The organism is Colwellia sp. RSH04 (assembly GCF_003545765.1).
Classification (GTDB): domain Bacteria; phylum Pseudomonadota; class Gammaproteobacteria; order Enterobacterales; family Alteromonadaceae; genus Colwellia.
In genome coordinates, this window is the sequence record NZ_QXIO01000009.1 from 115,343 (window position 1) to 162,598 (window position 47,256).

At 36.7% G+C, this 47,256-nt stretch carries 36 protein-coding genes and 6 tRNA genes (1 of these 42 running past the window's edge); 15 read left to right on the forward strand and 27 right to left on the reverse strand.

The features are described from left to right. The 4 genes in view from D1094_RS14505 to D1094_RS14520 are tightly spaced (at most 14 nt apart) and all read right to left on the reverse strand, a layout consistent with a single transcriptional unit that may run on beyond the window. Positions 1 to 742, reverse strand: the 5' portion of a protein-coding gene (locus tag D1094_RS14505; RefSeq protein ID WP_118960865.1) for a sugar-binding protein. It extends 11 nt beyond the left edge of the window; 742 of the gene's 753 nt are visible here — the first part of the coding sequence; the start codon lies at positions 740 to 742; its stop codon lies off the left edge, out of view. Between the two features lie 14 nt (positions 743 to 756). Then, complete coding sequence (locus D1094_RS14510) at positions 757 to 1,335, reverse strand: gluconokinase (RefSeq protein WP_118960831.1); 579 nt, start codon at positions 1,333 to 1,335, stop codon at positions 757 to 759. Then, a complete protein-coding gene (locus D1094_RS14515) occupies positions 1,328 to 3,697 on the reverse strand; it encodes a GH36-type glycosyl hydrolase domain-containing protein (RefSeq protein WP_259337972.1) in 2,370 nt (789 codons plus the stop codon). Before D1094_RS14515 ends, D1094_RS14510 begins: the two co-directional genes overlap by 8 nt. Continuing rightward, entirely contained in the window at positions 3,690 to 5,102 is a 1,413-nt protein-coding gene (locus tag D1094_RS14520; RefSeq protein ID WP_259337973.1) for an MFS transporter, read from the reverse strand. Before D1094_RS14520 ends, D1094_RS14515 begins: the two co-directional genes overlap by 8 nt. Positions 5,103 to 5,499: 397 nt before the next feature. On the opposite strand from D1094_RS14520, the gene D1094_RS14525 reads away from it, so the two are divergent. The 6 genes from D1094_RS14525 to D1094_RS14550 all read left to right on the forward strand — a co-directional run bounded on the left by D1094_RS14525 (position 5,500) and on the right by D1094_RS14550 (position 15,995). Beyond that, positions 5,500 to 8,466, forward strand: coding sequence for a TonB-dependent receptor (locus tag D1094_RS14525; protein WP_118960834.1), 2,967 nt, complete (start codon positions 5,500 to 5,502; stop codon positions 8,464 to 8,466). A gap of 92 nt (positions 8,467 to 8,558) precedes the next feature. Further along, complete coding sequence (locus D1094_RS14530) at positions 8,559 to 10,103, forward strand: tryptophan halogenase family protein (protein ID WP_118960835.1); 1,545 nt, start codon at positions 8,559 to 8,561, stop codon at positions 10,101 to 10,103. A gap of 39 nt (positions 10,104 to 10,142) precedes the next feature. After that, entirely contained in the window at positions 10,143 to 11,621 is a 1,479-nt protein-coding gene (locus tag D1094_RS14535; protein WP_118960836.1) for a tryptophan halogenase family protein, read from the forward strand. A 386-nt stretch (positions 11,622 to 12,007) separates the two neighbouring features. Continuing rightward, on the forward strand, positions 12,008 to 13,336 hold the full coding sequence (locus tag D1094_RS14540) for a GH1 family beta-glucosidase (protein ID WP_182440202.1): 1,329 nt from the start codon (positions 12,008 to 12,010) through the stop codon (positions 13,334 to 13,336). Positions 13,337 to 13,341: 5 nt separating this feature from the next. After that, positions 13,342 to 14,880 carry an MFS transporter gene (locus D1094_RS14545; RefSeq protein ID WP_118960838.1) on the forward strand — a complete coding sequence of 513 codons (1,539 nt, stop codon included), beginning with the start codon at positions 13,342 to 13,344 and terminating at the stop codon, positions 14,878 to 14,880. A 113-nt stretch (positions 14,881 to 14,993) separates the two neighbouring features. Beyond that, entirely contained in the window at positions 14,994 to 15,995 is a 1,002-nt protein-coding gene (locus D1094_RS14550) for a LacI family DNA-binding transcriptional regulator (RefSeq protein WP_118960839.1), read from the forward strand. Between the two features lie 111 nt (positions 15,996 to 16,106). Here D1094_RS14550 and yfbR read toward each other — a convergent pair whose 3' ends face one another. After that, positions 16,107 to 16,721, reverse strand: a complete 615-nt coding sequence (yfbR, locus tag D1094_RS14555; protein ID WP_118960840.1) for a 5'-deoxynucleotidase — start codon at positions 16,719 to 16,721, stop codon at positions 16,107 to 16,109. A 290-nt stretch (positions 16,722 to 17,011) separates the two neighbouring features. On the opposite strand from yfbR, the gene D1094_RS14560 reads away from it, so the two are divergent. After that, the gene (locus tag D1094_RS14560) at positions 17,012 to 18,976 is read left to right on the forward strand and encodes a collagenase (RefSeq protein WP_118960841.1); all 1,965 of its coding nucleotides are present in this window, start codon (positions 17,012 to 17,014) and stop codon (positions 18,974 to 18,976) included. A 66-nt stretch (positions 18,977 to 19,042) separates the two neighbouring features. Here the strand turns inward: D1094_RS14560 and D1094_RS14565 are convergent, their stop codons facing one another. Beyond that, positions 19,043 to 20,584, reverse strand: a complete 1,542-nt coding sequence (locus D1094_RS14565) for an HD domain-containing phosphohydrolase (protein ID WP_118960842.1) — start codon at positions 20,582 to 20,584, stop codon at positions 19,043 to 19,045. A 134-nt stretch (positions 20,585 to 20,718) separates the two neighbouring features. Beyond that, positions 20,719 to 21,294: a DUF4136 domain-containing protein gene (locus D1094_RS14570; protein WP_118960843.1), complete on the reverse strand. Its 576-nt coding sequence runs from the start codon at positions 21,292 to 21,294 to the stop codon at positions 20,719 to 20,721. 592 nt (positions 21,295 to 21,886) lie between these two features. Here D1094_RS14570 and D1094_RS14575 point away from each other — a divergent pair. Next, complete coding sequence (locus D1094_RS14575; RefSeq protein WP_118960844.1) at positions 21,887 to 23,614, forward strand: acetolactate synthase 3 large subunit; 1,728 nt, start codon at positions 21,887 to 21,889, stop codon at positions 23,612 to 23,614. Further along, the gene (gene ilvN, locus D1094_RS14580; RefSeq protein ID WP_118960845.1) at positions 23,614 to 24,111 is read left to right on the forward strand and encodes an acetolactate synthase small subunit; all 498 of its coding nucleotides are present in this window, start codon (positions 23,614 to 23,616) and stop codon (positions 24,109 to 24,111) included. The genes D1094_RS14575 and ilvN overlap by 1 nt, the downstream gene beginning before the upstream one ends. A gap of 112 nt (positions 24,112 to 24,223) precedes the next feature. On the opposite strand, the gene D1094_RS14585 is transcribed toward ilvN, so the two are convergent. From D1094_RS14585 to glnS, 3 genes are all read right to left on the reverse strand, one after another. After that, positions 24,224 to 25,015, reverse strand: coding sequence for a hypothetical protein (locus tag D1094_RS14585; RefSeq protein WP_147361082.1), 792 nt, complete (start codon positions 25,013 to 25,015; stop codon positions 24,224 to 24,226). A 70-nt stretch (positions 25,016 to 25,085) separates the two neighbouring features. Beyond that, positions 25,086 to 26,636, reverse strand: a complete 1,551-nt coding sequence (locus D1094_RS14590; RefSeq protein ID WP_118960847.1) for a mechanosensitive ion channel domain-containing protein — start codon at positions 26,634 to 26,636, stop codon at positions 25,086 to 25,088. Between the two features lie 111 nt (positions 26,637 to 26,747). Further along, positions 26,748 to 28,418, reverse strand: coding sequence for a glutamine--tRNA ligase (gene glnS, locus D1094_RS14595; RefSeq protein ID WP_118960848.1), 1,671 nt, complete (start codon positions 28,416 to 28,418; stop codon positions 26,748 to 26,750). Positions 28,419 to 28,728: 310 nt separating this feature from the next. Here glnS and D1094_RS14600 point away from each other — a divergent pair, with 310 nt between their 5' ends. Further along, positions 28,729 to 29,166 (forward strand): nucleoside deaminase, encoded by a 438-nt coding sequence (locus D1094_RS14600; RefSeq protein WP_118960849.1) that lies wholly within the window; start codon positions 28,729 to 28,731, stop codon positions 29,164 to 29,166. 86 nt (positions 29,167 to 29,252) lie between these two features. Further along, complete coding sequence (locus tag D1094_RS14605) at positions 29,253 to 30,020, forward strand: ABC transporter substrate-binding protein (RefSeq protein ID WP_118960850.1); 768 nt, start codon at positions 29,253 to 29,255, stop codon at positions 30,018 to 30,020. 453 nt (positions 30,021 to 30,473) lie between these two features. Here the strand turns inward: D1094_RS14605 and D1094_RS14610 are convergent, their stop codons facing one another. Next, complete coding sequence (locus tag D1094_RS14610; protein ID WP_118960851.1) at positions 30,474 to 31,085, reverse strand: YafY family protein; 612 nt, start codon at positions 31,083 to 31,085, stop codon at positions 30,474 to 30,476. 238 nt (positions 31,086 to 31,323) lie between these two features. Between D1094_RS14610 and D1094_RS14615 the strand changes: the two genes are divergently transcribed. The 3 genes from D1094_RS14615 (at position 31,324) to D1094_RS14620 (ending at position 34,038) form a co-directional block, all read left to right on the forward strand. Continuing rightward, a complete protein-coding gene (locus D1094_RS14615; protein ID WP_118960852.1) occupies positions 31,324 to 32,061 on the forward strand; it encodes a DUF3944 domain-containing protein in 738 nt (245 codons plus the stop codon). 206 nt (positions 32,062 to 32,267) lie between these two features. After that, positions 32,268 to 32,414, forward strand: a complete 147-nt coding sequence (locus tag D1094_RS18670) for a hypothetical protein (RefSeq protein ID WP_182440203.1) — start codon at positions 32,268 to 32,270, stop codon at positions 32,412 to 32,414. A 154-nt stretch (positions 32,415 to 32,568) separates the two neighbouring features. After that, a complete protein-coding gene (locus D1094_RS14620; protein ID WP_220452561.1) occupies positions 32,569 to 34,038 on the forward strand; it encodes a hypothetical protein in 1,470 nt (489 codons plus the stop codon). Between the two features lie 76 nt (positions 34,039 to 34,114). Here D1094_RS14620 and D1094_RS14625 read toward each other — a convergent pair whose 3' ends face one another. The 11 genes from D1094_RS14625 to D1094_RS14675 form a co-directional block, all read right to left on the reverse strand. Next, complete coding sequence (locus D1094_RS14625; protein ID WP_118960854.1) at positions 34,115 to 34,330, reverse strand: hypothetical protein; 216 nt, start codon at positions 34,328 to 34,330, stop codon at positions 34,115 to 34,117. A 469-nt stretch (positions 34,331 to 34,799) separates the two neighbouring features. Beyond that, positions 34,800 to 34,886 (reverse strand) — tRNA-Leu (locus D1094_RS14630). Positions 34,887 to 34,993: 107 nt separating this feature from the next. Continuing rightward, a tRNA-Gly gene (locus D1094_RS14635) sits at positions 34,994 to 35,069 on the reverse strand. Between the two features lie 27 nt (positions 35,070 to 35,096). Continuing rightward, positions 35,097 to 35,183: transfer RNA gene (locus D1094_RS14640), tRNA-Leu, on the reverse strand. A gap of 13 nt (positions 35,184 to 35,196) precedes the next feature. Then, positions 35,197 to 35,279 (reverse strand) — tRNA-Leu (locus D1094_RS14645). A 4-nt stretch (positions 35,280 to 35,283) separates the two neighbouring features. Continuing rightward, a tRNA-Cys gene (locus D1094_RS14650) sits at positions 35,284 to 35,357 on the reverse strand. Positions 35,358 to 35,417: 60 nt separating this feature from the next. Beyond that, a tRNA-Gly gene (locus D1094_RS14655) sits at positions 35,418 to 35,493 on the reverse strand. A gap of 160 nt (positions 35,494 to 35,653) precedes the next feature. After that, positions 35,654 to 36,241, reverse strand: coding sequence for a CDP-diacylglycerol--glycerol-3-phosphate 3-phosphatidyltransferase (gene pgsA, locus D1094_RS14660; protein ID WP_118960855.1), 588 nt, complete (start codon positions 36,239 to 36,241; stop codon positions 35,654 to 35,656). 47 nt (positions 36,242 to 36,288) lie between these two features. Next, positions 36,289 to 38,136 carry an excinuclease ABC subunit UvrC gene (gene uvrC, locus D1094_RS14665; protein ID WP_118960866.1) on the reverse strand — a complete coding sequence of 616 codons (1,848 nt, stop codon included), beginning with the start codon at positions 38,134 to 38,136 and terminating at the stop codon, positions 36,289 to 36,291. Between the two features lie 50 nt (positions 38,137 to 38,186). Further along, complete coding sequence (gene uvrY / locus D1094_RS14670) at positions 38,187 to 38,831, reverse strand: UvrY/SirA/GacA family response regulator transcription factor (RefSeq protein WP_118960856.1); 645 nt, start codon at positions 38,829 to 38,831, stop codon at positions 38,187 to 38,189. A gap of 133 nt (positions 38,832 to 38,964) precedes the next feature. Further along, positions 38,965 to 39,234, reverse strand: a complete 270-nt coding sequence (locus D1094_RS14675) for a hypothetical protein (protein ID WP_118960857.1) — start codon at positions 39,232 to 39,234, stop codon at positions 38,965 to 38,967. Positions 39,235 to 39,505: 271 nt separating this feature from the next. Here D1094_RS14675 and fabA point away from each other — a divergent pair, with 271 nt between their 5' ends. Continuing rightward, entirely contained in the window at positions 39,506 to 40,021 is a 516-nt protein-coding gene (gene fabA, locus D1094_RS14680; protein WP_118960867.1) for a bifunctional 3-hydroxydecanoyl-ACP dehydratase/trans-2-decenoyl-ACP isomerase, read from the forward strand. Positions 40,022 to 40,108: 87 nt separating this feature from the next. Here fabA and rmf read toward each other — a convergent pair whose 3' ends face one another. The 5 genes from rmf to rlmKL all read right to left on the reverse strand — a co-directional run bounded on the left by rmf (position 40,109) and on the right by rlmKL (position 46,807). Further along, complete coding sequence (gene rmf / locus D1094_RS14685) at positions 40,109 to 40,282, reverse strand: ribosome modulation factor (RefSeq protein WP_118960868.1); 174 nt, start codon at positions 40,280 to 40,282, stop codon at positions 40,109 to 40,111. Between the two features lie 245 nt (positions 40,283 to 40,527). Beyond that, entirely contained in the window at positions 40,528 to 42,345 is a 1,818-nt protein-coding gene (locus D1094_RS14690; RefSeq protein ID WP_118960858.1) for a DUF3466 family protein, read from the reverse strand. Between the two features lie 71 nt (positions 42,346 to 42,416). Further along, a complete protein-coding gene (locus tag D1094_RS14695; protein ID WP_118960859.1) occupies positions 42,417 to 44,339 on the reverse strand; it encodes an ABC transporter ATP-binding protein in 1,923 nt (640 codons plus the stop codon). A 65-nt stretch (positions 44,340 to 44,404) separates the two neighbouring features. Further along, complete coding sequence (locus D1094_RS14700; RefSeq protein ID WP_118960860.1) at positions 44,405 to 44,659, reverse strand: glutaredoxin family protein; 255 nt, start codon at positions 44,657 to 44,659, stop codon at positions 44,405 to 44,407. Positions 44,660 to 44,674: 15 nt separating this feature from the next. Next, positions 44,675 to 46,807: a bifunctional 23S rRNA (guanine(2069)-N(7))-methyltransferase RlmK/23S rRNA (guanine(2445)-N(2))-methyltransferase RlmL gene (gene rlmKL, locus D1094_RS14705; RefSeq protein WP_118960861.1), complete on the reverse strand. Its 2,133-nt coding sequence runs from the start codon at positions 46,805 to 46,807 to the stop codon at positions 44,675 to 44,677. Between the last annotated feature and the right edge of the window lie 449 nt (positions 46,808 to 47,256).

The following is a 47,256-nucleotide window of genomic DNA, read 5'->3' on the forward strand; positions in this document are numbered from 1 at the left end:
AAATAATGTGGTCAAAAACATCTGCGGTGATATACCCAAGGTTTTTGTCACCTTCAATAGGTTTAATAAAAGTAGAGCCAATAAAACTCTCCCGTTGAGGGCTGCCATCGTTATCACAATATGCGAGCATGAAGCCAATCTTCTTTTGCTTCATGAGTGTAACTGGCCGAGATGAATCTCCCTGGAAACTATCATCAAATAACCTGATAGATAACTCCCAATTAATATTGTGTGGTTTTTGTGTGTCGCGTCGCCATACACTAGTGATATGATCATTTAATAAAACAACTTGAGCAGAACCCTCTTCGTTTTGACCTCCAATGTCTGCCACTTGGTTATCTAAGGCGACATGGTAGGCAAAAGCATTATGGTTAAATTGATGTTCGCCTCCTGAAGCATCTTCATCAATAAATACTTCAAGGCAATCATCATCCCAATAGGCAAAATAAGGATTGGCATGTTGATCAAATAACACATCATCTGTTATTTCAACCAACAGATATAATTGCTGGTTATCCCATAAAACTTTAAATCGACCACTGAAATCTTCGGTTGTGGGAGGAGTTCCAAGAATAAGCTCGTCTATTGGTTGCCATAATGCAATCTGCCAACTTTTTTCGTTAACCAAGCCATCAATAACAATATCGCCTTTGGCTTTTACAACCTCAATAGGTGATTTAGCATTTGACGAAAAAATCAACGCCCCAAAAACGATAGCTAAACTAATCAATAATTTTTTCATTAGCACCTCTATTTTTAACATGAAATCATTAAGCGACACTTTTCTTCAATATCTGAACAGACGTCAGCAATAGAACCTTTACATTCAATTGGGCATATATCTGATTCTCCTGCTTGGGGCGCTTGCATGGTTTGTATTTGGTTTGATAACAATTTACTGTTAAAAAAATGATCGTTTCTTTTATCAAGTCGATCAAAAAGTTCTTGTTCACTAACGTTCAACCAAAAAAATTGATTCGTTACATTTAATTGTCTAAATAACTGACGATGTTGATATTTTAAACCAGAATATGCGAGTACAACGTTTTTTCGAAGATATGAATAATATTCAATTTTTGCAATAATTCGTTCAATCCAAGGGAGCCTCATATCATCATCCAAAGGTATACCTGAAGCCATTAACGCTTTAGCTTCTTTAGAATGAAAGTCATCAGCTTCAACCAATTCAAAAGGGGAGCTAGGTTGATTCAGTTTTAGGGTTAATCGTTTTGCTACACTTGATTTCCCTGTGCCGCTAACTCCCATAATGATAAATAGATAAGGCCGTTTAAACTCGTTTAAGTGATGAGTGCTTACACTGATTTCTTCAGGCATTTTCAGGTACCTTAACTCGCAGCGTATAAACGGTATTGTTGCAAATATTCTCAATTGAGTTATTGGCTAGCAACTCATTATTTAAATACACGACGGTTCTTGTGACGTTTGAGCATTTATACACGTCAAATTGAAATTCTGCGCCTCTGAAGGTACGACTGCCTGTAATATGCGATAAATGATGCGGTAGTTTAGGGTTTACTATTAAAGCGTTACCTTTGCCTTTTAATCCCACTAACTCTTCAACAATACATCGATACAACCAAGACACAGTACCGGTATTAAATAATTGACTAGAACGCCCTGCTTGCTCAGGAAATTGATAATAAGCACCGCGATAATAATTTGGCACAAAAATAGGCAACTGACCTGTTGAGTCTATATTTTTCATTGAAGGAATGATTTTTGTAATGACTTCAAAAGCTAAATCATTTTCATTTTGTTGATACAAACTATAAGCGTAAAAGATAGCAGCATGATTATAGACTGAGCCATTTTCAGAAACGCCTGGATGTTTTTGCGTGATTCGACCAATGTCTTCAACCATCGCGGTATAGCTTGGTGCTAACATCATTACACCATGAGGGGTCATGAGTTGTTGATTAATATGATTAATCATCACTTTTCGCTGTGTAACACTTGCTGCGCCACTTAACATAGCCCAACTCTGAGGGTTAAGAAATATTTTACCTTCGCTATCATTTTCAGTGCCAAAAATACGGCCATCATCGGTAATGCCACGAGCGTACCATTCACCTATCCATAAATGCTGGTTTACGGCTTTATTCAGTTTTTTAGCGGCTAGTCGATACGCGTTAACTTTATTTTGACAAGCTTTCGTAATGTAGTTATCACAAATATCACACCAAGTATTAATAGCATAAGCACTCGCTAACGTTAACCAAGATGATACGCCTTGCCCTTTATAGCCGACCATATTCATTGGATCACACCAATCACCTTGCTCGATATAACTTAACCCTCGTTCATCGGTAGATTGAATTAGCCAATCTAAAGAGCGTTCAATGTGAAAAATCACTGACTCAACGTGATCACTATCAAGAAAACTGATTTGTTCATACAGTAATTCAACATCTGCCGTTTCATCTAAATAAGTCATCAGACAAATGGGTAGCCAAACACAATGATCAGCATGGGGGATTTGATTTATGTACTTTAATTGCGCATTTTTGTGTAGCAACACGCCATCAGGCATTGCACCATTGATATGTTGTTGTGATAGCGTTTTTAAAAAAGCTTTTCGGGCACTTTGTGATTCAATAAAACACATCCCCATACTATCTTGCACATAATTTCTTGTTTGAGGATCGGTCGTTAAACGATGCACGTCACCATGATAATACATCTGTCTGGGTAGCCAATAATTAATGAAATCATCAAAGTGTTGTTCGCCAGTATTAATATGTAAACACCCTGCGCCCATGTTCATATAATTATCGTAACTATGTTGTTCGCTTTGCTTTTTTTGCTGATTGAAATAGCAAGCAATTAATGACGAAATCTCTTTTTCATCTTTAGCAGGCCCAAATAAAAAGTTAAGTGTTAGATCGCTTTTAGCAGCTAGCGTTTCATAAAACTGCATGACCGCTACAGGCGTTTCATAGCGCGCCTCTACATTATCTAATGTACTATTATTAAGGGCGTCAGGGTTATGTAATCCCCCCTCTCCTTCAAAGATACTTTGATTTGCATGCCATGAAACAGGTACTTTATCTGAAACCAGAAAAGTCTTATCCTTTAAGTCTTTATTTTGAAAGTAATCTTCAACTTTTTGATAAGGGGTTACTGAGGTTGCCACGATCGCATTGAGATTTTCATCAAATCTAGCTGATTGATTCATCCACGACATATAGCCAATTGTAAAATAAGGATAGACACTGATAACCCTCTTCTCATCACGCAAATTTAGCACGTTGAAAGACCATTGCTCTGCAACATTTGATTCACTTAAGGTCACTTTAATAGACACTTTCAAATCAAATAATTCGCAATTCCATGTTATGGAACTTTGTTCTTGAATGAATTGAAACTTATCGAGTTTCTTACGCATTGGCTCATAAGGTAATGAGAATATTTGCTGAGTCACTTCATCTTTAATGTAAAAAAAACGTCCTGCATGATGAGTATAATAAGCATGTTCAGGTTGCATAAATGTTTTTGCTTCAATATTGGGTCCATAAGCATATTTTGCGGGCTCAGGCTGCATAAATTGAGCATTGACATACCCCCGACAATTCACTTGTAATAACTGCTGTTTATTCCATAAAAAACCACTAGCTTTTGGGTGTTGAGTTGGACTATCAAGTACAACGTTAGGGAACCCTCTATTTTGGTTACCCACAGTTACTTCCCCCCTTAATATGCTCAGCTTCTTGGCAATAAAGTTGTGCATGAATATGACCAAGCTTTTTATCAGTCAACGGATAAAACCAAATTAATGGTACAGACAATGCGGCAAACAAGCCGGGGATAAGCGTTAACAGTAAAACAATTCCTTGCTCTGATGATGCACTCTGTACTTGATTAGCAACATAACCTAATGAAGCAAGCAACCAACCTATCACTGCTCCTGCAATAGCTCCGCCAAGTTTTTGTGAAAAAGACGCGGCCGAAAAAATCATCGCTGTTGCTCTACGCCCTGTTTTATATTGTGAATAATCAGCAGTATCGGCATACATTGAGAAAACTAATGGCGACTTAGGTCCCAAGGCAAAACCAATTGCAATTTGCATCGCAAATATCAAGGTAATGTTTTCAGCAGGTATAAAGTAAAAAATAATGGAAAGAAAAGCGACAATTGACATTAATAGCATTAGCAGCATTTTTTTATCTATAAACTTAGTCAATAGAGGTGTAGCAGCTGCACCCGCAGCAAGCGATAACATATAAGCCATAGCAAAACTGCCAATAAGATCGGGTCTACCGACATAGTATTTAAAATAAAACGTACCCGTACTTCCCCTAAGCGTTATTGTCATCATGATGACCAATGCTAGCGAGAATAAAATGAGCCAAGGCTTATTATTGGTTAAATCTTTTATATCTTGTAGTACATTCGTTTTTTGATCTGCAGGAGGAGAAATTCTTTCTTGGGTGGTAAGAAAAGTAATAATGAATAAAATTGCCGCAATGACACCATAAAGCCCCATGGTATATTGCCAACCTAAGGTTTCATTTCCTTGACCAAAGTAACTTACTAGCGTTGGCGTAAAGTAAGCAACAAGGCTTCCTCCTGTGAAAGCACCAATAAACCGAAAACTGGTAAGTACTGTTCTTTCTTGACTATTACTGGTGATAACTCCAAGTAATGCGCCATAAGGCACATTAATAAAGGTATAGGCTAGCATCATAAATATATAAGTAAGGTATGCCCATATAATTTTTGAGGTACTATCTAAGTCAGGCACGGTAAAAGTTAGTACGCCAGCAGCAACTAGCGGTAATATCCCCCATAATAAATACGGACGAAACTTTCCATATTTACTCTCTGTTCTATCAGCTAACGCTCCCATTAAAGGATCAGAAAATGCATCAATAACTCTGGTGACCAACATCATAGTACCAACTGTCGCCGCAGAAAGACCAAAGACATCGGTATAAAAAATGAATAGGAATACATCAAATACACGCCAGTAAAAATTTGACGCTACATCTCCACAGGCATAGCCAATTTTTTCATTCAGTGTGAGTTTTTCACTGATGTTAATTTTTGACTGTAAATGTCGTTCTAATGTTTTTTTATGCACTTGCATCACTTCCCGATAAATGAGTCATTTTATGTTTATTGAATTTTCAAAAAACAAAATGTAAGCGCTTACAAGTTAACTGAATTACTATATCAATTGCAATATAAATTTTAATAAAACGAGCAATAAATACATTTAAACCATTATAAACAACATGTTAAACAGAGCCAAAAGTAACACTTCACTTTAAAAACTTTGCCTTTTCTCTTTTATAAATTGGTTAAAAAATAATTAATTTAAAATAACAGTTGATCTATCGAGATGAATAATCTAGTTTAGATGTAAGCGCTTACATAATAAAAGAGCTTGCGAATAAGTATTTTTTTTTGCATTATCTTGAAAGCGCTTACATCAACTAAATAATTATAAAGATGGTTATATAGCCAGGAGATATAACATGAGTCAGACCACCTTCACCAAAACAAAGGTTGCAACAAGTTTGTCACTAATACTTGGTGCAACGTCACTGCCTGCTATTTCTGCAGAGCAAGCAAACATAAAAGAAAAAGATGAAATTGAAGTCATTGCTGTTACAGGAATGCGCTCAAGCATTAAGGAATCAACCGCTTTAAAGCGTGATGCTAACGGTGTCGTTGATGCCATTTCAGCTGAAGATATTGGTAAATTTCCAGATACCAACCTTGCGGAGTCATTACAGCGTATTACCGGTGTTTCAATAGATAGAACAAATGGTGAAGGTAGTAAAGTAACGGTTCGTGGTTTTGGTCCTGACTTTAATATGGTGACATTAAATGGCAGAACAATGCCGGCTTCTAGCTTACCAGCTGGAGGCGGTGTAGCAAATTCTCGTGCCTTTGATTTTTCAAATTTAGCCTCTGACGCAGTTAAGTCGGTTTCTGTTTACAAAACAGGTAAAGCCAATATTGCAACTGGCGGTATCGGTGCAACTATTGATATAGTTACCAGTAGACCACTTGATAACCCAGGTTTGCAAGTCAGCATAGGCGCTAAAGCCCACGCAGATACAACAAACCGAGTTGGTGATGATTTAACACCTGAACTTTCTGGCTTATTGAGCTGGACAGACAATGATGAAATGTTTGGTGCCTCATTAACATTCAATACCCAAGAAAGACACAGCTCTTCATCAGGTGCCTTTGTAAACCAATGGCGTACTAGCCCTTACGATGGCACTATTCCTCAAGCTGCAGATGACATTCAAATAGCTAATGAACCCCAAATAGATCAGCTATATTCTATGCCATCTGATTTACGTAACTATATTGCAGATCGAGAACGTACAAGAACAAACGCTCAACTTACTTTACAATTTAGACCTGTAGACTCTCTTACTGCAACACTTGATTACACTTACGCTAAACAAGATCTTTTTGAAGCGCGCGCAGAACATTCAATTTGGATGGATACATATAAGTCTAGTTTAGGTTTTGATAACGAAACAGCAACAACTCCTGTTGATTACAATGAAGATCGCGGCAGCCAACCTCCAAGAGATTTAGGTTTAGCGCAGCAAGAATTAAATCAAATTAATGAAAATGACTCTATAGGCTTAAACCTAAGTTACGATGTTAATGATTACTTTAATGTGACTCTTGATGCACATAGCTCTGCTGCTGAAAGTACACCTGATGCGGCGTATGGTAGCTGGTTAAATACAGGTTTAGGTGCCAACATTTCTGCTGGTCAAGGCGTTGATTTCACCAATGACTACCCTACTTTACGCGTTGATTTTGATGATTGCGATTCACGCAGAGGCTTAAACTGTAATGGCGTTTTAGATCAAGATGATGTTGGTACTTCAATTCTTGATATGCAATATGCGGCTCAAAAGTCAGAAATTAATCAATTCCGTTTGATTGGTAACTATCAGTTTGATGAAGGTAGTATTGAGTTCGGTGTCGAATCACGAGCAATGGAAAGTCATTCGGTTCAATCATTAACGCGTCATACCATGGGTAATTGGGGTGTTGAAAACCCTGGTGAATTACCAGAAGGTTATTTAACACCTGAGCAATTTGGTAATGGTGCTGGTGGCTACTCTGATGGTTTTACTGGCAGCGCGTCTCAAATTGGTGCTTGGGCTGCAGGTGCATACGGCTTTGATTTTGTAGCCGATGGTGCATATGCAACCAATAGAACAATCAAAGAAGATATTACGGCAGCCTTTTTGCAGCTTGATTTATCTGGTGAGTTAGGTGGTCGCCCTTACAATGTATCTGCTGGTGTTCGTTTTGAGAATACTGACATTACATCATCAGCGAATGTAACCTTACCAAATGCTGTTGCTTGGGAAGGCAATAATGACTTCAATGTGCGTTATGGTGAAGGTATGGAAGATTTTAGTGCGAATGCTGACTATAGTCATGTTCTACCTAGTTTTGACTTTGATATTGAAGTGGTTGATAACGTTATTACACGCTTGTCTTACAGTAAAACTATTGCACGACCAACATATGATCAATTAAGTTCTGCAGCATCTGATGTGAGCGGACCTTCAGGCCCTACGACTTTACAGGGAGTTCAACTAGGTACTGCATCAAACGGTAATCCAGGACTTGTGCCTTTAGAGTCTGATAATATCGATATTTCTGCAGAATGGTACTTTGCTGACACAAGTTACGTGTCATTAGGTTATTATGAAAAAAGAGTAAATAACTTTGCTGGGCGCCAACCCGTTGTTGAAAATGTTTATGGCCTTCGTGATGCAACAGCAGGACCAAGAGCACAAGCTGCTGAAGCTAAACTGTTAGAATTAGGTGAAGAAATTACCGACACTAATTTATTTGCGATGGTTGCTGCAACAGAAAATAATGTCGATTTTTATTCAATGCCAGCAGAAGAGTTCGAAGTGCATTATGATGTATTAGCAAACTCAGATGATCCATTGATGGACTTCACCGTTACCAAATTTGTTAATAATAAAGAAGCTAAAATTGATGGTTTTGAATTTGCCGTACAACACTTCTTTGGCGAAACAGGCTTTGGTGTGCAAGCTAACTATACTACAGTAAATGGTGATATTGGCTTTAATAACACTGGTGATCCAAGTGTCACTCAGTTTGCCTTAGTTGGTTTAAGTGATACCGCAAACCTAGTATTGATGTATGAGAATGATTCATTTCAAGCGCGAGTTGCTTATAACTGGCGCGACAAATTCTTAAACACACAAGCTCAATATATTAATGAGCCAGGTTATACCGAAGAATATGCCCAAATTGACTTTAATGTGGCTTACCAATTCAATGAAAGCTTGTCTGTTTTCTTAGAAGGTATCAATATTACCGGTGAAGATACGCGAACACATGGCCGTACTACGGTACAGTTATGGAACTATGCAGAGCAAGAGGCGCGTTATGCATTAGGTGCACGTTATACCTTTTAGTTCATAGTATCGAGTTAAAACCCACGCCATACTTTTGTACGGCGTGGGTTTTATACACTTAAAAAGCATTACAATTTAGGCAGTAATTCATTATGGATAAAGTAATCAAGAAAATTGTTATTGTCGGTGGCGGCTCTGCTGGCTGGATAACAGCAGGAACTATAGCGGCTCAATATGCAAAACAACCAAATTCTTTATTTGAAATTACTTTAATAGAATCTCCGCAAGTTAGCTCTATTGGTGTAGGTGAAGGTACGTGGCCTTCAATACGAAATACCCTTGAGCGAATAGGCATTAATGAAAGTGCTTTTCTACAGTGTTGTGATGCTTCCTTCAAGCAAGGATCAAAATTCATTGGGTGGAATAACGGTCGAAAAGATGACTATTATTATCACCCTTTTATGACTCCAAAAGGCTATGGTCATGTTGATTTATATTCTCACTGGCAAACCTACCATAAAGAACAAGCCTTCGCTGATGCTATTAATATTCAGAGTCATGTTTGTCAGGCAGGACTTGCACCAAAACAATTGTCCACGCCTGATTATGCTGCGGTGACTAATTATGGCTATCACTTAGATGCCAAAAAATTTGCAGCACTACTTAAAGAACATTGTATTAACACATTAGGTGTAAAGCACCTTTATGACCACATTGACAGTATAGAATCAGACAATACTGGTGATATACATAAATTACAGACAAAAGAGCACGGTTGTATTCACGGTGATTTATTTGTTGATTGTACTGGTCACCTATCATTGCTACTAGGTAAGCACTTTGAAATTCCACTCATTAATAAAGAAAATATATTATTTAATAACAGTGCTCTTGCGGTGCAAGTTCCCTATGAAAGCTTAAATGAAAATATTGCATCAGCAACATTGTCTACAGCACAAGAAGCAGGTTGGATATGGGATATCGGGTTAACCTCAAGACGTGGTGTTGGTTATACCTATTCAGATAAATACATTACAGATGAAAAAGCAGAACAAGCGCTTCGTCGTTATCTTAAATGCTCAATTAGTGATGAACTCTCTCAATCGCTAGCCGTGAAAAAAATCAGTTTTACTCCTGGGTATCGTGAGAAGTTTTGGCATAAAAACTGTGTTGCAATAGGCATGTCATCTGGCTTTATTGAACCTTTAGAGGCATCGGCACTCGCAATGATAGAGCTATCAAGCTCGATGCTTGGAGAAGAATTACCGACTACCCGAGCTCATATGGATATTATCGCAAAACGCTATAACAAGCGCTTTACTTATCGCTGGGAGAGAGTCATTGAGTTTTTAAAGTTACATTATGTATTAAGCCAACGCACTGACAGTAACTATTGGCTTGATAATAAAAAAGATAGCTCAATACCCGAAAGGTTAAAGTCATTATTATCTTTGTGGCAATATCAATCACCAAGTCGCTATGACTTTATTCAAAATGAAGAGATATTTCCATCGGCGAGTTATCAATACATTCTTTATGGCATGGGCTTCAAGACTCAACAACGTGTCACGCCAAGCAGCAGACAAAACACGCCTGCTCTAGCTAAACTATTTGATGAGGTGAAAACCCAACAAGCCCAATACTTAGCTGCATTGCCCGCGAATAGAACGTTATTGTCGCAACTTAGTAGTAAATAAATCATTGTAAAAATTCATTTAATAAAAAGTGAGAAGTATATGAAAAAAATTCAACGTGTAATCATTGCTGGTGGCGGAACCGCAGGTTGGATGGCAGCTGCTGCTTTTTCAAAGTTATTAGGTAAAAATCTACAGATAACGCTAATTGAATCTGACAATATCGGTACTGTTGGCGTTGGTGAAGCGACCATTCCTCCCATTAAGACTTTTCACAAATTACTCGGTATTAATGAACAAGAGTTTATGCGTGAGACCCACGCAACCTTTAAGTTAGGAATAGGTTTTGAACACTGGAATAAACTCAATGATAATTATATTCACTCTTTTGGTATGACCGGTAAAGAATGCTGGGCTGGAGAGTTTCACCACTTTTGGCTTCATGGAAAAAGTAAAGGAGTTCATGCTCCCTTCGGTGACTATTGCTTTGAACTTCAAGCCGCAAAAGCAAATAAGTTCGCATTAAACCAAAACGTACCAATAAATTATGCTTATCATCTAGATGCAACATTATACGCTCAATACTTAAGAAAATTCAGTGAACAGTTAGGTGTTCAAAGAGTTGAGGGGAAAATAACCAATGTAAGTAAACAGGATGCAACAGGTGATATTGCCTCTTTGACTTTAGACTCTGGGGCAGAAATTGAAGGCGACTTTTTTATTGACTGTACAGGCTTTAGAGGATTATTAATAGAACAAGCCCTCCACACAGGTTATGAAGACTGGTCACACTGGTTGCCAGCAGACAGTGCTGTCGCTGTTCAAACATCTTCTGTCAATGAACCTATTCCTTATACACGCTCAATCGCACGAGAAAGTGGTTGGCAATGGAAAATTCCACTACAAAACAGAGTGGGTAATGGTTTAGTTTATTGCAGTAAATTTCTATCTGACGAGCAAGCAAAAGCACAATTACTTAGTAATATTGAAGGGGAAACAATTACAGAGCCTAAAGTCATCAAATTTAAAACAGGAAGAAGACGAAAAGGTTGGAACAAGAACTGTGTCGCATTAGGTTTATCCTCAGGATTTATTGAGCCCTTAGAATCAACCAGTATTCATTTAATTATGTCTGGTATTATTAGGTTATTAAGACTCTTTCCTTTTGATGGTATTGAGCAGTCTGCTATTGATGAATACAACAGCAAGCTTGATTCCGAACTAAACGCCGTCAAAGATTTTATTATTTTACACTACAAGGCGACATCAAGGACTGATAGCGAATTTTGGCATCATTGTCAGCGATTAGAAATACCTGACTCCCTTACCCATAAAATGAACCTATTTAAGAGTACTGGCCGTGTATTTCTTGATGATGGAGATATTTTTAGAGTCGATTCATGGACACAAGTAATGCTTGGTCAAGGAATATTGCCAAATCAATACCACCGAATTGCCGATATCATGAATGATAAAGAATTGGAGAATTTTCTCTCTGGTCTTCGTCAATCAATAAGCAATGCTGTAGAACAACTGCCTAGTCATGCTCACTTTATCGACCAATATTGTCGTTCCAGATAAAGCCTAGCTTATAGAAATTTGAAGAAAATGTAGCCTTAATAGAAAAATTTAAGACTATATTTTCTGGCTTTATTTGCTCTACATATAACAATAAAAATAAAGCACAAATGATAGCGCTACCACCCCTCGCTATTTTCATTAATCATATTTAACACATAAAATACCAAAATAATTTTACCCTATAATTACCCCTCCTAACTCACCTTTTAATTTTTCTTTAAATTTCAAACAAATAAACTTATCTTTAATTCAGTACCTCTAAAGTTGTTGACCTTTTAGTGATAAAACACTAACCTAAATGTAAGCGCTTACACGAAGTATTTTTTCTCCGTGTGAAATGTGCATTTAAAACGATAATTTAACAATACATAGGTAATACAAATATCATGGCTAAGCTTTCACTACCCGCTAATTCTAAAATGAGATCTAACGAATTTATATATGGAGTAGCTACCGCTTCATTTCAAATTGAAGGCGGAGTTAATAAGCGTTTGCCTTGTATATGGGACACATTTTGTGCTCAAAAAAATACCATCGCTGACAATTCAAATGGCGATATCGCTTGTGATCACTTTAATCAATGGCAATCTGATATTGAGCTTATTGACTCGTTAGGTGTCGATGCATATAGACTATCAATTTCATGGCCAAGGGTAATCAATAAGTCAGGAGAGCTTAATCAGGAAGGTGTTGATTTTTATTTAAATATTTTAAATTCACTCGCGCAAAAAAATATAAAAGCTTTTGTAACTTTATATCATTGGGATCTCCCCCAACACATTGAAGACAATGGTGGTTGGTTAAATAGAGACACCGCTTATTTATTTAGAGACTACGCAGATAAAATATCAGCAGCATTAAAAGGGAAAGTTTATTCATTTGCTACCTTAAATGAACCTTTTTGCAGTGCATACTTAGGCTATGAAGTAGGAGTTCACGCTCCGGGTATTAAAGGAAAAGAGTACGGTAAAAAAGCAGCTCATCATTTACTACTTGCTCATGGATTAGCTATGCAAGTGTTAAATAAAAACTGCCCTGACAGTAAAAATGGTATCGTTTTGAATTTCACGCCTTGCTATCCAGAAACAAATTCTTCTATTGATGCAAAAGCTGCAAGTTATGCAGATGATTACTTTAACCAGTGGTATATTAAACCATTATTCGATGGGCAATATCCTGATATCATTAATCAAATCCCTGATGAACAACAGCCTGCCATTCACGATGGCGATATGGACATTATCTCAGCTCCATTAGACTTTCTCGGAGTTAATTTTTATACGAGAGCGATTTATCGGGCTGATAAACATGAGCACTTTTTCCAAATTGCTCCACCAGAGCCTAGAACTGATATTGGTTGGGAAATATATCCGAAAGCATTTTCAGAATTACTTGTGTCACTCCATAATACATACTCATTACCACCAATTTTCATCACAGAAAATGGTGCAGCAATTGATGATAAGATAGAACAAGACCAAGTAAACGATATCGATAGAATTAATTACTACCAAGCACATTTAACGGAAGTAAATAATGCCATAGAAAGCGGAGTCAATATTAAAGGATATTTTGCATGGAGTTTAATGGACAACTTTGAATGGGCTGAAGGTTATTCAAAACGTTTTGGCATAGTGTATGTTGATTATATCACTCAACAACGTACAGTAAAGCAAAGCGGAATTTCTTATAGCGCAATGATAAGCCAAAGATAATCATTATGACAAAACTTCACATCAAAGAAAAACTCTCTTATGCTATGGGAGACGCTGCCGCTAATCTAGTATGGCGTGGTGCCCTTGCTTATTTAGCTGTTTTTTATACGGATACTTTTGGCTTAACAGCCGCTGCCGCTGCATTGCTCTTTTTAGTGGTAAGACTCTCCGATGGTATTTCAGACATTATCATGGGAATGATAGCCGACAGAACTCAAACCAAATGGGGAAAGTTTAGACCTTGGATCCTCTGGTCTACCCCATTACTGGCTTTATTCATGATACTTTGTTTCACCACCCCCAATTTCAGTGATACTAATAAGTTAATTTATGCTTATATCACCTACATAGGTTTAACTCTTGCTTATACGTTGAACAATGTCCCTTACTCAGCCTTAATGGGCGTTATGACTCCTGATGATAAAGAAAGAACCAGTTTATCTGGTTTTAGGTTTGCAGGAGCCTTTGCTGGTGGTTTACTTGTTATGGGTTTTTTACCCGATCTCGTCAGTTTATTTGGTCAAGGAGATAGTGCATTAGGTTACCAACGCACTATGTATTTTTTTGCGTTTATATTAACAATACTTATGTTAATTACATTTTCAGGCACAAAAGAAAGAGTTACGTCAAAACATGAGAGCGCTTCTACTTCATTAAAACAAGAGCTACTAGATTTATCAAAGAGTTTGCCTTTTATTGTATTGCCTTTACTTGCCATGACCTTATTTTTCTATTTTCGAGAGGTTTACAGTGGGCTATTTTTTTGCGTAACAATGATCGGCGTTGGTTTGCTAATTCAGCGAGTCAAAAAAATAGATTCAAACCAACTTAGCTCCAGTCAAGTCGATATGGTAAATCTGTTAACTAATAAGCCTTGGCTTATCTTATTAGGCATCGGCTTTTTAACCATGATGTTCAACGGGGTTAAATATGGTGTTATTGCTTATTATTTTAAATATCAACTTGGTGATGAATTATTAGCAGGAAAATACTTTATCGCCTTGCTCGTTATTTCAATCTTTGGCGCTCTTTCAACTGATTTTTTCGCTCGGTACTTAGGTAAAAGTCGGTTGTTAATTATATCGCTCATACTAAGCGGTTCCCTTACCGTTGGCTTTTATTGGATACCAACAGATAATTTACTTGCGGTATTTGCTTTAGGCTGTAGTGCCGAGTTTTTTGCAGCCATGATGCCTACACTTTATTTTTCTATGCTTGGAGACTCCGCAGATTACTCTGAATGGAAAAATGGCAGAAGGGCAACAGGTTTAATTTATTCAGCAGGCACCTTTGTACAAAAAACAGGTGGCGGATTTGCTGGTGCACTTGTACTCGTTGTACTTTCAAATTATGGCTATAATGGCATGGATTTAACTACTATTTCTGGCGCCCTTCCCGGCATGACATTATTAATGAGCTGGATCCCAGCTAGTTTTGCTTTTGCTGGCGCACTATTAATGTTGATGTACCCATTAACAAACCATCATAATGAAATAATTTCTGCTGAATTAGATCAAAGGCGTCTTGTCACTAGCACAATATAAATGCATTTAAAACACCAGACTAGCTATAGTGCTGATGTAAATAAACATGATAGAATTTTCTTTTTAAAGAAAGATAAAAAAGCAAAACACTTTATCAAAAAAACAGGATTTTTATGGCGACTATATATGAAGTGTCTAACCTAGCTGGTGTCTCTTTAGCAACGGTATCCCGCGTTATAAATAATAATGCGCGTGTTAGCGACAAAACAAAGCAAAAGGTGCTAGATGCTATGGTTCAGCTTGGTTATAGACCAAACTCAATTGCTCAATCATTAGCTTCTAACTGCAGTAATAGTGTTGGCGTATTAGTGTCTGAATTAAATGGTGCTTTTTTCGGTCAAATGATGGCTGGAATTGAAGCGGAGTTAAGAGCCGCAGGTAAACATGTCATCATAACGACTGGTCATAGTGATGAAGAGAAAGAAAAAGAAGGTATAGAGTTTCTTATTAGTAGAAACTGTGACGCCTTAATTGTGCATGTTGAGGGACTATCTGATGAGTACCTTATTGAGCTAACTAAAGGGTCTACACCAATCATTTTTATGAGTCGCTTTGTTGAAACAATTGAAAATCACTGTATCAGTTTAGATAATGAATTAGGTGGATATTTAGCGACAAAAAATTTACTTGAACATGGCCATAAAGATATTGCCTACATCGCAGGTCCCCAAGTAAAACCTGATGCAAAAGCACGATTTACAGGTCACCAAAAAGCCTTACAAGAACACGGTATTGCTTTTGATAATACGCTATATTTTGAAGGTGACTTTTGCGAGACCGGTGGTATTGATGGATTAAAATACTTTTTAGATAATGGCGTGACTTTTACATCGCTAGTTTGTGCCAATGATGAAATGGCTTCTGGCGCCATGACCTACGCAAGAGAGCATGGTATTTCATTACCACAAGACTTATCTGTTATTGGTTTTGATAATATTATATTTTCTCGTCATATTTACCCTAAACTCACGACAATAGATAACCCTGTCGGCGAAATGGGTCATATGGCCGCTAAATTAGTTTTGAAAAACGTTTACAAGAAAACCGATGAAGATATCCAATACTCTTTTGAACCAACCATTATTGACCGAGATTCTGTCAGTAAGATTAATTAACAAATAAAGTTGTTTTGTTAAGCCAAAGACAAGCTATTGGCAACAAATCCAATATAACTAGGTGAGAAATAGCTTACTAAACAACCTTGTTTATTCTGATCTAAAAATTTATTAATCTATTCGAGAGAGTTCATCTAATGTTTGCGTACAAGCAGGAAATTGCGTTACGTAAAACTCTTCAACTTCAGGCCATTGTTCACAATGCTTAATAACCCTTTTTTCAAGTAACGTACAAGCATCGGTAAATTCACGGTTTCCGGTATTAAGCTCAGACAGGCTATAATGATATGCCGCTAAATCATCTGCGGCTTTGACAATGGCTTTAATCTCTTTATTTACTTGCGATTGTATAACAATAGGCGCCATCGCATCATGCAAATATTTAGGTAACCCTTGATATACCATAGACTGTTCCACTTCACGTTCTATTTTTTTTATTTGCGCAGTCAATTCTGGGTTATGATATTTTAATGGGCTGGGCAAGTCTCCTACCCCGCCAGATTCAGAAGCTTCATGATATAACGCGGCAACCGCAATATCCGCAGAATTATAACGTCTATTAAATTTTATTTGACCAATCAATGCAATTTGATGACTTATCACTGCCACATCAAATGAGTGTTGAGAACATGTTTCAGATTCACGAAAAGTCATCAAAGGCCAGCGAATAATCTTGCGCAACCTTAAAATCCATGCGGTAAAGCTACCTTCTTTATGATGAAACACTTATTTCTCCTATGTTAAGGGGGGGGAATATTTTCATGATCTGTTTTATTTGTAAGAAAAAGCATTACAACCAGAACGAGTTATAAATCGCTTTCTCATTCAAAGCGAATATCACAAAAAATAAAGCGTAAAAAACATATATATTTATTAACTATAATTACTCTTTTTGCACAATAAGTTAAGTCAATTATGATATTTATTTACTACATCTTAAGTAGTTCAATTACTTGAACAAGAATCTTATATTGTATACATTGGTGTTTTTTACATAATTATATAATGAGTAGTAAATGATTAAAAAAATCCCGTTTCTCTTAACCGCAGCTAGCATTGCGCTATTAAGTGCTTGTGCTGGTCATCAAAAAAGTCCCTATGAGAATAACGTTTCAGTGAATTTATCTAGCGCGATGAAACAGCCTATGATTAACCAGCTGCTTGAAACAAATTTAGATACGTTATGGAGTCAAGATTTTAATCATTATCAGAAAGGTTTATTAAAACAAGTTTCTCATGCCATATCTTTGCAAGCTGTTAAAGGCGATTTAAATTCAGCCTCTCTAGATAAGTTAAGTTTTTATTTGCGAATATATAGTAGTTTTGGACCAGATAAGGAGTGGCAAGATGGCAGTGAAATAGCCTTAAATAATGCACTAATCGCCTTACAAAATATGGATGGCTTTTATCAACTCAATGATAAAACCGCAAGGTTACATGAAAATTATGCTGTTGCCCTTTATCGCTTATATTTTTTAGAATCGATGCAACCATATATATCGGCACACATTGAACCCTTAACAAAGCTTATAAACCTTTACAGTAATACCGCATTATCAACAGATTCAGCTTCAAACACAGCTCAGCAATATGCCCTTTGGGAAGTACTCAGAGCAGCTGCTATTTTGCCCTATGAAGCGAGAAGAAAAAATAAAGCTGATAATTTAAATGATATTAACAAAGACAATAAGCTTCAAAATGCCTTAATTAATTTTATTAACTCAAATAACGCCATTATTAATGAACAAGACTGGCCTACACAACATGCTGCTTGGGCTTTGGGGCAATATTATAATATTTATAACAAACAATATTGGAATGAATATTACAGTAAAACAAAAGAAGAACGTGACCTATTAGATAAAGACAAAACCTCATTACCTGTTGAAAAAGCCATGACAGAACTAGATCACCAACTATGGGCTGCTCTGGAAACATTTGGTCAAACACACAACAAAACTGAACAAGAAATTAAAACACTTTTCAGTATTCCATATGTTGTTTCAACCTTTCGAGGAAAATCAGAATGTAAGGAAGGTAGTTTAGCTGGTCGATGTATTGAGCCCACAATTAAAGAAGCGTTACCAATTAAACATGTTTGCTCTGACAGCTTATTTATTTTAACGCAAAAAATGACCACGGCTCAGCTTAATGATTCGTGCAAACAATTAATTGGTCAAGAAGCTGATTTTCATGAAAAATTAGCCACTAATAATCAACCTGTTGCCAACGACTTTAATGACCAATTAAGGGTTGTTATCTTTAACAATGCGGCGGAATACAATAAATATGGTCAACTGGTATTTGATATTCACACCGATAACGGAGGCATGTATATAGAAGGAACAACGCAAGATCCTGACAATATTGCAACCTTCTATTCATACGAGCACTTTTGGGTAAGGCCTGAATTTAAAGTATGGAACTTACATCATGAATATGTTCATTATCTTGATGGTCGTTTTATTAAGTACGATACCTTTAATCACTTTCCAAGCCATATGGTATGGTGGTCTGAAGGCTTGGCTGAATTTATATCAAAAGCAAATAACAACCCTAAAGCCTTTAAAGTACTACTCGATACCGATGAAGATAAATGGCTAACCTTACAGCAAGTTTTTGATACAGAGTATAAAGATGGTACCACGCAAGTATATCAATGGGGTTACCTAGCCGTAAGATTTATGTTTGAAAAACATAAAGAGGATTACCATCAGTTAGCACACTTTTTAAAAACAGACTTCTTTAAAGGCTATAAGAAATTACTTGATGAGTCAGGTAAAAAATACCAAGAAGAATTTCATCAGTGGTTAAAAGATAATAAAGATTTAGGTAAAGAGACTGAAGCGACTATCGATCCACAAAAACCTCGTCAGTTCTATCGCTATACCTATAAAGATTATTTACAACCAGAGCACTTAATAGAAAATAATAAGCACATGCATTGGCAATACTGGCATGCAAATGCGTTAAATAAGTAGGAACGCACAAAAAAGCTTAACCGTTCTAAATGAGTACGGTTAAGCTTTTAAAAAACAATAACTGCATTAAACTTGATCTGGAAACTCTTCTCTAATTTTCAAAAACTCATCAAAATTATCAATGACGATATCGACAATCTGTTCATCAAATTTTTTATTTTTTTCATCGATTAAATACGCTCTAATTTGCTCATTACCCCAGATTTTTTTATAACATCGCTTTGAACCCAACGCATCAAATACATCAGCAACTGCCATAATTCTTGCTTCTAAAGGTATTTCTTCACCCTTAAGCCCTTCAGGGTATCCACTACCATCCCAATTTTCGTGGTGATATTTTGCTAACTTAGCGCCAAGTTTTGATATGCTAACGGATGACTTATCAAGTAATTCACCTCCTACTTCGGCATGAGTTTTCATGATTTCCCACTCACTTTCATCTAAACTTGCTGGTTTATGTAGAATAGCTTCAGGAATTGAAATTTTGCCTAAATCATGTAAAGGCGCAGCTAAAAATATTGCATTGACATACTCATCATCAAGGTTCATTTTACGTGCTATTAACTCACAAATAATAGCTACACGCTTCGCATGAGCCCCTGTCTCTTTACTCCTTGCTTCAACGGCCTCACTGACAATAAACATTAATTCTTTTTGAGTTTTTTCTATCTCTTTTTGCTTAGTTAGACTTTCTAATATCAGTGCAACATTAGTGGCGAATAATTCAGCTACACTTGCTTTAAAATGTTCATTGTCATCTTCAAACTCTATATACAGAACCGACGCAGAATTTACACCCGCTTGATAATAGCCAACAAAACACTCATCATTACTAAAATGAGATTTATCATTAAATACTTGCTGAATTTTTTCTTTGACTTCAGCATCAATATTTGAAGATTCAAGAGAGTCAGATTCACAGACGTATTTACCTGTACATGCAATGATTGAACTAGTGACCTGTTGTGCAAAATCAACTTGATTTCTCGCGATATAAAGTGCGGAACTATCCACATTCATAAGTGCTAGTAAGTGATTAAGTGCGGCCGAACCGAAGGGTCTAAGTTGATTGATTTTCAATAAATCATGGGTGGCTTCTATTAAAATTTTAAACGCATCGAGACTACGTTGAATAGTCATTATATCGCGATATGCGCGGATACTCGCATAAACAGTAGTGATCATTTTGTTCGCGGTAAAATCGGTCTTTTCTTTGTAATCATTGATATCAAAATCTCTGATTACTTTCGCTTCAGGAGCAGTACCCGCTTGACCTGTTCTCAAGATAAGCCTTATCGCTTGGTTTTTATGGCTTTTTCTAATCCATTCAACGAGTTCAAGCCCCGCATGATCAGTCTCCATCACAACATCGACAAACGCCATGCAAAAGCTGTTATCTATTTCTAAAATGCTTTTTGCTTCTTCGCTGCTGTAGGCTGACACGATTTCTAATTTTCTATGTTCGACCTCAGCATCAGCCAGCACTAATTTGGTTACTTGGTGAACAGAGTCATCATCATCGACAACTAATATTCTCCAGTATTTATCACCCTTTTTAGGTTCAATTTCATCTTCTTCAATTTCATCTTGAAAAATAAAGTCACTCATTTAATTTTTATATATTTTGGGAAACTTATACTTAGTGTAATTCAGATAACGAAAAATACGAGTAAAGAAAGAAAAAAAAACGGCCGAAGCCGCTTTTATATAGTTGTTTATTTTAATAAATATTTCAAAGTTTACTAAAATTGAGCAACCACTTGTTCAACAACATCTTTAATCGCTTTACCGGGTTGCTCTGTATCATTAGATGATAACCGTTTTGTTGCCCACCCATGCCATGCAGGTTGACGAGTTTTAACGTCATAGACATCAATAGCGAGTTTACCTTGAGTATACTGTCTTACACTCGTCTCGGTACCCATATGCATACTTCCGTAATAACCTCGGCCCCCGTAATAACCTCGACCCCAGCCAAAACCTGTGTTGTAAGTGGCAGGATAACTATTTACCTTTATTTTATCTCTACTACCTACCGTGTAAGAAATAGTAAAATCAGCCTGTTCAGCGTCTGTAATTAATTTATATCCCTTTGCAATGAATGCCTCTTCAATGGCTTCATCCACACGAACTTTCATCACTGGATTAAAGTCTGCTGGTGGAGCCATTATTTTAGCTTCGGTTAGCCAAGCAAAGGTTTTGTAATTCATTGTGTCTACATCGGCGTTGCGATCAAACGACACTTTTGCTTGATTTGCAGTACAACCTATCATAATTATTGATATTGCAATTATCATCAGTGTTTTAACTTGGCTCATAATTTCCTTCCATTTATGGTAATAGAGATCTATAAAATACTCTTATTACACAATTAAACTGTTATTTAATGTATCTAACCCCAGATCGGAAAAGTAAATAGCTCCTTAGTTGCTATCTCCACAAGTTTAACAATTTCAAACTGTTAACTTATCTCTTAACTCTAGCTGACATTATCTAAGTATTAATATAAAACAAATAGATAAACTAATACAGCACTGACCTTTATTAATTATATAAAAACATTTTTGGAATCAAGCTTTTCCATGTTGTCAAGTTTCTCGTAGAATTTTAAGATAGCGTAAATATAAACATTTCGTATTTAATGGTTGACAGATGAAGCTAAAGCCTTAAAAATAGCACCATATATTTGTATTCAATGTTAAGAAATTTAATCATGTTAAACACAAATCTAAAACTCGTCGTCCTCAATGTGGTAGTGGTTGTCAAATCATTGCTGGGGCTTCGTTGCGTTTAACTTAACAAATAAACTAACAACAACAAAACCCCGCTCTAATTAGGATCGGGGTTTTTTTTTGAATATAAAACAAGCTTACTATTTTTTGGATGCTATGCATAAACCAAGGTGACGATATGACAACAGAACTTTTTACCGGTGCAGAGATGGTAGTTAAATCTCTTTCAGCACTTAATGTAAAATATATATTTGGCTACCCAGGGGGATCCGTATTAGATATTTACGATGCAATTTTCCAGCAAGATGAAATAGAGCATATCTTAGTTCGACATGAACAAGCTGCGACCCATATGGCTGATGGTTATGCGCGAGCAACTGGTGAAGTTGGTGTTGTTTTAGCAACTTCTGGCCCAGGGGCAACAAACTGTGTAACGGGCATAGCAACTGCCTATATGGACTCTATCCCTATGGTTGTTTTGTCAGGTCAAGTTGCTACATCATTGATTGGAAACGATGCTTTTCAGGAAACTGATATTGTTGGCTGTACTCGTCCAATCATAAAACACAGCTTTAATTGTAGAAGCTTAGCGGACATTCCAGACGCTATTTCAAAAGCATTTTATATTGCCAGCACGGGAAGGCCTGGACCGGTCGTTGTCGAACTTCCAAAAGATATACTTGTTCCGCAAAACAAAGGAACCTTTAGTATAAATACTGATGTGAAGATGCGCTCTTATAATCCAAATATTAAAGGCCATCCAAAACAAATAAAAAAAGCGGTTAGCACAATAAAATCGGCTAAGAGATTAGTTATATATTCTGGCGGTGGTATTGTTCTATCTGATGCCTCCCATTTACTCACTGAGCTTGTTGAAACACTAAAAGCCCCCATTACAAATACCTTAATGGGGTTAGGCGGGATTTCAGGCACCCATGACAATTTTATTGGCATGCTAGGTATGCATGGCAGTTTAGAAGCAAATAAAGCAATGGCCAATGCTGATGTCATTCTCGCTTTAGGTGCTCGTTTCGATGATAGAGTAACTAACAACGTAGAAAAATTCTGTCCAAATGCAACAATCATTCATGTTGATATTGACCCAACCTCTATATCTAAAACGATCAACGCACATATTCCTGTTGTTGGCTTAGTTGATGTGGTTATTAAGCAAATGCTTGATGAGCTTAACTCTACAGGATTTACCCCTGATGAAAGTGTTTTAGCCCCTTGGTGGCAGCAAATTAACTTGTGGCGCAATGTAAAAAGCTTTAGCTATAAGCAAGATAAAAACGAGAAGATTAAACCTCAACGGGTTGTTGAAGCCATGTATAAGATCACGAATGGTGAAGCTTATATGGCTTCTGATGTAGGTCAGCATCAAATGTTTGCCGCGCAATATTATCCTTTTAAAAAACCAAGACAATGGATAAATTCAGGCGGCGCTGGCACCATGGGTTTTGGCTTACCTGCGGCAATGGGCGTAAAGCTTGCGTTTCCTGATAAACACGTAATATGTATAACAGGTGACGGCTCTATACAAATGAATATTCAAGAGCTATCGACATGTATGCAATACAACTTGCCTGTAGTGATTGTCGCTTTAAATAACCGTTCTTTAGGTATGGTAAGGCAATGGCAAGACATGGTGTACGACGGAAGACATGCATCTTCTTATATGGAGTCGCTGCCTGACTTTACCAAACTTGCTGAATCATATGGTCATGTAGGTATAAAAATAGATACCTTATCTGAACTAGATAGTAAGCTAGAAGAAGCATTTAGTATCAAAGACCGCTTAGTCTTTGTTGATGTGTTAGTCGATGAAAAAGAGCATGTTTACCCTATGCATATTCGAACAGGCGCAATAGATGATATGTGGTTATCAAAAGGAGTAAAAGCATAATGCGACGTATTTTAGCTATTCTAATGGAAAATGAACCAGGCTCACTTTCTCGCATTGTTGGGTTATTTTCTCAACGCGCTTTTAACATTGAAAGTCTTACTGTAGCTCCTACTGATGATGCAAGCTTGTCTCGCATGACTATAGCGACAAAAGGTGACGATAAAGTATTGGAGCAAATAGTTAAGCAGGTAAACAAGCTCATTGATGTGATAAAGATTACAGATATAACCGATAGAAAGCATTTAGAGCGTGAACTTTTATTAATAAAAGTCGCCGCGATGAGTGATAAATCTCGTACTGAAGTGAAACGTATCACTGATATTTTTAGAGGTGCAATTGTTGATATTGGTAAGCAAATTTATACGATTCAACTTACTGGTGATGCTGACAAAATAAATGCCTTTATTGAGACCTTGAAGAATGAAACAGAGATTGTTGAATCAGTTCGTTCTGGTAGTGTTGGTATTGCGCGAGGAGAAAAAGCGCTAAGAATTTAGCCCTGTTCAAGCATTACCAACATGTTATTCGCAGGGTTAATATCATAACGTATAAAACACAAAAGAGGTTAACACCTCTTCTGTGTTTTACCTTTTCACCTTACACACTAAATTATATGGGAAAAGAAAATAATAAACGAAAAGCACTAAAGTCATCACTAAATCGATAGCTAAGCCCCAATCTATCAAAGCCTGCCCATGAGTATCCAATCACGTTATCAAATTTCAACGTTACACCAAACTCCATTGAATTTGATAAAGTAACATTAGAAACACCTGTATCTAACAAAGACTTTTGAGAGTTAAGTTCAACATCATCGAAGTACCAAAAGGCTGTGGTAAATATCCGTGGTTGAAACGAATAACTAAGCACCTGGTACTTGAAAGGCAAACCTATATCTAACCCCATTTGAAATGCTGCATACGAATCATGAACACTAAAACCATTACCATGATAAGCCGCATAATAAAGTCTAGTGGCCCAAATTGAGTCCATATTTTGAAAAGTAAAATTATATAAAGATGAAATTCCAGCAGAATGAACGCTTACGTTAAAGCCACTGGTAAAGTTTTTTGCATAGCCATAATCTAAATAGGTTTCAATCGCAAGGTTTTCTGAATATTGGTAACTTAAGGCAACACCTGGCGTAAATGTCGCTGTGCCAACTTCTGAGGGGAGCTCAACACTAGGGATATCTGAAAAATCAAAATCAAAAAAACCTAAAGAAAGTGGCAACCTTAAGCCATAGGTCGTTTTTCCTTCTGTATCTATGTCATAAGCAAAAGGTAAATTAATGATGCTCGCATTTTGGCCTGTAGTTCGGTATATACCACTACCTAAGTAATTAGCATAAGCATAATGAACAACGTCAAGCTCTCTATCAATATCATCGTCAGCGAACACCTTGCAAAACGGCAACATCAACAAAATGAAAAAGCTAAATAACCTAAAACGATATAGTCGCATCTAAAAATCAATCACTCTTAACATGATGTAAATGAATATCTTGTTGTGGAAACGGAATGCCCACGCCTTGTTTATCAAACTGCTCTTTAACTTCTCGAGTTATATCCCAGTATACATCCCAGTAATCAATAGTTTTCACCCAAGGACGACAAACAAAATTAACCGATGAATCAGCTAACTCATGAACTTTAATGATAGCTTTGGGGGCTTCTAATACTTTAGCGTGCTGCTCTACTATCTCCTCAAGGATTGCTTGCGCCTTTGATAAATCATCCCGATAACCAATACCAAAAACTAAATCTACACGGCGTGTTTCACTACCTGTGACATTGATAATCGTCGTGCCCCATACATTATTATTTGGTAATATTAGGTGTTGGTTATCAAACGTTTTTATTGCTGTTGATAATAGTGTCATTGAATCAACGGTACCAACAACACCATCAATTTCTATTACTTCTCCTACATCAAATGGGCGGTATATTAGAATAAGCATACCACTAGCAAAATTACTTAACGTACTTTGCAATGCTAAACCTATCACTAATCCTGCCGCACCAATCAAGGCTAATACAGGCGCAACATTTATACCTATTATGGTTAACGACATAAGAAAACCTATCGACAAGATAATTCGCCTAACCATAACCTGAATAAAGTTTTTAAGTAAAAATGATATTTTTTTATTACGATTTAACGCTGCATCTGTAATACCGCCAAAAAACATGGCTATTAAGTACACAATAAAAAGAGAAAATATAAACTTAATAATGTTTGATAGCCACAACTGACCACCTTCTTTGGAGTTAAGCCACCCCTTGAATGTTAACCATGTCGCATTTCCATCTGACAAATCAACATTAGTTGTTTGCAATGCCTTCGCATAAAGCTTTAAATCACTTGCCTCTCCACCTTTAGATTCCCAGTGAGATAGTACGATATTGAACCGCTCTAGAACGGCGTTTTTCTCTTCCCTAAGCTGGGTCAAACTTGCTATAAGTGTCTTTCTTTTTTCTTGTAACTTAACAGCAAAATCATTTGCTTGCTCAGAAAGTGCCGATAAATTATTTTGTTTTGACTCCAATGAAGCTATCGCTTTATTAGCTTTTTCATTATTTAATTTCTTCGATAATGCCTCTAGTTGATTTAGATCCTCTTTTACCTCTAACTTTATTTCGTTAACACTATCGTTTGTTGCATCAGTTGAGGTGACGATTTCAACTGCGTCGGAACTTGCATCGGCAAGGTTTGTTAACGCTTCTACACCTTCTTTTTTTTGGCTGACTAAAATTTCAGCTTCACTGAGTATCGTTGCCTTATTTTTAACAATGACTAACCACGCCTTTACTTCAATTTCTATTTCATCTTTAAGCAATGGTAAAAGTGCTAACTCTAATTCGCTTACTGGTACATTAATATTCTGAGACGTTATCGCGGTATAGGTTTCATCACCTTGACTCGCAAATAAAGGGAAAGGTTTAAATAAAAAAAGTAAACTAAATAAAATAATTAACACTTTACTCGTTTGGTTTATTATCGAACGATTTGTATACTTCATTTACCTTCCCTTTATATATAGCTTTTGGGGATTGAAAAATAAAAAACCTGTAGCTATTAAAATAGCTACAGGTTTTACTTTAAGACTCAATTGAATTCATTAATAGTGATCTTAACCCGATATTTTAGCCCAAGTATCACGAAGGCCAACCGTTCTGTTAAAAATCAGCTTTCCTGATTCCTCAATTGCATTATCTAAACAAAAATAACCTTGTCTTTCAAACTGGTATGCTTGTTCTGGCTTAGCATCTTGTAAAGCAGGCTCAACCTTAGCGTTTTCAATAACGACTAATGACTCCGGGTTCATTACGCTATAAAAATCATCAGCAGCAGCAGGGTTTGGTACTGAAAATAACCTATCGTATAAACGTACCGTTGCATCAATTGACTTATCGGCATCAACCCAATGAATTACCCCTTTTGGTTTAGTGCCATCAGTAGGATTTTTTCCTAAGGTCTCAGCATCGTAATGACAATAAACAGTCGTAATATTACCTTGCTCATCCTTATCACAGCGAGTTGCCGTTACCACATATGCACCACGTAAACGTACCGCTTTTCCTAAGACTAATCGCTTATACTTTTTGTTAGCTTCTTCTTTAAAATCTTCAGCTTCAATAAAAAGTGTTGAACTAAATGGCACAGTTCGCGTACCTTGGCTTTCATCACTTGGATGATTCTTAACCGTTAACGCTTCTGTTTTATTTTCTGGGTAATTCTCAATCACTAGCTTTATTGGATCTAAAACAGCCATCGCTCTGGGTGCGTTATCATTTAAATCTTCTCGAATACACGCTTCGAGCACACTCATTTCAACGGTATTGTCCATTTTAGTAACACCAATACGTTTTGCAAACTCACGCAAAGAGGCTGGCGTATAACCGCGACGTCTAAACGCTGCAATCGTTGGCATTCTTGGATCATCCCAACCGTCAACAAGCTTTTCATCAACCAAGGTGTTCAGTTTACGCTTGCTCATTAAAGTATATTCAAGATTCAAACGCGAAAACTCATACTGACGAGGCACTGCTGGTACCGATACATTCTCAATAACCCAGTCATACAAACGACGGTTATCTTGAAACTCTAACGTACAAATAGAATGAGTAATTTTTTCAATCGCATCTGATAAACAGTGAGTAAAATCATACATTGGGTATATACACCACTTATCACCCGTTTGGTGATGATGGGCAAACCTTACACGATAAATAATAGGGTCACGCATGCACATAAAACTAGAGCTCATGTCTATTTTTGCACGAAGTGCACAAACACCTTCTTCGAACTCACCATTTTTCATTTTTTCAAAAAGCGCTAAATTCTCTTCAACACTCGTATCACGGTAAGGGCTATTCTTACCGGGTTTGTTTAATGTTCCACGATACTCACGAGTTTCTTCTGCGTTTAAGAAGCAGACATAAGCGAGCCCTTTTTCTATTAACTCAACAGCATACTTATAAAGTTGCTCAAAATAATCAGAAGAATAATGGATATCTCCTGCCCATTCAAAGCCAAGCCACTGAACATCTTTTTGTATAGCATTAACGTAATCAATATCTTCTTTTTCCGGGTTTGTGTCATCAAAACGGAGATTACAAAGCCCATTATAGTCCTGAGCAATACCAAAATTTAAACAAATGGCTTTAGCATGTCCAATATGTAAATATCCATTAGGCTCAGGAGGGAAACGAGTCTGCACGCTCGTATGCTTACCACTAGCTAAATCAGCATCAATGATCTGACGAATAAAATTGCTTGGGCGGTTTTCTGTATCCGACATTTATATCTAACCTCGAAAAATAAACGTTAACATGCTTAAAATAGCATTCATTGCCAGCATTATAGCAAGTGTTTTATTAAGGGAATAGCGTCTTTAGGTGATAAATAGCCGAATAATGACGAATAGTTAAGTTAACAGCCACAATCAAATAATGTGCATAAAAGAATGAAACAAGTTGCTAAAAATATTTACATGAAAATAGTATCGTAAAAATACGCCACACTCATTGCAGTATTAATAAATAATAACGTTTTATGGCACATTTACCGCTATGTAACTATATTTACTAACATAACTACAGGAGTTCACTATGGACAAGTTCTTAAAAACGGCAATTGAAGAAGCTCAAAAAGGTCAAGGTAATGGTGGAATTCCGATTGGCTCTGTCCTTGTAATAGACGGTGAGATTGTTGGACGTGGTCACAATCAACGAATTCAAAAATGCAGTTCAGTGCTTCATGCGGAAATGGATTGTTTAGAAAATGCGGGAAGGCTAAAAGCAAACGACTATAAACGTGCAACCCTATATTCAACATTATCTCCTTGTGATATGTGCAGCGGCGCAATACTTTTATATGGTATCCCCAAAGTTGTTATAGGTGAAAATAAGACATTTCAAGGCCCTGAAGAATATGTTCGCTCTAAAGGCGTTGAACTTAATATTGTAAATGACAGTGAATGTATCAAGATGATGGAAACATTCATAAAAGAACAACCTGAACTATGGAATGAAGATATTGGTGAATAAAAGGAGATAAAGTGTTCAACGTATCACTTGTTTTGTTCTCCCCTATATGCTTTTATACAATAGTCATAACGAATATTAGATAGTTAATGTCCAAAAAATTACTGTTAATATCACTGTTTGTCTTTATTTATCTCTTTATAAGTAAGCTTTATGCTGCTGAAAATATCATTGTGGGTGGATACATATTCCCCCCTTTTGTAGAAAAAGATAATAATGGTAAAACAAAGGGCATTACTCTCGATTTAATCAAATCACTTAATGAAATTCAAAACAAGTATCACTTCAGTTTTATACTGACCAGTGCAAGAAGAAGGTACCTTGCTTTTGAGCAAAAACAATTTGATGCATTATTCTTTGAAAACATATTATGGGGCTGGCAAAATCACCCAGTACAAGCATCAAAAGTCTTCCTATTTGGCGGTGAAGTTTTTATTGCGTTAAAAAGCAAAGCAAAAACACAAAATTACTTTAACAGCTTAGAGGAAAGGTCTATTTCTGCCATGTTAGGCTACCATTATAAATTTGCTGACCTTAATTCAGAGCCAAACTACTTACGCTCTAAATTCAACATACATTTATCTACCGATGAAAAAATGAATATTCAACTCGTATTATCAAATAGAATGGATATTGCCATTGTTACTAAATCTTATTTGGATAGGTTTTTATTAGAAAACCCGTCAACAAAATCTAAACTATTAATATCAAGAAAATTAGATCAAGAATACAAGCATACAATATTACTCCGAAAGGAAGTTTCTCTTGATATTGATGAAATGAATAGCTTCATCGATAAACTCGTTGAAACAGGTAAGCTGAAAACAGTGCTCAACAAATACGGAATTAAGTCTTAAATCATCGACTATTTACTATAAAGCGTTAGTTAACCTCTACTCGACAAGCACGGTTAATCCATACAGTGAAAAAACCTACTCATTGAAAGGCCGATTTTTACTGCTTTCATTTTAACATCGATTAATTGGGGTTGAGATTAATGAATACGAATTACGTAGTGAAATAAAGAAATTTCAAGTGTAAATAAGATATAAATTATATAGAAAATTAGATGGTACCCGGGGACGGACTTGAACCGTCACGCTCTTACAAGCGAGGGATTTTAAATTCTTCGTAGTAACATACATGAAAAAATATTAGTCATTGATATTGTTAGCCTTATTTCCATATGTATATTAATCTTTACTGCTTAAATAGGTTTGAACAGTAAAATCATCGTATAAAATCGGTATAAAGTTACTAAATAATTTAGCCTTTAGTCAGTTCAAAATCCTTAAAGAATAATGTTATATCTATGAATTGCCTTTAATTTTTTCAACAACTGATGCTTCATATTGATATTTCGTTGTCGTGACTTTAATAAACCTGATTTCATTGATGCGCAGATAAATAAGGTTATCACGGTAGCACATCGCTAGGTTCCACTTTTCATGGTCGCCTACCAGTTTATAAGGTTCTACGCTTTTGTAGTGATGGTTGTGATAATAAAACTCGATAATATTTCGATTGGTTATTACAGTGGCTAATTGTTTGAATGCGTCACTGTAGCCGTTACTCCCTTCGTGCGCTTTGGATTGAATATAAAACGGTGATTCATCTTCGGGTAGTAAGAGGTATGACAATAAGCGCTTATCTAATGACGGGAACTCTTCACTTAACCCTAGAGTAGTTATTAACTGACGTAATGCTTGAAGGTTATATTGCCCTTTATTGGCTGGAGTCATCCAGTAATAACCTTTATCGGTATTAATCGGTACATGATAAGCGAGCGACTTTAAATCTCGTTGGATGGTTTTAACACTAGCATCACAGTTATCAGCGATATCATGAATGTAAATTTTCTCACCCGTAATAAGATTAGCTAGTAGCATTGCTAATCGCTCACCTAGTTTCACTCTTGCCATAACTGCTTTTTATCTCTTCGTTATTATTAGAACGCTATTGTCGCAATCTTGCCCGACAGGTTAGGTTCAAAAAAATAATTTAACGAAAATAAGTAAATCACGCTGTAAGTCTTGTTATAGCTGACATAAAGGGTAAATAAAGAAAATTTAATTATTTTTATTGCCCGACAAACCCTGTCGCAGTGTCTGTGTATCTTTAACTCAAGTCCAAAATAACTTGAATTGAAGAGGAAGATATATGGCTTACCGTGATGATAATGATTTAGCTTTTTTAGCACATTGCAGTGATGATGAACTGTCAGCATTATTGGAAACATTAATTACTGATAAAGATGGCGAAGTCCGTTACACCGAAGCATTAACCAGTACCGACGAGTATAAGAAGTTTCAGCCTGAGCATAGCAAGTACTGGCACAATATTACTGCTGAAATCCAGTGCTACGGTGCTAATACCTTAGCAAGTATGTTTCGCGGCGGTAAAGGTATCTTGTACCGTGAAGTATTAACCGACGTTTGTAAAAAGATGAAAGCTAATCATCCTAATAATGCCTCTGTTGAAACCATGGAACGCAATTTATTAATGAAGTTTTTTGAAGATGCGGTTGAGAAATTATCAGCTGATGATTTAAAAGACTTAATTAGTGAATTAGGCCTTAAGACCACCACCTTCACATCAAAAGCCGTGGTATCAGCGATACAACTTGCCATAAGAACTAACGGCATCATCGCATATAAATTAGCACTGATAGTCGCGAATGGCGTTGCCCGAGCGTTATTAGGTCATGGATTAGCTTTTACTACCAACATTACCGTTGTTCGTTCGGTTGCTGTTTTTGCTGGTCCAATTGGTTGGGCTATTACAGGAGTATGGGCTCTTACCGACATAGCAGGGCCAGCTTATCGCGTTACCATTCCTGCCGTTGTGCAAATTGTTTGTTTAAGAGCTAAAGCAAAAGCCGCTAATCAAATGGAGTAATAACCCTATGTATCCCTTTACTAATGACAAAATATTAATCAATGCAAATAAGGAAGTACCAATGAAAGAAGTCGATTTAAGTTCTGTTAATTTAAGTTTTATCAAGCAACAAATAGGTAATAAAGCATCATTTGTGCTCTTGGGCTGTTCAGGAAAAATTAACGATACGATTAAATATATTGAACGCATTATTGAGTCCAAAAAAAATGCGTTGTCGTATCTACACTGTTGGTCGTGGTGCAGCAGCTGCCGCTTGTGTACTTGCTGGTAGTAGTGGCACATTAGTTCTTTTAGGTGTTGGTTTACACCGATTAGCACCATCAATCCAGACTATGAAATTGGTCGTGATTTAATCAACAACAAAATCACAGTTGAGTATAAAAAAGTAATTGTAATAACCTGATTTAGCTCAAGATATTTATATATTCTTGAGCTACAATCAATTTCACTGATTTAACACTTTTCTTGGTAAATCAGCCCTTTCTCAATGGAGTAGAAAAAATGGAAATGAAACATTCTTTAATTGCAGTAAGTTTATTAACGTTAACAGCATGCGGAGGAGGTAGCTCGACCGATGAAGACCCCGTACCTCTACCAACACCACCGCCTCCGGCAGCAACCATATCAGGTAAAGTTATTGATGGTTATGTCACAGGTGCTACCGTATTTTTGGATTTAAACGGTAATACCATACTTGATAACAATGAACCATCAGCAACAACGGGGGATAATGGTGAATATTCTTTAGATTTAGATACCGAACAATATGACTGTCAAGCATATGTACCTTTAGTAGTTGATGTACCTGTAGGTGCGTCTGATAGTGATACGGGTGAAGTCACCGAAGCATATCAATTAGTTTTTCCTCCATCAATGGGAAGTGCTATTGATACAGGCGATATTACTGACATTACACCACTAACAACGGTTATTTGGGAATCCATTAAATCTGAATTTTTATTAAAAGATGAAGATTTAGACAACCCAAACCTTGCCTGTGATGCTATTCGTGATAATCATGAAAAAATTGATGAACTAGCTCGACATATTGAGCAAACATTAAAAGATATCGCAGCTCACTACAACATTAGCCAAGACGCTATCTTTGCTGATTACATTGCTAATGGTGATAGTGCAACACACGAACTAGCCGTTTTAATTGTTAAAGGATTAAAGAAAGGTTTTGCTGAAGCAGCAGAGCTTAAACAAAACCATCCCAACAGTTATGTTGATGTTAAGTATCTAAAAACATCTGATGGTTGGGTACGTAAAGAGTATATCTATACCGCTAGTGGCAATGACAACAGTAATGGCTGGTCTTCACACGCTAAAGTTGAATCAACAACCCATAGCGTTAGTGATGATTTAGAAGTTATTGGTGAGCAAATTGATTTCTATAACCGTAGAGGCTCAGGTAAGAATGTCGGTGATGATAAAATCATTCTAGCCACTTCTGAGGAAACTTGTAATACACGTGAATACCTTAATTATTATGAGCAGTTAGGTACTAATGAGGTACATGAACGTGAAATGACTAACATCACTTCGACCTGTGCTGATGAAGATAATGGTAAGTATGTCTTTAACATGCAATGGTCAGATTGGGATAAGCGCCTTGGCACTATCGGGCAATATATCATCCGTTTCGATGTTGAAGCCAAGCAGTTCATGATGTTTAGCGATATTGAGCGCTTTCATCAAAACAAAAATCAATTAGATTATGCGGCAATTAATGCTGAAATTGATGGGTTAAGTTATCACTATGACGATGATATTAGCGATACTACTGCTTTATACGAAACTTTTAGCTTTGTTACCTTAACCAAAATGGTTGAAGAAAATGGTTTACGTGTTGAGTATAAAAAAGTAATGGTAGGTTTTGATGGTTGGAACTATGAAACCACACGCTTTAATGCTGACGGTACTTATAACAAAGAGTGTAAAGCTTGGGATGCTGATGCTTGGACTGATTGTTAATCACTAGTTTGTTGACTCTAAATTAAGAGCAGAAATTCTGCTCTTTTTTTTAATCAAACTTTAGCCTAGATTTTAACTATTGTGACCACAGACTTTTAATTTCATTAAACTCACACTCAGAGTTTGCGTTTTTTTTCCATATTATTAATTGTTCTTTATCATCTGCGATAAACATTCCATCTTTATATAATTTAAGTGCATATTGGCAGGAAATTTCCCCTAACGTCAGTTTCGTTGAAATAATTATTTCTGAATCTTGTTCATTAATTTGAGTTTCTTCTTCAAGGTGCACTAATGTATTTGTAATTGCATTTGAAATATATTTTTTTTGGTTAACATCAGCATTCTTTAAAATCGTATAAGCAGATTGTATACAGTAAGCTAGCCTTATAGGTTCTCTAAATAAAATTTTTGTGGCGAGTGTTTGTAGTGGAAGAGTTTGTTCCTCAATATGGTACTCATGAACTTGATGGACAAGCGAGAGATAGGAGATTTACAGGTCATCTTTGTGCCTATCGGTGCTGCAATGAAGTTTATAATCGTTAATATGACGTTTTTATACCGATTGAAAACGATATAACGTCTTCACATACAAAAAGTGGCATAAAATTGAGTTTTATTTTTAATGTTTATAATTGATGATTTCTAACGAGTTATTGAAGAGATATAGCAAAGTGAGCTAACTCTAAAACACTTACAGATAAAGGTTTACAGAGTTATAGGTGTTTTGAATTTACTAAGGAGATATTACAGTATAAAGATGGTACCCGGGGACGGACTTGAACCGTCACGCTCTTACAAGCGAGGGATTTTAAATCCCTTGTGTCTACCAATTCCACCACCCGGGCATTGCTATCTAACGATAGAGGATAGTCTTTTTAAAGTAAGCTTGGCACCTACTACATATAATAAATGAATAACTTGTTATCTATTTAGATTTATATGTTTGGAAATTTGGAGCGGCTAACGAGACTCGAACTCGTGACATTCACGTTGGCAACGTGATGCTCTACCAGCTGAGCTACAGCCGCTTCGTAGAGTTCCTCTCATAATAGAAATGGTACCCGGGGACGGACTTGAACCGTCACGCTCTTACAAGCGAGGGATTTTAAATCCCTTGTGTCTACCAATTCCACCACCCGGGCATTGCTATCTAANACCGGGGGACGGACTTGAACCGTCACGCTCTTACAAGCGAGGGATTTTAAATCCCTTGTGTCTACCAATTCCACCACCCGGGCAAAATGGAGGCGGGTCCCGGAGTCGAACCGAGGTCCACGGATTTGCAATCCGCTGCATAGCCACTCTGCCAACCCGCCATTTTATCAACAACCGAGTCGAGGTATTCCCTGTTACTTCTTGTTAAAGAAGAATAAAATTGGAGCGGCTAACGAGACTCGAACTCGTGACATTCACGTTGGCAACGTGATGCTCTACCAGCTGAGCTACAGCCGCTTCACTTTGTTGACTACCTTGTCAACGGAAACGCATTCTACATCGAAATATTTTCCAGTCAACCCTTAAATTCTTTTTTTATTTCGAGTGGTCAAAAAGCGAGTTATTTGCTGTTTTTTTAGCTAAAAGTTAGTTGTTTCAATAATCAGTGACTACAAAATCAACTTTTTTGCTCTTTTAACTCCGGCCATGCCGCTTTAAAATAACTAACTAATGAAGAAACCGTTAAAATTGTTGCGACAACAAAGAAAAAATAAGCCGCATAATTGATCACTTCATGAGGTAATTGAAATAAGATTAAAGGTATATCGTAATTAGGTTGCCATATTAGCCCCATAATACCTAACATCTGTGCAGCTGTTTTATATTTCCCCATATTTGATACCGCGATAACATCTCGTTTTCCTCTGGAAGACATAAACTCACGTAATGCACTAATAAATACCTCTCTTGATATCATAATTATTGCAGCGATTGAAACCCACCACGACTGATAGTCTTGGGCAATCATCACTAATGCTGCTACCACCATTAACTTATCGGCTACGGGGTCGATAAAAGCGCCAAAAGAAGATGATTGATTAAGCTTTCTTGCTAAGTAGCCATCTAACGCATCACTGATCGAGGCAGTCCAGAAAATGGCAAATGCGCCAAAATTACTCCAAGAAAGTGGAAGATAGAAAACCAACAAGAAGATAGGAATTAATATGATCCGAAAAAGTGTTATTTGATTAGGTATTGTCCACATTACTTTTCACTACAAGTACTTTTACTTTATTTTACACAGTTTATGAATCACTTGTCATGCAATGCATCATAAATATTTTGAGCGAGTACTTTACTTATCCCTGGGACTTTTTCAAGTTGCGAGATATCTGCCTGCATTACTTCTTGCATACCACCTAAAAACTTCAATAGACTTTGACGCTTTTTAGCGCCAATTCCTTCAATCATTTCTAATTGTGATTTTTTACTCACTTTTTGTCTTTTAGCGCGATGACCTGAAATTGCAAAGCGATGTGATTCATCTCGAATATGTTGTACTAAGTGCAACGCAGGCGATGTCGCGGGTAAAGAAATAAGTTGATGACTACCCGCCAATATTAATGTTTCTAGACCAGGCTTTCTCGACTCCCCTTTTGCGACACCTACTAATAATGGCGTTTTATCGAGCTCTATTTCATTAAAAAAATCTTCTGCTTTTGCTAGTTGCCCTTTACCACCATCAATAAAAACAATATCAGGCATGTTATCCATATTGGTTAATTTTCCATAACGCTTTCTCAATGCAAAGTCCATTGCTGCGTAATCATCACCGGGCGTAATGCCATGAACATTATAACGCCTATAATCTGTTTTTAAGGGACCTTCTTGGTTAAAAACGACGTTCGATGCTATGGTTTGTTGGCCCATAGTATGGCTAATATCAAAACACTCAATACGTTGAATACCATTAGATAACTCAAACACTTCATTTAATGCTACGAAGCGTGCCTGCATTGACTCTTTATGGCTATTTCTCGTTACTAATGCCGTTTGGGCGTTAGTGGTTGCAAGCTTTAAATATTGGGCTCTTTCAGAGCGTATGCGTGTTGATATTTTAACGTCATGTTCAGCTTGCTCAGACAATAATTTACTTAATTCTGTAACCTGCTCTATTTCATGACCTATAACAATTTCTTTTGGAATGTTTCCCTGTAAAGGCTCATGGTTTAAATAATGTTGCCCAACAAAAGCTTGTAATATCTCACTATCTTGTGTTTCGCTGGGCACCACAGGATAAAAGCTCTTACTGCCTAATATTTTATGATCTCTAATACAAAGCAAATGAACACAGGCTTGTGAATTGATGCGAAATAAACCGACAACATCCATCTCTGCTGCTAAGCCACTAACATGCTGTTGTTGCTGTATTTTTCGTAAAGTTGAAATCTGATCTCGGTATTTAGCAGCTTGTTCAAAAGCTAATTCGTGACTTGCTTTTTCCATGCGCCCAACCAATTGTTCAATGACTGTTGAGCTTTTACCTCGTAAGAAGAGTTTTGCTAATTTAACCTGCTCCTGATAGTCATCAATTGATATTTTATCGACACAAGGCGCAGAACAACGCCCTAGTTGATATTGCAAGCAAGGCCTAGAGCGAGCGCGATAGTAGCTATCTTCGCATTGTCTAATAGGAAAGATTTTCTGCATTAAGCGCAAGCTTTCCCAAACAGCACCGACGGTTGGGTATGGACCAAAATATTCACCTTTTACTTTCTTTCCACCTCTATGAGCTCCTAATTTAGGGTGCTTATGATCGGTAATTAGTAAATACGGATAGGTTTTATCATCACGTAATAAAATATTGTATTTTGGTTGGTACTTCTTGATATAGTTATTTTCAAGAATTAATGCTTCACCCTCGGTATGGGTTACCGTAACATCTATAGCGCAAATTTGTTTAACTAGCGCCTTAGTTTTTACAGAGCCAACATCTTTTCTAAAGTAACTCGCTAAACGTTTTTTTAATTGCTTCGCTTTTCCAACATATATAACTTCTTGTTGCTGGTTATACATGCGATAGACACCAGCTTGTTCGGTTACCGAGGCAAGAAAAGCAACAGAATCAAAATCATTTGATACTTGTGGTTCGCTATGTATTGCGTGTTCAGGTTCAACTAACGTTGAGTGATCAGGTTTGTCAGACAAAATTACAGCTTTTCTGTTTTCAACATACCATGACGAATAGCAAGATGTGTTAACTCAACATCATTACTCACGCCAAGCTTTTCAAACATTCTATATCGATAACTATTGATTGTTTTAGTACTCAAGACCAAGTGCTCTGAAATATCAGGTACTTTTTCGCCTCGGGTAATCATGAGCATAATTTGTAACTCTCGATCTGATAAGGCATTAAAAGGGTTTTCATCAACCGACTTAAATTGACTCAGCGCCATTTGTTGTGCAATTTCAGTTGTTAAATAACGCTGACCACTATTTACAGCTTTTATGGCATTAACCATTTCATCAGGGCCAGCCCCTTTGGTTAAGTAGCCTGAAGCACCCATTTGCATTACTTTTGTTGGGAAAGGATCTTCACTGTGAACCGTTAGTACAATAACTTTAACATCAGGGGATATTCGTAAAATTTTCTTAGTTGCTTCTAAGCCGCCCATACCTGGCATATCCATATCCATTAAGATGACATCAACCTCAGTTTGTCGGCAAAATTTAATAGCGTCTTCGCCAGTATCACACTCCCCGATAACTTTCAGCCCTTTAACATCACTGAGAATTTTGTTGATACCTGTTCTAACCAACTCATGATCATCTACCAATAAAACGTTTATCAATGGTTTCGCCTTATATTTTCATAAATCAACTTACTTACATCATTAACATCTTGCAGAAAATGATCATTACTTTGTTTTACATTTTAAATTAATGTATCACTGCCTTTGAGCTGAGTAAAACGTTTATGATTTGCTATAGTTTATTATTTTTTAACCAGCTATTTAACAGCCCTATCTGACCATTTTTATATGCTGCATAAGTTAACCTGACAGCATTACTTAATATAACACTGTCAGACCAATTAGTTTGTTCACTGATGAGTTTATAACATTCCTTTGCTTCCGGTGATAAATAGCCACGCATCTCTTGTAAGCCACGTTCTTTTTGCCTTTCACGGTAGCGTTTTTGCTTTTCAGCATTGCTCATTGCCTTTTTTTCTTGCTTAGACTCAACTTGATTCATTGCAGTTAACTCATATTTGCCAATACGCTATCTAATATCACATTATATACACATCTTTTCGTAAAGAAATATCAGTATGTAAATTCTTATACAAAGTCTACTTTTGGCTAAGGTAAAAAGAAGACGCTGCTGTATCAATATAACTACAAAGCCTAACTTGATTTTCATCAAAAATTTTAGCTTTTTTAACTGTTCAGAGTTGTTTAGTGTACATGCGTACGCTAAAGTAGCGACCTTAATTTTATTATCGGATATAACCTCTACTATGGCGATGGCACAACAAAACTCATATAGCAAAGAAGATTTAATTAAAGCGGGTACTGGCGAAATGTTTGGTGAAGGTAACTCTCAACTTCCTTCAGACAATATGTTAATGATGGATCGTATCGTTACTATCACAGAAGAAGGTGGCGAACACGGTAAAGGCTACATCTTAGCTGAATTAGATATTACAGCTGACTTATGGTTTTTTGACTGTCACTTTAAAGGCGACCCCGTTATGCCTGGTTGTTTAGGTCTTGATGCTATGTGGCAATTAGTTGGTTTCTTCTTAGGTTGGTCAGGTGGCCCAGGTAAAGGCCGTGCATTAGGCGTAGGTGAAGTAAAATTTACCGGTCAAATCCTACCAACGGCAAGTAAAGTGACTTTTAAAATAGAGATGAAACGTGTAATTAAACGTAAATTATTTATGGGTCTTGCAGATGGTAGCGTAAGTGTTGACGGCCGTGAAATATACACAGCAAAAGATTTAAAGGTTGGTTTGTTCACGGATACAACTAACTTTTAATCACTTATCTATTAGTGATTAAAACAATAAACCCAGCATTGATGCTGGGTTTATTTTTATGGCTATGTTAATAAACTGCGCTAGCGTTTACCTGAATAGGCCTTGTTGTTTATCTTCTATGGCTTCTCGCCATCCACCTAACCACTGCGACTTAATTGCCGTACTTTGGTAAGGGCAATGTTCTTTAGAACGTCCGGCTATACCTGCTTGATACCCCTTAGTGTGAGCCCTATCTTGGCGATCGCGTTTTTGCCTTTTCATCATATATACACGCTCCTTTATTGCTGCCACTATTGTTAATTTAGTTAGCTGTAAGCTACTTTTTAAGAATAGCCAACAATCAGTAAAAAACAATCGTTACTCATGTAATAAAACAGCACTTTTTAATAAGTGAATGAAAATAATTAGAATTATGTTAGTAATTAATTTTACCAGAGTACATGGTTTAACGAGCATAAAAAAAGCACTCAATGAGTGCTTTCTAAAATAGTGCGACTAACTAATGGTTAATTAATGCGAATTCTTCGACGAAATACGGTTAAAACAAAAAGAAACCAAAGTACAGCTACATTCAAACTTGCCCCTTGTCGCTTAACTTTTTCCTCAACAACGGTACAGTCTTCTACTTCACCTTCTATAGGCTCTAAAACAACCGCTCTTACTACATCTTCTTTAACAGGGTTGCCATCATCATCAAGAACAAGTTCACCTTTAGAGTCGTAACGTTCGCTTGAAATAATAGCGGTAGCAGAAATGACATTTTCATCGTTAATATCTCTTGCTTCTAAAATATCATATGGACTATCACAGCCAATAAGATCATTAACATTATTAAAGACATCATTATTCATATCGTATAAAAATGCAGCCGTTCGTCGAGGATTACTTGAACTATCATTATGGGTTTCTACTTGCCCATCACCTATAATAAAGCCATTTTCATTAACTGCATAAGCTGTGCTATCTGAGGTAGTAAAGAAATCATCAGGTGTGATGATTTCCATAGTATCTTTTGGTTGGTTGGTATCTACATAGAAAAATTTCTTCGTGCCTCTTTCATTGTAAATGTAGCCAACGGCAATACCCTTATCATTAATATCATATGCCTTGGATACTGCATTTGACGAATAAGGATAAACATTGTTTTTTTGATTGAAATCAAACACCTCACCGTCCTTATACATTACAGCATAAGCGGTATAAGTACGTTGATTAACCGCTGGTGTAGTAACATTTTCTTCATACCAGCCATCAGCATAACCAACAACGACACCATGATTATTAATTGCGGTCGCATAACTTGAATGAGTTCTTTCATCATCTGGGTGCGGCTCTATTAAAAGACCTAGTTGCTCTGTAACCAGTTCTCCACCAGGTGTTACCGTCGCCTTATACGCCATTTTATGATACATGTCTCCCTGATTACGCTGAACACAAATTTCAAATGGCATCGCTTCTAGCATACTGCTATTACGACAATCGTTACTTCCTGTGCTTTCTATAATATTATCAATAACAAATTCATTTAGTTTATAACTGACATAACCAACAGCAGTATTATTATCATTAATATCAATAACAGTGGATAATCCACCACCATATTCAGTTTCTACAGGCTCTACTTGAATAATTTGAGCACCGTTATCAAACGAGAAAAATCCACGCTGACCAAAGTCTCTCAGCCAATAGTTTCTAATATTTCCATTACCGTCAGTGAAAGGTTCCATAGGTAAGTAAGGTGCAGTTGCTGTTCCATAGGCAACACCTGAATCGGTCGTTCCTGATATAATGTCATATGTCGAGCGGGTCAACTGGCCTGTCCCTTCAAAAGGCACATCAAACACCGTAAATTGCTCGGTTATTGAATCGCCACCTAGATTTACCATAGCAACAGAATCGGCTAATCTCTGATACTCATCTAAACGGCCTCCATGTCTTACACCTGCACCATTTTGGCTGTCACCCAACCAACGAATTACCCATGAAAGATCATTAGCCGTAGGGGTACCTGCGACCATAGCATCGTAATCTTCTAGATCTTCAAGCTCATGAACTTGTTCATGATAACGAAATGCGTAACGCTGAATATCTTGAAAGTTTAATTCGTCAAGATACTCAAATTGTACCGGTAAGTTATACAACTTTGCCCCTGAAATAGCTAAAACGCCGTTATTGTTTTGATGTTGGGCATAAGTATATTTAAGCTCATCAACAACATTTTTATCAACTACACGATAGGTTGCTGCTTGTGTAGTGGTTATTAAACTAACACTTAATGCACTGACAATGCCTAGTGCTAAAAAACTCTTTCCAAATTGCTTCATTTTTACTTCTTAACTCAATCTATAGATTATTTGTTGAATATGTTCACTGTCTTAAAAGGTTACTTTAACGACTATGATTCATCTAATTCTTGCCATCTGCTGTAAGCAACGTCAAGTTTTGACTCACTTTCTGCAAGCTGGTTCAATATTTTTTGACTTTGCTCACTGTCTTGATTAAAAAAATCCGCATGGTTTATCTTTTCTTGTAAAGATTCTATTAAGGTTTCAAGTTCATCAATTATTTCAGGTAACTCTTCAAGCTCTTTACTTTCTTTATAAGACAGTTTTTTCTTTGCTATTTTACTTTGTTCTTTTGATACATTACTCGGTTGATTTTTTTCTTGTGTTTTTGTCTCTTTATTAATAGCTGACAGCTGTGCTTGTCTTTGTTGCTCTTTTTGAGCTAAATAACTATCAACATCATCATATCCGCCTACTATCTGATTGATATAGCCCGTACCATCAAAATAAAGACATGTATTGACACAATTATTCACAAAATCTCGATCATGGCTTACTAAAATAACGGTTCCTGCATAATTTGCAACGACTTCTTCTAAAAGCTCTAAAGTTTCTATATCGAGATCGTTAGTAGGTTCATCAAGAATTAATAAATTACTGGGTTTTAAAAATAACCTTGCAAGCAATAATCTGTTTTTCTCTCCACCAGAAAGTGCTCTTACTGGTGTACGTGCACGTTTAGGACTAAAAAGAAAATCTTGTAAGTATCCAAGAACATGTCGAGACTTACCATTAACCATGACTTCTTGCTTGCCTTCACCGACAATTTCTTGAACGGTTTTATTAACATCTAACGCTTCACGGTGTTGATCAAAGTAGGCGACATCTAGGTTGACCCCAGAGCGCATTTTACCGCTGGTTGCTGCTAACTTTTCCATAATGAGTTTGATTAACGTTGATTTACCTGTACCGTTAGCACCTATTAGTGCGAGCCTGTCATTACGGTTAATTAACAGGTTTAAATCTTTAATCACTTCTTTATGATCGAAAGATACATACACATGTTCAGCTTCAAAGACTAATTTACCAGAGCGCTCACCTTGACTAATAGTCATACTACCCTGAGTTTTCACTTCTCGACGCTCTTTTCTTTCTACACGCAGTTTTTCTAACGCTCTAACTCGGCCTTCATTTCTTGTGCGCCTTGCTTTAATCCCTTGTCTTATCCACACCTCTTCTTCGGCAAGGCGTTTATCAAACAGTGCATTCTGTTGATCTTCAACTTGTAAGTCGTGCTGTTTTTGCTCGATATACAGATCATAATCACCAGGGTAACTTTTGAGTTTACCGCGATCTAAATCAAGAATTCGCGTTGATAATCCACGAATAAATGCCCTGTCATGACTGATAAAGATAATCGTGCCATTAAAATCTTTTAAAAACTTCTCAAGCCATAGCACACTGTCTATGTCTAAATGGTTAGTCGGTTCATCAAGTAATAAAATGTCTGGCGACGTTACCAGTGCTTTTGCTAATGCGAGTTTACGTAACCAGCCCCCTGATAAATCTGATATTTTGTCATCAGCATTCAAAGAGAGCGTACTCATTACTTGCTCAATTTTCTGTTCATCTTGCCAAGCACTCGCCTGCTCTAATTCCTCTTGTACTTTAGAGAGCTTTTCTAAGTTTTTCTCACTTGGATCTTCAGAAATAAGATTAATCAAGCCATGATAACGCTTTATGAGCTCAGCATTTTCTTTTACGCCTTGAGCAATATAATCAAAGACACTAATATCTGATGACTCGGGTGGATCTTGCTCCAACATCGCCATTTGCATGCTATTTGATTTAAGAATTTGTCCATCATCAAGCTTTTGTAAGCCCATAATAATCTTCATCAAGGTAGACTTACCGGCGCCATTTTTACCCACTAAACAGATACGTTCGTTGGTTTGTACACTCAATTCTGCTTGATCTAAAATTTTACCTTCACCAAAAGCGAGTTCGCCATTAGCAATTCTAAATAATTCCATAGTTTTTTAACTTACTTCTTAAATGTAATGCGTTAAATGTAATCGTGATAAAAGCGTGCTATTCGCTAAGCTAATGCTTTAACCTGTTCACTCTCAAAAGGCCAAAATAATTTTTTATTATCAGACAGTCGTTCGAGTACGGGAATATGGACACCATAAAGCTCAATTAACGATAACGATTCATGAGCTACACTTTCGGTTTCGATAATATCAATTTGCGTAAAAGAACCAATAGGCAATGTCGCTTCACAAATACTCAATGCTTGTTCACATAAGTGACAACCTTCACTACCGTATAAATTAAAGTTTATTGAAGTCATTACTTTCTTTCTCAATTACTTCTTGCGGGTAATAGACCAGCTATTGTGAATATGTTTGTTACGAGCAAAGTCTTTATCTCTAGTAACATCCGTTAAATTTTCAGCTTTTAGCCCTAAAGCTTCCATCGCTTCAACGTCGATTTTAAAATTACGTTTGTTATTAGTGAAGAATATTTCACCGCCAGGCGCTAAACACTTTAACGCGTCGGTAATTAAAGTGACGTGATCTCGCTGAACATCAAAGCTATCTTCCATTCTCTTAGAGTTTGAAAACGTTGGTGGGTCAATGAAAATCAAATCATATTGTTTAATATTCTTTTTTAACCAATCTAAACAATCTGCTTGAATAAATTCATACTTATGACCTGATAGCTTATTCAAGGCAAAGTTATCTTGTGCCCAGTTCAAATAGGTGTTTGACATATCAACCGTAGTCACTGAACTTGCGCCATGCAAAGCTGCTTGAACAGATACAGAGCCGGTATAAGCAAAGAGGTTTAATAAGTTTTTATTTTTAGCTTTTTTAGCAACAATTTGACGTGTTTTACGGTGATCTAAAAATAATCCGGTATCAAGGTAATCCCACAAGTTAATCTTAAATAATGCCCCATGTTCATTTACGGTTAGCGCTTGTTTAGATTTATCAAGACGTTGATATTGGTTTCGTCCTTTTTGCTTAGCACGTGTTTTTAAGACGACTTTATCTGTGTTTACCTCTAGCACCTTTGGTGCCCAGTAAATAACTTCCTGTAATCTTTTAGCGGCCTTATCGGCTTCAATCGTCTTAGGTGCTGCATACTCTTGTATTACTAGATATTCATTATAAATATCAATAGCAACGTTATATTCAGGAATATCACCATCGTATAGTCGATAACTATTAATTTCACCTGACTTAAGCCAACCTTTTAATGCTTTTTTATTTTTCTTTAATCGATTGGCAAAGGCACTGTCTTGCTCTGCAAAATTTGACTGAGGTGTTGTCGCATCTTTTTCAATTTGCTTTTCATCGATATTATAAAGTGCAAGCTGACAATCTAATGGACCATTTTTAAATTTGTAACGCTTAAAACTAGAAAGCTTAAGCATGGATAATAAGTCAATATTCGCCGTTAAAATTGCCACACGCCAATCGATAAATTGCGCTTTTAATTTTTGCCCAAATAAAACAAAGCTTTCAACCAACTCAGGTAACTCACCTATACGCTCACCATAAGGAGGGTTAAACAAAATAGTACCTGCCTGACCAAAGGTATTATTCATTTTATTGGTATCTTTACAGCTAAACTCTATGAAGCGCTGTAAATTTGCATTACGCGCATTTTGTTGTGCTGTTTTTAGCACCCGCGAGTCAATATCGATACCAAACACTTTTACATTAAGGTTGGCTAAAGAATTTGCTGATTGCTCTTGGGCATTCGTTAGTTCTTGTTGCCAAATTTCGTCATCATGTTTCTTCCATACATCAAAACCCCATGTAGCTCTATCGATACTCGGTGCTTGCTTACCTGCCATAGAAACTGCTTCAATCAAAATTGTGCCAGAGCCACACATAGGATCAACTAAAGGTTTAGAGGTATCATCCAACCAACCAGAACGGATTATCAATGCTGCAGCTAAGTTTTCTTTTAAAGGTGCAGCACCAGTATGTTCTCTGTAGCCACGTTGAAACAATCCTCGTCCAGAAAAGTCTAAATATATACTTACGTGATCTTTGAGTAATCTTGCTTGAAAGCTGATGTCAGGAGATTTTTTATCAACATCTGGACGCTCTAATCCTTGATCTCTAAATTGATCAACAATAGCATCTTTAATTGTTAGTCCGCCAAATTGGCTATTTCTAATTTCTTCACTATAACCGACAAAATCAATGGCAAAGCTATGGTGGCAATCAAAATGCTCGATCCAGTTTACCGATGAAGCCGTTTGAAATAACTCATCTTTATTTTTAGCTTCACCCTCACCAATTTTTAACATGACTCGAGTCGCAAGTCTTGTCCATAGAGATATACGGTATCCTACCTCTAGCGAGGCACTAAAATATACCCCCTCAGGCTTCTGAACAACTAGTTCACCACCGAGCTTTTCAATTTCATCGACGAGTAATACTTCAATGCCAGGTGAAGTTAAAGCTAAAAAATTTTGCATAATGCATTTCCTGATATAACAATGGCGCGATTATATACCTAAAGCAGGTCTGACATAAACAAAACTTAAGCGAATGAGCGAGCAATCTTAGAGATAATTGCGTTTATCGCTTATAATTAACACATAACGAAGAACATTTAGTCAATTAGACATTAGTTTCAAAAAACAACTTGCTTTATCTCGTCGCACTCCTTAATATACGCCTCGCTTTCAAGCAGTGATGTTTCACTCTAAAAGTTTTCTTAAGTGAAGAAATAAAATAGACTTAGCTTTTTATCTTTTGATAAGCATTCGGACGCGGGATGGAGCAGCTTAAAGTTCAACCTCGTCGGGCTACTCTTATATGCGAATAGCCGAAGGTCGTTGTTTTTTTCAAATACAGCTTCCGCAACCAATTCTTAAGTACAGAATTTAAATAGGCTTAGCTTTTATCTTAGGATAAACATTCG

Excerpts from the sequence above, each read along its gene's own strand:
- D1094_RS14610 (WP_118960851.1), bottom strand. The coding sequence starts at position 31,085 with ATGGCAAGAGTGAAACTAGGTGAGCGATTAGCAATGCTACTAGCTAAT.
- glnS (WP_118960848.1), bottom strand. The coding sequence starts at position 28,418 with ATGTCGGATACAGAAAACCGCCCAAGCAATTTTATTCGTCAGATCATT.
- D1094_RS14600 (WP_118960849.1), top strand. The coding sequence starts at position 28,729 with ATGGACAAGTTCTTAAAAACGGCAATTGAAGAAGCTCAAAAAGGTCAA.
- D1094_RS14565 (WP_118960842.1), bottom strand. The coding sequence starts at position 20,584 with ATGAGTGACTTTATTTTTCAAGATGAAATTGAAGAAGATGAAATTGAA.
- D1094_RS14540 (WP_182440202.1), top strand. The coding sequence starts at position 12,008 with ATGGCTAAGCTTTCACTACCCGCTAATTCTAAAATGAGATCTAACGAA.
- D1094_RS14695 (WP_118960859.1), bottom strand. The coding sequence starts at position 44,339 with ATGGAATTATTTAGAATTGCTAATGGCGAACTCGCTTTTGGTGAAGGT.
- D1094_RS14525 (WP_118960834.1), top strand. The coding sequence starts at position 5,500 with ATGAGTCAGACCACCTTCACCAAAACAAAGGTTGCAACAAGTTTGTCA.
- D1094_RS18670 (WP_182440203.1), top strand. The coding sequence starts at position 32,268 with ATGCGTTGTCGTATCTACACTGTTGGTCGTGGTGCAGCAGCTGCCGCT.
- D1094_RS14675 (WP_118960857.1), bottom strand. The coding sequence starts at position 39,234 with ATGAATCAAGTTGAGTCTAAGCAAGAAAAAAAGGCAATGAGCAATGCT.
- D1094_RS14620 (WP_220452561.1), top strand. The coding sequence starts at position 32,569 with ATGAAACATTCTTTAATTGCAGTAAGTTTATTAACGTTAACAGCATGC.
- D1094_RS14560 (WP_118960841.1), top strand. The coding sequence starts at position 17,012 with ATGATTAAAAAAATCCCGTTTCTCTTAACCGCAGCTAGCATTGCGCTA.
- ilvN (WP_118960845.1), top strand. The coding sequence starts at position 23,614 with ATGCGACGTATTTTAGCTATTCTAATGGAAAATGAACCAGGCTCACTT.
- D1094_RS14510 (WP_118960831.1), bottom strand. The coding sequence starts at position 1,335 with ATGCCTGAAGAAATCAGTGTAAGCACTCATCACTTAAACGAGTTTAAA.
- rmf (WP_118960868.1), bottom strand. The coding sequence starts at position 40,282 with ATGAAAAGGCAAAAACGCGATCGCCAAGATAGGGCTCACACTAAGGGG.
- rlmKL (WP_118960861.1), bottom strand. The coding sequence starts at position 46,807 with ATGCAAAATTTTTTAGCTTTAACTTCACCTGGCATTGAAGTATTACTC.
- fabA (WP_118960867.1), top strand. The coding sequence starts at position 39,506 with ATGGCACAACAAAACTCATATAGCAAAGAAGATTTAATTAAAGCGGGT.
- D1094_RS14535 (WP_118960836.1), top strand. The coding sequence starts at position 10,143 with ATGAAAAAAATTCAACGTGTAATCATTGCTGGTGGCGGAACCGCAGGT.
- D1094_RS14700 (WP_118960860.1), bottom strand. The coding sequence starts at position 44,659 with ATGACTTCAATAAACTTTAATTTATACGGTAGTGAAGGTTGTCACTTA.
- D1094_RS14590 (WP_118960847.1), bottom strand. The coding sequence starts at position 26,636 with ATGAAGTATACAAATCGTTCGATAATAAACCAAACGAGTAAAGTGTTA.
- D1094_RS14530 (WP_118960835.1), top strand. The coding sequence starts at position 8,559 with ATGGATAAAGTAATCAAGAAAATTGTTATTGTCGGTGGCGGCTCTGCT.
- pgsA (WP_118960855.1), bottom strand. The coding sequence starts at position 36,241 with ATGTGGACAATACCTAATCAAATAACACTTTTTCGGATCATATTAATT.
- D1094_RS14550 (WP_118960839.1), top strand. The coding sequence starts at position 14,994 with ATGGCGACTATATATGAAGTGTCTAACCTAGCTGGTGTCTCTTTAGCA.
- D1094_RS14605 (WP_118960850.1), top strand. The coding sequence starts at position 29,253 with ATGTCCAAAAAATTACTGTTAATATCACTGTTTGTCTTTATTTATCTC.
- D1094_RS14575 (WP_118960844.1), top strand. The coding sequence starts at position 21,887 with ATGACAACAGAACTTTTTACCGGTGCAGAGATGGTAGTTAAATCTCTT.
- D1094_RS14690 (WP_118960858.1), bottom strand. The coding sequence starts at position 42,345 with ATGAAGCAATTTGGAAAGAGTTTTTTAGCACTAGGCATTGTCAGTGCA.
- D1094_RS14570 (WP_118960843.1), bottom strand. The coding sequence starts at position 21,294 with ATGAGCCAAGTTAAAACACTGATGATAATTGCAATATCAATAATTATG.
- D1094_RS14545 (WP_118960838.1), top strand. The coding sequence starts at position 13,342 with ATGACAAAACTTCACATCAAAGAAAAACTCTCTTATGCTATGGGAGAC.
- D1094_RS14615 (WP_118960852.1), top strand. The coding sequence starts at position 31,324 with ATGGCTTACCGTGATGATAATGATTTAGCTTTTTTAGCACATTGCAGT.